The organism is Fibrobacter sp. UWH1 (assembly GCF_002210365.1).
Lineage (GTDB): Bacteria > Fibrobacterota > Fibrobacteria > Fibrobacterales > Fibrobacteraceae > Fibrobacter.
On the sequence record NZ_MWQG01000006.1, the window covers coordinates 57,231 to 114,901 of the forward strand.

42 protein-coding genes (1 of these 42 only partly in view) are annotated in these 57,671 nt (G+C 49.1%); 17 read left to right on the forward strand and 25 right to left on the reverse strand.

Going from position 1 to position 57,671, the window contains the following annotated elements; genetic code table 11:
* Positions 1–21: 21 nt before the first annotated feature.
* The 5 genes from B7992_RS04270 to lysS all read right to left on the reverse strand — a co-directional run bounded on the left by B7992_RS04270 (position 22) and on the right by lysS (position 6,801).
* Positions 22–2,574, reverse strand: a complete 2,553-nt coding sequence (locus tag B7992_RS04270) for an ATP-dependent Clp protease ATP-binding subunit (protein ID WP_073161088.1) — start codon at positions 2,572–2,574, stop codon at positions 22–24.
* A gap of 109 nt (positions 2,575–2,683) precedes the next feature.
* Complete coding sequence (locus B7992_RS04275; protein WP_088665648.1) at positions 2,684–3,448, reverse strand: ABC transporter ATP-binding protein; 765 nt, start codon at positions 3,446–3,448, stop codon at positions 2,684–2,686.
* A gap of 95 nt (positions 3,449–3,543) precedes the next feature.
* Positions 3,544–4,788, reverse strand: coding sequence for an FtsX-like permease family protein (locus B7992_RS04280; RefSeq protein WP_254917610.1), 1,245 nt, complete (start codon positions 4,786–4,788; stop codon positions 3,544–3,546).
* 22 nt (positions 4,789–4,810) lie between these two features.
* Positions 4,811–5,227, reverse strand: a complete 417-nt coding sequence (locus tag B7992_RS04285) for a four helix bundle protein (RefSeq protein ID WP_083539698.1) — start codon at positions 5,225–5,227, stop codon at positions 4,811–4,813.
* Positions 5,228–5,295: 68 nt separating this feature from the next.
* On the reverse strand, positions 5,296–6,801 hold the full coding sequence (lysS, locus tag B7992_RS04290) for a lysine--tRNA ligase (RefSeq protein ID WP_073161084.1): 1,506 nt from the start codon (positions 6,799–6,801) through the stop codon (positions 5,296–5,298).
* Between the two features lie 121 nt (positions 6,802–6,922).
* Between lysS and B7992_RS04295 the strand changes: the two genes are divergently transcribed.
* On the forward strand, positions 6,923–8,212 hold the full coding sequence (locus B7992_RS04295) for a hypothetical protein (RefSeq protein ID WP_088665650.1): 1,290 nt from the start codon (positions 6,923–6,925) through the stop codon (positions 8,210–8,212).
* Here B7992_RS04295 and B7992_RS04300 read toward each other — a convergent pair.
* Genes B7992_RS04300 through B7992_RS04310 form a run of 3 tightly spaced genes read right to left on the reverse strand, consistent with a single transcriptional unit; the run spans position 8,187 to position 11,949 of the window.
* Complete coding sequence (locus B7992_RS04300) at positions 8,187–9,383, reverse strand: hypothetical protein (protein WP_073237180.1); 1,197 nt, start codon at positions 9,381–9,383, stop codon at positions 8,187–8,189. The genes B7992_RS04295 and B7992_RS04300 overlap by 26 nt on opposite strands.
* A complete protein-coding gene (locus B7992_RS04305; RefSeq protein WP_073161081.1) occupies positions 9,383–10,381 on the reverse strand; it encodes a DUF6175 family protein in 999 nt (332 codons plus the stop codon). The genes B7992_RS04300 and B7992_RS04305 overlap by 1 nt, the downstream gene beginning before the upstream one ends.
* A gap of 32 nt (positions 10,382–10,413) precedes the next feature.
* Positions 10,414–11,949 carry a FecR family protein gene (locus tag B7992_RS04310; RefSeq protein WP_141100365.1) on the reverse strand — a complete coding sequence of 512 codons (1,536 nt, stop codon included), beginning with the start codon at positions 11,947–11,949 and terminating at the stop codon, positions 10,414–10,416.
* Between the two features lie 171 nt (positions 11,950–12,120).
* On the opposite strand from B7992_RS04310, the gene B7992_RS04315 reads away from it, so the two are divergent.
* A complete protein-coding gene (locus B7992_RS04315; protein ID WP_176421848.1) occupies positions 12,121–13,551 on the forward strand; it encodes a hypothetical protein in 1,431 nt (476 codons plus the stop codon).
* Between the two features lie 11 nt (positions 13,552–13,562).
* Complete coding sequence (locus tag B7992_RS04320) at positions 13,563–17,558, forward strand: hypothetical protein (protein WP_088665653.1); 3,996 nt, start codon at positions 13,563–13,565, stop codon at positions 17,556–17,558.
* A 55-nt stretch (positions 17,559–17,613) separates the two neighbouring features.
* On the opposite strand, the gene B7992_RS04325 is transcribed toward B7992_RS04320, so the two are convergent.
* Together B7992_RS04325 and B7992_RS04330 are read right to left on the reverse strand one after the other, a co-directional pair.
* Positions 17,614–18,420 carry a hypothetical protein gene (locus tag B7992_RS04325; protein WP_073161073.1) on the reverse strand — a complete coding sequence of 269 codons (807 nt, stop codon included), beginning with the start codon at positions 18,418–18,420 and terminating at the stop codon, positions 17,614–17,616.
* Positions 18,417–19,247 (reverse strand): YkgJ family cysteine cluster protein, encoded by an 831-nt coding sequence (locus B7992_RS04330; protein ID WP_073284966.1) that lies wholly within the window; start codon positions 19,245–19,247, stop codon positions 18,417–18,419. Before B7992_RS04330 ends, B7992_RS04325 begins: the two co-directional genes overlap by 4 nt.
* A 153-nt stretch (positions 19,248–19,400) precedes the next feature.
* Between B7992_RS04330 and B7992_RS04335 the strand changes: the two genes are divergently transcribed.
* Together B7992_RS04335 and B7992_RS04340 are read left to right on the forward strand one after the other, a co-directional pair.
* A complete protein-coding gene (locus B7992_RS04335; protein ID WP_088665654.1) occupies positions 19,401–20,780 on the forward strand; it encodes a tetratricopeptide repeat protein in 1,380 nt (459 codons plus the stop codon).
* Positions 20,780–22,033, forward strand: a complete 1,254-nt coding sequence (locus B7992_RS04340; RefSeq protein WP_073161067.1) for a hypothetical protein — start codon at positions 20,780–20,782, stop codon at positions 22,031–22,033. The genes B7992_RS04335 and B7992_RS04340 overlap by 1 nt, the downstream gene beginning before the upstream one ends.
* Positions 22,034–22,159: 126 nt before the next feature.
* Here B7992_RS04340 and B7992_RS04345 read toward each other — a convergent pair whose 3' ends face one another.
* A complete protein-coding gene (locus B7992_RS04345) occupies positions 22,160–28,945 on the reverse strand; it encodes a VWA domain-containing protein (protein ID WP_088665655.1) in 6,786 nt (2,261 codons plus the stop codon).
* 122 nt (positions 28,946–29,067) lie between these two features.
* Here B7992_RS04345 and B7992_RS04355 point away from each other — a divergent pair, with 122 nt between their 5' ends.
* The 4 genes from B7992_RS04355 to ruvB all read left to right on the forward strand — a co-directional run bounded on the left by B7992_RS04355 (position 29,068) and on the right by ruvB (position 33,008).
* A complete protein-coding gene (locus B7992_RS04355) occupies positions 29,068–29,997 on the forward strand; it encodes a hypothetical protein (RefSeq protein ID WP_139258442.1) in 930 nt (309 codons plus the stop codon).
* Positions 29,998–30,080: 83 nt separating this feature from the next.
* A complete protein-coding gene (locus B7992_RS04360) occupies positions 30,081–30,848 on the forward strand; it encodes a lysoplasmalogenase family protein (protein WP_088665657.1) in 768 nt (255 codons plus the stop codon).
* 467 nt (positions 30,849–31,315) lie between these two features.
* Positions 31,316–31,933 (forward strand): Holliday junction branch migration protein RuvA, encoded by a 618-nt coding sequence (gene ruvA / locus B7992_RS04365; RefSeq protein ID WP_073161062.1) that lies wholly within the window; start codon positions 31,316–31,318, stop codon positions 31,931–31,933.
* A gap of 4 nt (positions 31,934–31,937) precedes the next feature.
* Positions 31,938–33,008, forward strand: coding sequence for a Holliday junction branch migration DNA helicase RuvB (gene ruvB / locus B7992_RS04370; protein WP_073161061.1), 1,071 nt, complete (start codon positions 31,938–31,940; stop codon positions 33,006–33,008).
* 45 nt (positions 33,009–33,053) lie between these two features.
* Here ruvB and B7992_RS04375 read toward each other — a convergent pair whose 3' ends face one another.
* A complete protein-coding gene (locus B7992_RS04375) occupies positions 33,054–34,535 on the reverse strand; it encodes a BamA/TamA family outer membrane protein (RefSeq protein ID WP_158236625.1) in 1,482 nt (493 codons plus the stop codon).
* A 138-nt stretch (positions 34,536–34,673) separates the two neighbouring features.
* Between B7992_RS04375 and B7992_RS04380 the strand changes: the two genes are divergently transcribed.
* The 5 genes from B7992_RS04380 to B7992_RS04400 all read left to right on the forward strand — a co-directional run bounded on the left by B7992_RS04380 (position 34,674) and on the right by B7992_RS04400 (position 42,404).
* On the forward strand, positions 34,674–37,022 hold the full coding sequence (locus B7992_RS04380) for an MMPL family transporter (protein ID WP_176421849.1): 2,349 nt from the start codon (positions 34,674–34,676) through the stop codon (positions 37,020–37,022).
* Positions 37,003–38,196, forward strand: a complete 1,194-nt coding sequence (locus tag B7992_RS04385; RefSeq protein WP_088658756.1) for a pyridoxal phosphate-dependent aminotransferase — start codon at positions 37,003–37,005, stop codon at positions 38,194–38,196. Before B7992_RS04380 ends, B7992_RS04385 begins: the two co-directional genes overlap by 20 nt.
* A 98-nt stretch (positions 38,197–38,294) precedes the next feature.
* Positions 38,295–40,343 carry an ATP-binding cassette domain-containing protein gene (locus tag B7992_RS04390; RefSeq protein WP_088665659.1) on the forward strand — a complete coding sequence of 683 codons (2,049 nt, stop codon included), beginning with the start codon at positions 38,295–38,297 and terminating at the stop codon, positions 40,341–40,343.
* The gene (locus B7992_RS04395; protein ID WP_073161046.1) at positions 40,340–41,845 is read left to right on the forward strand and encodes a serine/threonine-protein kinase; all 1,506 of its coding nucleotides are present in this window, start codon (positions 40,340–40,342) and stop codon (positions 41,843–41,845) included. Before B7992_RS04390 ends, B7992_RS04395 begins: the two co-directional genes overlap by 4 nt.
* 148 nt (positions 41,846–41,993) lie before the next feature.
* The gene (locus B7992_RS04400; RefSeq protein WP_073161043.1) at positions 41,994–42,404 is read left to right on the forward strand and encodes a YraN family protein; all 411 of its coding nucleotides are present in this window, start codon (positions 41,994–41,996) and stop codon (positions 42,402–42,404) included.
* 4 nt (positions 42,405–42,408) lie between these two features.
* On the opposite strand, the gene B7992_RS04405 is transcribed toward B7992_RS04400, so the two are convergent.
* The gene (locus B7992_RS04405; protein WP_176421850.1) at positions 42,409–42,795 is read right to left on the reverse strand and encodes a hypothetical protein; all 387 of its coding nucleotides are present in this window, start codon (positions 42,793–42,795) and stop codon (positions 42,409–42,411) included.
* 92 nt (positions 42,796–42,887) lie between these two features.
* Between B7992_RS04405 and B7992_RS04410 the strand changes: the two genes are divergently transcribed.
* Positions 42,888–43,487 (forward strand): L-threonylcarbamoyladenylate synthase, encoded by a 600-nt coding sequence (locus tag B7992_RS04410; protein ID WP_073161039.1) that lies wholly within the window; start codon positions 42,888–42,890, stop codon positions 43,485–43,487.
* Between the two features lie 136 nt (positions 43,488–43,623).
* Here B7992_RS04410 and B7992_RS04415 read toward each other — a convergent pair whose 3' ends face one another.
* The 3 genes from B7992_RS04415 to B7992_RS04425 form a co-directional block, all read right to left on the reverse strand.
* Positions 43,624–43,914 (reverse strand): GIY-YIG nuclease family protein, encoded by a 291-nt coding sequence (locus B7992_RS04415; protein ID WP_088665661.1) that lies wholly within the window; start codon positions 43,912–43,914, stop codon positions 43,624–43,626.
* Positions 43,915–44,104: 190 nt separating this feature from the next.
* On the reverse strand, positions 44,105–44,590 hold the full coding sequence (locus tag B7992_RS04420; RefSeq protein ID WP_254794956.1) for a 3-hydroxyacyl-ACP dehydratase FabZ family protein: 486 nt from the start codon (positions 44,588–44,590) through the stop codon (positions 44,105–44,107).
* A complete protein-coding gene (locus B7992_RS04425) occupies positions 44,577–45,560 on the reverse strand; it encodes a UDP-3-O-acyl-N-acetylglucosamine deacetylase (RefSeq protein ID WP_073161029.1) in 984 nt (327 codons plus the stop codon). Before B7992_RS04425 ends, B7992_RS04420 begins: the two co-directional genes overlap by 14 nt.
* A 210-nt stretch (positions 45,561–45,770) precedes the next feature.
* Between B7992_RS04425 and B7992_RS04430 the strand changes: the two genes are divergently transcribed.
* Entirely contained in the window at positions 45,771–47,156 is a 1,386-nt protein-coding gene (locus tag B7992_RS04430) for a TrpB-like pyridoxal phosphate-dependent enzyme (protein ID WP_088665662.1), read from the forward strand.
* 132 nt (positions 47,157–47,288) lie between these two features.
* Entirely contained in the window at positions 47,289–48,053 is a 765-nt protein-coding gene (locus B7992_RS04435) for a co-chaperone YbbN (protein ID WP_073161022.1), read from the forward strand.
* Here the strand turns inward: B7992_RS04435 and B7992_RS04440 are convergent.
* The 9 genes from B7992_RS04440 to B7992_RS04480 form a co-directional block, all read right to left on the reverse strand.
* Complete coding sequence (locus B7992_RS04440) at positions 48,032–50,236, reverse strand: DUF6055 domain-containing protein (RefSeq protein ID WP_141100368.1); 2,205 nt, start codon at positions 50,234–50,236, stop codon at positions 48,032–48,034. The genes B7992_RS04435 and B7992_RS04440 overlap by 22 nt on opposite strands.
* A 170-nt stretch (positions 50,237–50,406) precedes the next feature.
* Positions 50,407–51,159, reverse strand: a complete 753-nt coding sequence (locus B7992_RS04445) for a flavodoxin family protein (RefSeq protein ID WP_088665664.1) — start codon at positions 51,157–51,159, stop codon at positions 50,407–50,409.
* Between the two features lie 59 nt (positions 51,160–51,218).
* On the reverse strand, positions 51,219–52,067 hold the full coding sequence (locus B7992_RS04450; RefSeq protein WP_088665665.1) for a patatin family protein: 849 nt from the start codon (positions 52,065–52,067) through the stop codon (positions 51,219–51,221).
* Positions 52,064–52,795 carry a 1-acyl-sn-glycerol-3-phosphate acyltransferase gene (locus B7992_RS04455; RefSeq protein ID WP_254793727.1) on the reverse strand — a complete coding sequence of 244 codons (732 nt, stop codon included), beginning with the start codon at positions 52,793–52,795 and terminating at the stop codon, positions 52,064–52,066. Before B7992_RS04455 ends, B7992_RS04450 begins: the two co-directional genes overlap by 4 nt.
* Before the next feature lie 8 nt (positions 52,796–52,803).
* Entirely contained in the window at positions 52,804–53,256 is a 453-nt protein-coding gene (fabZ, locus tag B7992_RS04460; protein ID WP_073161010.1) for a 3-hydroxyacyl-ACP dehydratase FabZ, read from the reverse strand.
* Positions 53,253–53,984: an SDR family NAD(P)-dependent oxidoreductase gene (locus B7992_RS04465; protein ID WP_073161008.1), complete on the reverse strand. Its 732-nt coding sequence runs from the start codon at positions 53,982–53,984 to the stop codon at positions 53,253–53,255. The genes fabZ and B7992_RS04465 overlap by 4 nt, the downstream gene beginning before the upstream one ends.
* A gap of 22 nt (positions 53,985–54,006) precedes the next feature.
* Positions 54,007–56,403, reverse strand: a complete 2,397-nt coding sequence (locus tag B7992_RS04470) for a beta-ketoacyl-[acyl-carrier-protein] synthase family protein (RefSeq protein ID WP_088665666.1) — start codon at positions 56,401–56,403, stop codon at positions 54,007–54,009.
* Between the two features lie 28 nt (positions 56,404–56,431).
* Complete coding sequence (locus B7992_RS04475; protein ID WP_073161004.1) at positions 56,432–56,674, reverse strand: acyl carrier protein; 243 nt, start codon at positions 56,672–56,674, stop codon at positions 56,432–56,434.
* Positions 56,675–56,810: 136 nt separating this feature from the next.
* On the reverse strand, positions 56,811–57,671 hold the 3' portion of the coding sequence (locus B7992_RS04480) for a hypothetical protein (RefSeq protein WP_073161002.1). Its footprint extends 36 nt past the window's final position; the window shows 861 of its 897 coding nt (coding positions 37–897); the start codon falls outside the window, past its right edge; it ends in the stop codon at positions 56,811–56,813.

Below are 57,671 nucleotides of genomic sequence, written 5' to 3' on the forward strand. Positions count from 1 at the left end.
ACCGTCAGGTGCGACCTGTACCTAACTAGGCAACGCCTCGGAAGTAAACTTCAGCTTGCCATCCACCACATCCAGGGAAATCGTGGAGAAGTCCTTGTAGATTCCAAGGAGGAGTCCTTCGGCAATTTCATCTTCGATCAACTGCTGAATGGAACGACGGATGGGGCGGGCGCCCAGGGCGGAATCGTAATTGTGACTAACTACAAATTCCTTGGCGGCCTGGGAAACTTCCAGCAGGATTCCGCGTTCAGACAAGTTCTTCTGCAAGAAGGTCAGCTGGATATCCACAACAGAAGACAAGTCCTTCTTGGTCAACGGACGGAACACAATCTGTTCGTCGATACGGTTCAGGAATTCCGGAGAGAATACACGCTTTACTTCTTCGCGGATAGCGGTTTCCATACGTTCGTAGTCGTCGGTCTCCCCCATCTTGGTAAAGCCCATGCCAGAGCTATGGCGGACTTCGCGGGCGCCGGCATTACTGGTCATGATGATGATTGTATTCTTGAAGTTAATCTTGCGACCATAGCTATCGGTAAGAATACCATCATCCAGAATCTGGAGTAGCAAGTTGTAAACGTCCGGATGAGCCTTTTCAATTTCATCCAGGAGCACCACGCAATAAGGGCGCTTGCGGACCTTCTCGGAAAGCTGTCCGCCGTTATCTTCGAAGCCAACGTATCCCGGAGGCGCACCGATCAGGCGGCTAATGCTATGTTTTTCCATGTACTCGCTCATGTCGATACGAATCATGGATTCTTCGCTACCAAACAGGCTCAAGCTCAAGACCTTGGCAAGTTCAGTCTTACCCACACCGGTGGGACCCAGGAACAGGAAGCTACCCATGGGGCGCTTGTTATTGCGAATGCCGGCGCGGGTACGGCGGATTGCCTTTACGACTGCATCTACGGCCTGATCCTGACCAATAACACGTTCCTTGATTTCGTCACCCAACTTCAGAAGTTTCTGTGCTTCTTCGCCAGCCAAGCGGCTAACAGGAATGCCGGTCATCTTACTGATGCAATCGCGGATTTCGTTTTCGTCAACTACGGGAAGTTCTGCGGAATCTTCCTTGTTGAGAGCTTCGCGGCGTTCTGCAATCTGGTTTGTAAGAGCTTCAATCTTGTCGCGGAGGGCGGCAGCCGTTTCGTACTGCTGTTCGGCAATAGCCTCTTCCTTCTGCTGGAGGGCTTCTGCCAAGGCATCTTCCATTTCCTTCAAGTCCTGAGGTGTGCGGATGGAATTCAGGCGGACACGGGCTCCTGCTTCATCCAAGACGTCGATGGCCTTGTCCGGTAAGAATCGGTCGGAAATATAACGTTCTGCCAAGGTGACGGAGGCGCGAATGGCTTCGGGCGTATAACGGACCTTATGATGTTGCGCATACTTGGCTCGCAGACCTTCCAGAATCTGGATGGAATCTTCAGAAGAAGGCGGGTTCACCACGATGGTCTGGAAACGGCGTTCCAGGGCGGCATCCTTTTCGATGTACTTGCGGTATTCATCGATGGTGGTCGCGCCAATGCACTGGAGTTCGCCACGGGCAAGTGCAGGCTTGAAAATGTTGGAAGCATCCAAGCTACCTTCAGAACCGCCTGCGCCTACGATGGTATGCAATTCATCGATGAAAAGAATGACGGAATTATCTACGCGCTGAAGTTCCATAATAAGGCCCTTCACGCGTTCTTCAAACTGTCCGCGGTACTTTGTGCCTGCCACCATGGCTGCCACATCAAGGCTAACTACGCGCTTGTTGGCCAACAGTTCCGGAATCTTCTTCTGGGCAATCTTCAGTGCAAGACCTTCGATAATGGCGGTCTTACCCACACCCGGTTCACCGATGAGTGCCGGATTATTCTTCTTGCGTCGGCAGAGAATCTGGATCAGACGTTCAATTTCTGCTTCACGACCGATAATCGGGTCCAGCTTACCCTGGCGGGCCATAGCGGTCAAGTCGCGGCCAAAATGTTCCAGAATCGGAGTCTTGGAGCGGGACTGGGAACGAGCCTGCTGACGGGTTTCACCAACGCGGGGCTGACCTTCGCGGGGCTGTTCTCCCCCGAAAGGACCTTCGCCAGCCATTCCCTCTTCGCCGGGAACCTGGGATTCCATAGCATCGCGCTTGATCTGCTGCAGAGCCTGCTGGAAATTTTCAAAGGTGACGCCGAAAGTGGAAAGTGTACCTGCAGCGGGAGATTCACTCTGCTGCAAGATGGCAAGCATGAGATGTTCAGGACCGATGTACTGGTCCCCTTCGTCCTTGGCGATCTTTGCCGCATTGAACAATGCAGCCTTACAACGAATAGTAAACGAAAGGAGTGCGCCGTGAGCATCGCCCACAGTCATGATTCCACCGTTAGAAGTCAAAGAACGCTGAACATTTTCGCCCAGTTCATTCAAGTTCACCTTGAGGGCGGTCAAGGTTTCTGCTGCAAAGCCGGAATCTTCACGGACCAGTCCCAGCAGTAAATGTTCTGTGCTAATGCTGTCGCTGCCCAAATTGCGGGCTGCCATGCGAGCGGCCTGTAAAACCGCCTTAGCCTTCTTCGAAAAAATACCGTTAATATCAGACATAACTTTTACCTAAAAAATCTCATTCACTATCGTTTTTATAGTTAGCGCTTGTCTACTTGACGTCCCATATTTTTTTATCAAACGGATCCATCTTACTTTTTAAAGGACGTTATTCGATACTCTGGATCAAACCGTTATGCATCACCACTCGGCGTTTAGCGAACTTGGCCAACATCTCGTCGTGGGTTACAATGAGGAACGCCTGGTTGAACTTCTCGTTCAGTTCGCCGATCAGTTCGTTAAGCTTTGCGGAATTGGCTTCGTCCAGGTTGCCGCTGGGTTCGTCGGCCAGTACCAGATCCGGCTTGTTCATCAGGGCGCGGGCTATGGCGATGCGCTGGCGTTCACCACCGGAAAGTTCGCGGGGCAAGTGCTTCAGGCGGTCTTTCAGGCCAACGGTTTCCAGAAGCATTTCGGCGCGTTCGCGGCATTCGGCTTCGCTTGTTCCGAGAATGCGACCCGGTACACAGACGTTTTCGAGAGCGGAAAATTCGCTGAGCAGATGATGGAACTGGAACACGAATCCCACTTGAGCTCGATGGTACATGTCACGTTCATGGCTGCTGAACTTCGAAAGTTCCTTTCCCTTGAACAGAATTTCGCCAGAAGTGGGAGTATCCAACATACCCACCAAATTCAGGAAGGTGGATTTACCGGAACCGGAGGAACCTGTAAGAGCGACTAGTTCGCCAGCGTTCATTGAAAAATTAACGCCCTTCAGAATTTCCAGCTGTTCACCAGTTTCGCTAAAGACACGACGAAGGTCTCTGGTTTCCAAAAGCGCTTGAGGTATGAGGTTATCAGGTCGCTCGCAAAGCGAGCTAGAGGTTACGCTGGTCTGTACCTCAGCATCATTCTTTAAATCAATACTCATTATTACCTCAAAGCGACCTAATTCGTATGCACATATTAAACACCTCCAGGAGCGAAGCTCCGACCCCATACCTCAGAGGGCGAAGCCCGACCTCACTACTCATGTCTAATGGCTCCTACGGGGTCAAGTCTGCTGGCTTTCCAGGCAGGAAGAATGGTGGCGGCCACACAAAGAGCGATGCCGATAACAAAAATCAGGACCACATCCAGAACATGAACCGATATGGGGAAATAGGGAATCACGTAAACGTCGCCAGGCAACTTGATAAAATGGTAAGCTTCCTGAAGTTTGCACAAAATCAAACCGATGGAACCTCCTACAATGGTTCCGCCCACGCCAATGAAACTGCCCATGAGCATAAACACCCGCATGATACTAGCCTTGCTAAAGCCCATACTGCGGAGGATTCCAATTTCCTTGGTCTTGTCGATTACCACCATGATCAAGGAACTGATGATGTTAAATGCGGCCACAAGAATAATCAAGCAAATCACTGCAGCCACGATAAACTTTTCATAGTTCATCCACTTGAGCAAAGTGATGTTCTTGGTCTTCCAGTCCATGGCGTAGTAAGGATAACCAAGCCAAGTGCCAAGACTGTCTACAGCCTCCCCAGCCTTCCAATGGTCATTCATGCGGAACTGAATTCCGGTAACGGCGTCACCCATGGTAAGCAAGGTCTGCAGTTCGGGAATGCCCACATAAGCCAAGTTGCCGTCGTACTCGTAAGTGCCCGTCTCGAAGATGCCGCTGACCACGCACATCATCATCTTGGGACCACCGCTGGCGGCTACCGCATCGGGACTCTGGAATGTCTGCAGAACAAGTTTGTCGCCCACCACCACACGAAGTCTGTTGGCAAGGCCGTTACCCAGGATAATTCCCGGACGCATCTTGCCGCTCAAATCTTCAAGGCTATCTACAGAGTAGTTGCCCCACTTGATGTACTTGTGGATGTCGGTAACGCCCTTGGAGGATTCGCCGTCGATACCGTAAATCACGATACCGTCGTTCACCTTCTTGCTGCTGATGCCCACCTTGTAGATGATAAAAGGAGAAGCCGCAGTCACGCGGGAATCGTGGGCACGGACTTCCTTGATCAGGCTGTCGTAGGGCGCAATCGGTTCCCCATTGTAGGCCATGATTTCGAAGTGAGCGTCCTTGCCGATCATCTGGGCAGTTACCTCTTCTTCAAAACCGTTAACCGCAGCAAGAGCAACCACCAGCGCAAACACGCCGATGGAAACGCCAAGCATACTGAAGATGCCGATAAGCGAAACGAAGAGACTCTTACGCTGAGCCCCCAAATAACGCCAGGCAATGAGTAGTTCAAGTTTCATAATTAGACGAGAGACGAGAGGTTTAGGCATGAGGTCGCCTGCTTTCAGCAGGCTTTGGGGCTAGAGGTCGCACCTTCGGTGCTTTGGGAGATGCGACATGAGCAGCAAAAGCTTGAACCATTTTTCGAATTGACACAACATCTGCGCTCAATTTTTCAAAAGATTCCTTCTCCAAATACCCAAGGTCGTGAGCCAACAGCAACTGATATTCCAATTCCGATGCTGAACCGGAAGATACATTGAGAAACTGGCAAAATTCAGCTTCAGATTTTCTTCCACAACCTTCAGCAATGTTCATTGGAATGGAGTATGCGGCCCTGCGAACTTGTGACGTAAGAGCATAGATTTCATTCTTCGGGAAATTTTCCGTTACACGATAAATATCAAGAGTCAACATATGACTCTTGTTCCAAATTTCAAGAGAATGAAAATCACGCATTTAGCTCATACCTCAAAGCGTAGCGACCTCATACCTCAGAGCGAAGCGACCTAGTAAGCCCTTCGGGCTTACACTTCCGGCTTCATCAGCGGGAAGAGCTGCACGTCGCGGATGGTTTCCTGGTTGGTCAGGAGCATCACCATACGGTCGATACCGAAGCCAACACCGCCGGTAGGAGGCAGACCGGATTCGATAGCGTGCATGAAGTTTTCGTCCATGGGGTGAGTTTCGCCTTCACCACCGCGGCCACGGCGGACCTGGTCTTCCAGAAGTTCGCGCTGACGGATGGGGTCGTTAAGTTCGGTATAGGCGTTGCCCAGTTCCCAGCCGTTTGCGTAGGGTTCGAACTGTTCGATGAGGCCTTCGATGGTACGGTGCTTCTTGCAGAGCGGAGTAGATTCGGTGGGCATGTCCTTGATGAAGGTGGGCTGGATCAGCTTGTCTTCCACAGTCAGTTCAAACAGTTCCAGGATGCCACGGCCGCGGCTGAATTCACCATCCAGGTGGCCGCCCAGTTCTTCCATCTTGTTCTTGATGTCTTCGTCAGACATTTCGTTGACCTTCAGGCCACCGAACTTTTCGATAGCTTCGATCATGCTGTAGCGGGGCCACGGAGCCTTGAAGTCGATTTCCTTGCCCTGGGTCATGATCTTGGTGGTGCCGTTTGCTGCGATACAGGCGCGTTCGTAGATGTTTTCGAAGTGGACCATCATGTCGTTGTAGTCAGCGAAAGCTTCGTAGAATTCCAGACCGGTGAATTCCGGGCTATGGGTACGGTCCATACCTTCGTTACGGAAGTTCTTGGAGAATTCGAAAACCTTTTCCATACCGCCAACAATGCATCGCTTCAGGTAGAGTTCCGGAGCGACACGCATGTAGAGGGTCATATCGCAGGCATTGTGATGGGTGGTAAACGGACGAGCGTTTGCACCGCCGTAAATCGGCTGCAGAGTCGGGGTTTCCACTTCGATGAAGCCCTTTTCGATGAGGTATTCACGAATGGACTGCATAATCTTGGAACGCTTGATGAACACGTCCTTCACGTCGTCGTTCAAGGCCATGTCGATATAGCGCTGACGGTAACGGGCGTCCACGTCGGCAAATTCGTTGAACACCACCTTGTTGCCGTTTTCGTCAATCTTTTCCTTGGCAACGGGGAGCGGACGCACAGCCTTGGAAAGCATGGTCACCTTCTTCACGCGTACGGAGTATTCACCGCTCTGGGTTTCGAACATGGTACCGTTAACGCCGATGAAGTCGCCAAGGTCGGTCATCTTCACGATTTCGTAGTTTTCTTCGCCAACTTCGTCGCGGGCGCAAACCACCTGCAGACGGCCATAACGGTCCTTCAGGTGCATAAAGCACATCTTGCCCTTACGATTGAAGCGGACAACACGGCCAGCGAAAGCCACTTCTTCCTGGGAAGCGATGAGAGCGTCCTTATTTTCCTTGAGAACCTTGGAATCATGGGTGCGGTTAAACTTATGAGGATAGGCCTCGATACCCATTTCCTTGAACTTATCCAGCTTAGCCAGGCGAGCGACGACCTGGTCATTCATATCTTGCATTGCCATATTGAGTTACCTCGTGATATACACGTTTAAATTTTGAACGGCGAAAATTTAGAAAAAAGATATATGTGGCAAGTTTACAATTTTGCGATTGGAAACGATATAAGGGTTGAGGAGCGTTTTCATGCAGACAATTTACAAGTCCCTTGACATAAACCACGGACCCTTCGGAATTCACCAGACTCTTTATGTGGTAAGCCGTTATGTGAATCGTATTTTTGATTTACATGATAAGGAACGCAATTTTGAAACCGCATACGATAAATACAAGAAGAGCGAGATAAAAATCAATTACTCTGAAAAGGCCCTTACAGAGGTATTCTTCCTTGTCAAAGAATACATGGATATGCTTCTCACCAACCTTTCCAAGAATCCTCATGAGACAAAGTCCAAGATTCCCAATTGGCTTGAATTCCTGATGCGTAAAACCATCACCATAGAAGACAGCCGTATCACGGTATATACGTCAAGTCTAAACTTTACGAATATCGAAAGTTTTGTCACCAAGTTGCTGGACTTCCTTGTGCTCCCCACCACCTTTATTGGGCATGAAGCAGAATTTAAAATCGACTACAGTTCCATACGCATCGAGAACATGACTACCGTCACTGGCGAAAATTACTTCTATGACGATTTCGAACGTTTAGGCGACCGCTATAAATTTGACATTTGCTTCAACCTTTTTTTGACATCGAAAGACATTTTTCCTTTCGACATCAAACTTAAGCGGTACAAGACTCCCGTAAATGCAGAGACTTCTGAAAATTTTGAACAAATTATTCAAGATATGCTATTGAATCCAGGAAGTCTAACGTACTCACCCGAAAGTCAAACCGTTTACTTAACACCCATTACCCTAAAAGACGCCGAAGAAATGTTCTGCAGACGTCACATTAACCGTCGTCGTCTTAGTTTTGGTGATCTCCTCAGGGTGGCCAATCCACAAATCCTCCCTCAGCACGCCAGGCTCTCCCGCCTGATCTACCTGAATCAGGAAATCGGGACTGCTGACGATCACTTCCCGGGACTTTTTCTGCAGTTACAAACGCATACCCGGCAATATATCGATGCCTTAAACCAGTTCCTCCTAGGAAATCATGAACCCCTGCTGCAATTATCCCTGAAGACGGCTCCAAATTCCCTGTGGTACCGAAATACAGTTCAAATCAAGGCCGACCAGCTGTTAAAACGCAATAGCAAAACCATAAAAAAAGTCCTCCAATACTTCCTGGATTTGCAGGATACATTGGAGAACATCAATAAAAGGGCCGAAGAGATTGGCGGTAGCTCTCCCTACAGAACCCTGCTAACGAAAATGCAATGCGAAAGAATTCTCGAAGACCCGCTATCCTATGTCGATGACAAGGACGACATCATCTCGGAACTGGCTAACGTTTTGCTGACCGGGATTTAGCGAAATTCTGCAGGATCTTGGAGGAGGGCAGCTTGGTAATGGCCTTGACGTGAGCGCTTTCGCTGTCGCGGCCTACACCTTGGGGCTGTTCCACCATTTCGACGTCTCCGGACTTGATGGAAATGGTTGCTTTGGAGGTGTACAGGGTCTTACCGCTGTTGGCCTTATCGCTAAAGTCCAACGTCACCGCCAGTTCAGGCGTTTTTGGATCGTCTACGAAGGAGAAGCCCGATTCCAGCAGGAACTTGCGGAGGGCTCCACATTCTGCGGTTTCTCCCTTGCAGGAAAGTCTGTAGGCAACGCCTGTCCTTTCGGCAGAATACTGCACAGTTTTCGAAACGATGGCAGCAGGGCGTACATACTTGAACTTAAGATCCGGAAGTACGGTCACTTCGCCCGTGGGCTTCTTGGCCATAACGTCCTTCAGGTCAAAGACAGCCTGCCCCTTGTCGTCGGTTTTTTCCACCACCAAATTCTTGCGGTCTTGCACCAAGGCGATTGGCATAAAAGCCACCGGCTTGGCGTAATCCTTCACCGATACAATCAATGCTTCGCTGGTCAAGTCCGTTTCCATCTTCAGAGACTGCAAATTGTCCATAAAGAATTCGCTCAAGGCGTTCAGTCGAGTGTCCAGCTTCAAGTCAGCGGGAACTTTCTGGACTGTAGAAAGATTTTCAAGTTCTTCGTTGTAACGGTCCACCAACTTTTCTAAGGCGGCCATGTCAACAGAAGTCTTGTAATAATCGTGAGCCTTCAGGTCGGTGCGGATAATCTTTTCCTTATCCTTTACGTCGTTACGGATGACATCCAGATCCAGGAGAATCTTGGAGGCAATCTGGTCCAGATCGACGGTCACCGTGGAAGTAAACTGGTTATTTTGCTTGGGGCCCGGAACAATCTTTGCGCCTTTCAGCACCACATTGGTGTAGCTGCCCTTGAACATGTCTGCGGATTCGGTAACGTTTCCGTTAGCGTCTTCAGACTTGCGTGTTTCCATTTCAGATTTTACCCGTGTGCTCATCTGCTTGGCAACCCCATCAAGAGCCTTCTGGTCGGCGTCCTTCTGGGATACCTTGGAGGATGCGGTATAGGTCAGCAGATTTTCGGCTGTTCCCAGGGAAACACCCAGGGCAAGGCTCAATACAATCGCTTTCAGGGAACGGCAGTTCATTACTGAATCTCCAGGATAATCAGTTTCTTGGTGATGTTCTGGCGGCGAACCTTGGCCATTCCGCTGAGGGCTTCGTAGAATTCTGCGTAAACCATCTGGGCGTCTTCGTACTTGTCGGGGTCGGCATAGACTACAAGATCGTAGGTGTTGCGGGTCATGGACTTCACCTGCATCTTGTTAAACATTTTGCGGACCTTCATCGAAACCGTATTGGAAATTTCTTCGGCCTGTTCATCGGTAAAATCGCCAGTCAAACGGCAAACCACCTTGTACTGCACCCCTTTTTCAAGTTCGGCGGCCAGTTCATCGCGAACCTTATTTTCAAGGGCCACGATGGCATTCTTTACAGCCTTCTGGACTAACACACGCTGGCCTTCCCCTTCGTCTTTCTGGCGGCTGGATTCGCTGGCGATGAGTTGTGCGGTAGAAGCGTCGCTGGCATTCAGGTCAATAACTAGATTGTCGTTCTGGATACTTCCGGCAAAAGTCAAGTTGATGTCGGCACCAACGGCAAGGCCTGCCACATAGGCCAAGTCGGCATCGTTACCGGCAATGTCATCCTGGAGCTGAACCACTTCATCAAGCTGGTTCTGGGTTTCGAGGCTCATGACACTGTAGCCACGTTCAGTCATGTAGGCATTGATTACTTCCATGGCGGTTTTGGCCAGAGGATTCTTCTTGATGACTTCGATGCTTGTGGCCCCCTTGGCACCCATGGCCGGCAACACCATAACGGTGGGCTTTACCTTGAACTGCACGTTAGAAATGGCCACAGCCGGAGTTTCTTCGGCAGGAGCTTCTGCCTTCGGAGCAGGCGCGGCGGCACTTTGTGCGGGAGCGACAGTTTGGCCGTCTTCCATTTCGCTATAGGCGTTCTTGGCATTGTTGCGTGTCGGTTCTGTTTCGGGAGCCGGAGCAGAAGAACAGCCAACAAGAGAAGCCATCAGCAAACCTGCAAAAGCAGAAGAAACAACACATTTTTTATAGAAAGTCTTCATAAGTACACCTAATTGTTTAAATTCCGGTTTGATTAATCTCTTACGAGGTCAGCCTTGGCCTCTTCGAATTCCTGAGCCTCGGTCATGTCGGGATCCAGTGCGTTTCCGTTGCGGGAATGGTTGCCGCAGAATACGGTATAAGTTTTCTTGGCCCGCTTGGTCTTGCCGTTCTTAAGCTTTGCCACCACTTCGTATTCGGCGATATGGTTCTGTTCCACTTCCACGTCGGCGCTGTAGTTCAGCGAACTCAAATCGCTACCTTCGAAGAGGGCCACCCTGTTTCCGCCCTTGGTCACTTCGATGCTGGCCAGTTCGCCCAGGTCATCTTCAGAAATATTCTTCAGGCTGAAACGCATCTTGTTGCGGTAAGTACCCTGATAGTAGTGGATCCGTTCATCCACCTTGCCGGCAATAGAAACTGCAAGCTTGCTCAAGTCCTTGGCGGCAGGTTTTGCGGGTTCAGCGGCAGAGGTCTCAACGGCAGCTTGAGCAGTGTCGCCGGGCTGTACAGCAGGAGCGGGCTTCACATAGGCAGTACTCCACAATCCGCAGGGGATTTCCAGGTCACCTTCCCTACAGCCGGCAATAAAGCGCTTGATGCCATAGGTTCCTTCTTCCCATTTAAAAGTATGCTGGTACAGACCCGTTGCAGGAACCGTATCCACCTCGCCCATGACGCTAACCACCAGGCCAGGCGTTGCGCTAGCCACCAGAATAACACTATCCTGTTCCGTAGTTTCGGCAAGAGGCAGAACCTCGAAGCGGATTTGCCTGGATTCCAGTTTCTTGGCAAAAGTAGCCTGACGTACGGCATAAATATTATCGAACTTTTCAAGAGCCTCGGTCAACTTTTCGATAGAACCGCCGGACGTCTTTGACAGAGAATCGATGGCAGCAGCCAAGGCCTTGGTACCCGAGGACTTCAGCTTCAGCTTCTTGGATTTACCCACGCTATCCAGCACCACGGTCTGGTTCTTTTCGATAGAGGTCGTTTCCTTATCCGACTTCACTTCGAGACGGCCTTCCTTCAAAGAGGCCACCATGTTGCCGTTTACGTTTCCCACAAAGCCAGCGGTTCCACGGATAGCAGCAACGGCAATTCCCGTGCGGAAGTCCATCTGGGATTCCCCTTGCTTCTGCACGTCAAAGTAAACATTACCCTGCTTCACATACACAGAAATGCGTCTGGACATGGAATCCAGCATCTCGGCAGAAATAGTCACGTCGGAAAGTTCCGAAATCAGCAAGGTAGAACCATCGTTCACACCCACCAGCGCCTCGGATTCCAGGGCGGTTCTGATTCGGTCGTTTTCCACCACCCTCTGACCCATGCGTAACTGGCTCCAGTCCGCGTTTTTCTTTAGCAGGTCACATTCGCCAATAACCTTGCGGACCTTGCCCTTGATAATGGACTTTTCATCTTCCGCTTTCTTTGCGGCAGCCTTATTTTCGTCAGACTGAACCTGATTGGCGGTCACCTGGGTACCCAAAGCCTTTGTTCCCCCAGGATTTTCATCTTTACATCCACAAATGGCACATAGGGCAGCCCCGACGGCCAAATACTTCATCTTGTCAAAATTCAAAAATATGCTATGAATATCCCAAAATTTATTCCAAATGTAATAAAAATATCAGTTTTTCAGGACTCCCCCTATAAGACAGCCCAAACGATTTCCAAGCAATTCCAAAATCTTAAGAAATTCTTATTTTTTTGCTGTGAAAATTTTTAAAGGGAAGTTATGAGATTTTTGCCTAAAATCGCGCTTTTGCTTGTTGCACTTACTCAATTTGTATGGTCCGACCCCACCGCCTCCATTTTTGTGAAGGACGCCTCGGAATTTCAAGCCATTCAGAAAGACTTGGAATCCTTGAAACAGGGACTGGGCCAGGGCAACCCGGAACTGGACGCCTTGTGGGAAGAAGCCAACAAGATCGCCAAGATGAACGACCAGTGCTCCATGATTTCTATCAACGATGTGCTGGACGACGCCTGTAGTCACTTCTATGCCGTTGAACTCCCCGAATTCGAAACCAAGTACATGGAACTTACCGGTGAACTGCGGCTGGGTGCCATGAAGATGGGCAATTCCCTTGCGGAACGTACCGAACAGATCAAAACCTGCGCTACGGCCTTGGGCGGAATCCTGGTTTCCAAGGAACAGTTGTTAAAGCTGAATGGTTCCGTAGACCTTGAACCCCTAAGTTTTGACGGTGCCTTTGACGCCACCTATAACTTCAACCTGTACTTTGATGCCGACCGTATGAAGTCCCAGCAGAACATTATGGAACGCTGGCTTGAAAAATGTGGTGACATCGTCATGCGTAAGGGCGGTGGCGAGTTCGCACCCCTCTTTATTGAATCTGTCTTGAAAATTAACGATTCCCTGAGTAACAGTTCTGCCAATGTGCGCATTGTGTTGGAACCGGACCTGTTGGACTTCTATCTTGATTTGAAACGTCCGGTTTCTGGCGCTTACTATTTGAGCGGAGCCAAGCTGTTTAGCGTAGATGCCCTCCCCATGGGTCGTAAGTTCAGCCACCTGTTCGTAAACATGCCCCGTCGCAAGGTAGAACTCCCCTTGGGAACCGACGGTTCCATGCAAAATTTTAGGGGACGTGTGGAATTTACCGCTGCCTATCAAGAAAAGGATTTGATGGGCCGCTGGAGCTGGGGTTCCCAGGATTCTAACGCCACCGCTGCCGTTGCCAAGGGTGAAATTGTTTCGACTGCAACCGTAGGTGATTCTACCCTTCCTGCTCCCGTGGTCAAGCCTCTCCCCGACTCCACCACTGCCGTCGCCAAACCTGCCAAGGATTCCTCTGACAAGAATCTTGAAAAGCAGGCCGCCGAAGAAAAGGTCCGCATCGAAGAACAGAAACTGGCTCAGGCTGCCGAAGCCGCCAAGGACGCAAAGAACGAACAGAAAAAGTCCAGCTTCAAGGTCCACTGGGTACCCCTGGCCATTTCTGGCGCCGTCGCTGTTGGCGGTGGCGTTATGGCTGCCGTCTTCAACAACAAGGCTAAGACTGAACGTGAAAAGAACATCAGTAGCCACGAAGAGTATAATGATCAGTTAGATAAGATTGAATCTGCTCAAACCATGCGAACCGTCGGTATCGGAATCGCCGCCGCAGGCCTTGTTGCCGTTGGTGTAACATTCTTGTTCTAAGGGGCTGAAAAATGAAGAATAACATGAAATTTGCAACTCGCCTGTCTGCCCTTTTTTCTTTGGGCTTTTTGCTGAACACCACTGCCTGTACTGACTACGCCGAAGAATTCAAGGAAGAACACAAGGGAACATACGGAGTCATAACTCCCGAAGGTAATACGGAGATTCCCACCTACGATTTTGAATCGGCCTATCTTGTTTGGCAGGGTTATGCTGACGATTACATTTCTGAAACAACCTCATCTGGATTCAGCCCTTTTATAATTGCTAACGATAAAAGCAGCATTATTTTCCACGCTAAAGATGAATCGGGCAACAACTTCGCCACAAACTCTCTAGACGACATCAGTTCAATTGTCTCTAGAAGTGGGGGCCTTGCAGGTTCCTTGTACAATGCAGATGGCTATGCCGAAGCAGGTGTCGCATTCCGTTTTGAATCAGTGGACCTGAGCGACGAATCCAGTTACAGTGGAATCGCTCTTGCTCTTGGCTGCACCTACGCCTCCACAAATATCTGCCTGCTACACTTGGATGATAACGGTTCCGTTATATCTGAATACTGCTGTGAATTTAAGAACTTCGCCAACGATACTTTGGTCCGCGGAACACTGGTTCCGTTCAGTTCCCTGGAATATATCTTCGGTGAATCCGATTTCAACAAGTTTATGGGCGAAGCCAATGCCATCATGGTTTCCTTTGCAGGAGACTCTGACGAAAAATTCAGTTTCAACATTGTTGCCCTGGGATTCTATAGCGATGGTTCCTCTTACCTGAAATCAAGTGATGACGTTCAGGAAAACTCCAGCGAATCTGCCGATGTCGATTCCAGCGAAATCGTTAAGCCGAAGTCCAGTGGATCTGTAAAACCCGCCTCTAGTGCAAGTGTTGCGCCTAAGTCCAGCAATTCCGTGAAGCCTGCATCCAGCGCTAGTGTTGAACCGAAGTCCAGCGCAGATGAATCCAGTGCTCCTCGCTTTGTATGGAACGCACAAAATGGAAGCTCATTCTCCTATGACAAATACACTTGGAAATGGAAACTGGCTGGAAACTACAATGACATGTGGATGGTTCCTGAGGATTATGTGGGTTATGACGCCAACGAAAAACTAGACGATATCATTCAATCCTGTGGTGGTATTTGCGGCGAAATCTATCCGAATACAAAGGATTCTGTTCTGGTTTCTGTCAAAATGGAAAAGTCTATTGACATTAACAATTTGGAAGGTGTTTGTGTTGATTATGTCAGTACCGCAAGGGCTTATCTGCGACTGCATGGACTCGATGATAAATATGTCGATATTGACATGCCTAAAACTACGTCTACTGATCAGTACAGCAAGTTTACGTATACCTTGGGTAACACCGATTTGGAGCAGATCTTGTTACTGGTTGGCTCTTTGACTCAAGTCGATTTTGTAATCAAGACGACCGAGCGCCAGAACACCTACTTTAACCTGATTACCTTTGGTAGCTTAAATGAATGTTCTTCTTCTATAACCCTTCCCACGCCTCCGGAATTTGTAAGAAATACTACAAATGGCTACTTCAAATTTGACTGGAATGCTTATACAAAAGATGATATCTTCATGTGGTTTGACGGCGACACCATCACCAGCGAATGGGAATCCAACGGCAAGTTTGGATTCGGAGAAGACAATTTAACTGCTAAAGAATGTGTCAATAAACAAGGATATATTTACACCACCGTTTATACTAATAACAATCCTGAGATGTTCTTCTATCTTAAGGGAGATATGACCAGTCAGGACATTACAGACTGGCAAGGAATCTGTGTAAACTATAATTGGAAAAATAATTGGAACAAGGTTGCTATAGAGAATCCCATAACAGCCCGATTGACCATTGAAAACGAAAATGGTGAATATTCTGCGGTACTTCCCTCTGATCCCACCAAGTTCCATATAAGGTGCTTCGAGTTTGGAAGCTTCCTTGATAATGAAGGCAAATCCATTGTGGATAATAAGGATGGATCTGTTAATGCTGAAAAAATCAAGATATCCTTTACCCTGAATAGTACTGATGGTGCTCTGGAGGGTGCATTTGAACTTCTTGAAATTGGCGAATACTCGGCAATGAAAAATTCCGATGATCCATATTTTACGGATAACATTATTAAGAGCTGTAACATCGAAAAAGAACATGTCTTGATGGGTGATACTCTCAGATGGAACTTTACATACTCGTTCTTGTACAATGGAGTAGTTAATACCCTGAACCCGACATTTGTATGGTTCCAAAGAGACACCACGTCAAGAACAGTCACGGATTCCCTCATTGTTGAGGATGAAAGTACGCAGTATTATGGTCGTAATTTAAGAATCACTCTTGATGACGGGGTTTATCAAAATATTGAATGCCCTACAGGATGGGCTCTCTATCGCTATCAAAGTTGCGTCTACGAAACCGCCGCAAGCGAAATCGCTTATGGTAATGTTCAAACTATAACCCTCAACGGAATGTCTGGAAAGTTGCCTGATTCTCTGGTTACAGTAACCTGGAAGGATGCCGTTGGCAATGAAACAGAAAACAACATGGCAACTCTGGAACTGAATGAACAAGGACGCAGTTATACTCCTGTAGCCTATATTGAATACTACAATGGTATCAAGGATACAATCACCTGCGACACCATGAAGATTGAAGTACAATCAACTTGTGAAGGAAATGTGTTGTACAACTCAAGTTGGGGCGAAAAACAAAACTTGAATTGGGGATGCTGGCAAAATGATGATGGAGTTGAATGCTCGGTCGGAGAAATATCTGGTTCGAATACCATAGGAAATATGGAAGCAAATATATCTTCTGATGGAGAAATCCACGACATCTCTGAGTGGGGTGGACTATGTATCACCTATAAGGCAAGCACGTCTCTTACTTTAGCCGCAACTTATAATGACATGGGGAAATATACATGGTTTAATGGCCTTGATGCGACAGAAAACTATACAACAACGAAAATTGCCTTTGGTGACGGAAAAAAGCCCTTTGGTAAAAGCATCGTTGTAAGTCATTATTCATTTACACCAGAATCATATAATTACCAGGTTTACGAGATTACTACGCTAAAAAAAGTGGATAATATTGTCGGCCCCAAGGTATATGCTTGTGGCGAAACGAAAACCTATAACCCGGATGAACAATTTTGTGATTCAAAGGGCGAACCTCGTGAAAAATGTGGCGGTGAAGAATATAACGACCAGTCTGAATTCTGCGGTGAAGATGGAAAAATTTACAATTTGTGCAACAACAAGACTTTCTCCCCTCTTACAGAGTTCTGCAACTTCGATAACAATATAGAGACACGTTGCAATAATAAAAATACAGAAAAGTGTTTCTATTGGAACGGTAGCGAAGCACACAACGAAGGAGTTGTTGGATTATACTCTCAGGACCCCGTATTTACGTGGCCAGTAGATTTTAAAATCGAAACTAGTGAATACAATGAAGAGTCTGGAACTCTAGATGCAGTTGTTTCCGAGTACAAAGCCGTAGTCGGGCGGTATGGATTTGAGGCTGAATATGAACATTACTTTCCTTATAACGGAGTTGCCTTTTCTGTAGGGAAAGACATTTCCTCGTGGGACGGAATTTGTATCACCTATACAAGTACCGATACTGCATACCTTAAGATAGATATTATTGATAACAGTGCAGTCGACCCTTATTCTTATGAAAGGCCTGTTGCGTTACTGCCTAAGACAAGAAATGATTCTCTTAAAACATTAGTCTTTACCTGGAATGATTTTATGTCTTCCTATGAAGGAGAAATTGGTGACATTCATTTTTCTCCAACAGAAACATTTCCTGATATGAACAATGCTTTGAAGATGGTTCGAAGTATTGGTTTAACCTATTCGGATGCTTTGGGTAAAGAAGGTTATTTCAGCATTTATGAAATTGGAAGTTCTAATCAATGTTCTGGTGTAAATGGCGGATTTACAGTACTTGATTTCGATAATATAACTCAGTGGTATCCGACAAGGTAATATTTCTTATAGCGTCAAAAAAGACCAGCTTCTGCTGGTCTTTTTTTATAGTTCCTTATAATTCCTTGTGACGGCGCATATCGCGGATGTTTTTAGGAAGCACTTCCTTATGCCACTTGATCCATTCGGCGTAGTACAGGTATAGGCGTTCCTGCTTGCGGAAGGCACGACCATGAACAATTCGGCGGCCGTTCTTTACTTCGGGGGGAATGGCGATGTGCAGGCATTCGTGGTACACCACACCGGCCACGGCGTATTCCGGGCAGTTGGCTGCATCGTAGCCTTTGCTGATGCTGATCAGGTTGAAGTCTTCGCCGGTTACAGGGTCCTTGCGTACCGAATGAAAACTGAGACCCCCTACCCTATTGCTCCAGGTAATGCGGCATGTCAGCTTGTTTTCGAAATAGGTATTGTTGATTGCAGACAAAATATTTGTCAGGTCGTGATATTTGCCCTTGGGTTTCATGGGCGGAAGCTTGTGGCGGGTTGCCAGGGGTGCTTCCCCCTTGTCGGCAAGAATCTGGTCTACCAGCGTCCAGAAACGGGTCACCAGTTCCTTGGTCACTTCCTTGTTCTTCTGTGTCTTGCGCTTGGTGGCGTGTTCAGCCCATTCTGCTGCCAGTTCGCGGGCCTGCGCAAATTCATCAGACTTCATGTAGGCCGGGAAAATCACCTCGGGGTGGCCAAACAGTACTCCGCCCCTACAGCGGATGCTCTTCTTCATGAAGTTACTGTACTTAAAACCCACCAATCCGTTCTGTGAAACGGAATTGGGAACCTTGGGCTTATCGCTCTCCTTTGGTTTAGGAGGCGCACCAAAAAGGTCCATCTGGATTTCGTGTACAAAATCCGAAAAACTCATCCGACGACTTCGCCTCCGTCGGTATTGCTCATGACACCTTCGTACTTGTTTACAGCCAACAGACCGCCAAAATAGCTTTCGGGCAGGTCCAGCAGGGCGTAATGCTCCGAAACGCGGTACACCGCATCTTCGATGCTGTCGGGCAGGTAGACGATATAGCTGTCGTTTTCGGGTTTCTGCAAATGTTCCGGCGTACAGAATTGCGGGTCTGTTTCGCTAAAGTACATGCGGCAAGAAACAGGGCGGATCTTGTAGGCCATGCAGTCCCCCACCGGATTCGAGAAGGGGCAAGGCTTCCAGGCCGAAAAATAATCATGAAGGGCCAGGTCTTCGGCGCGGTCGTCAAACTCGTCCAGTTCCGTTACCTTGGCTGGGTCTGCATTCATGGGAAGGGTCGCCTGGTCTTCGGCCTTGCGCTTTTCGTAGAAATCCTCGAACATCGAAGACCTGAGCTGGCAGGCTTCCAGGATGTTCAGCAGGTCGTCGCGCTTTCGCAGGTTGGCATACAGAAACACCAGCTCGAAGGGCTCCACCGACATGGGGTAATGGTGGCAGCAATTGCCACAGGCGGGCCTGCACTGGATGGGGCGCGGCTGTTGAGGCAGAACCGCATCCAGGTACTTCATATAAAGGTCGTGGTACTCGTCCGTGAACTTGATGATGTTGGGCAGTTCCTGAGCCAGGTTATCTGGCCCGATGGCGCACTCGCGTCCAAGGCTTTGGGCCAGGGCGTCAAGACGGTCATTTTCGGCCCTGAGCAGGGTTGCCAGGCGCATTTCGGCAATACGGAATGCCTTGGTCGGGAGATATTCACGGTAAGAATCCATGGTCCAAATATAATTTTTTTAATCCCCTCAGTTTGCGCTTGATTTTCTGACGTCCATAAAAGAAAAAAATACAAAAAACGAAGTGTAAAAAACTAATGAAGTATATTTATTGTAAGAATAATGTTATCTTTGTAGCAAAATTGGAAAACAAAGATGATTTCATTCAAAACTAAGAAATTCGTGCTTGCTGCAGCACTGGCAACCGCTTTGGGTGTGGCGGGTTGCAACTTGTTCAACCCTACTGAAGATGCGAACATCAGGTCTGGTGATGCCGATGCCATGACTTACGAAGGTTACATCAAGTTCAGAAACAACGAGTACACTCTGGCTGCCGATTATTTTAATCAGGCTATCGCTGCAGATTCAACTCACTCCGAGGCTTGGTATGGATTGGCCAAGGCCAAGTTGAACATACAGGACTTGAATACCTTCGAACTTTTGAAGTACGTGAATATTAGCGGCGGAGCTGAACGACTGGCCTTGCTGGATATGGAACAGTCCGTGGTCGACAAGTACGAAGCCGGTATCGATACGGTGGTTACGCTGTTGAAGGAGTTTATCGCCCGCGACACCACAGGTCGATTGGATGGCAAGATTACCTACAGGACCATTTCTGAAAGCTATATGCTTTTGAACATGTTGCAGACATTGTTCGTGCTCCGCGATGCGACCAAACTGGTTGTCGGTTGCGGTATGGTGGATCCTAATACCGGAAAGTACAGCTGCGATGTGGGTGCTGTCCTCAATACCTTGAAAAGAAACAAGGATGGCGAGTCTACTGCCGCTCTGCACGAAGTCTTCAGCACATGCGAAAGTAATCCTGAAACCATGTCCTCTGTGGCTGGTCAGGCAATCCCCGTCTTTGACGAATGGCTGACCGATAATTCCCAGACTCAGGTGGCATCCACCATGTGCGGCGTCCTTGCCGACATTACCGAACCATCTGAAGATGCAGATGCAATCGATATGTCTGTCAACAGCATTATTGCAGTTACTGGCAAGAGCACTATCATGGATGACGATGGTGATGGCTGTTATGATGAAGAAATTATGGACGGCATGGACAACGATGGCGACGGTGAAGTTGATGAAGATTTGCGTGACGTAAATGCTGAATTTTCCCTTGACCTGGCAACGCAGACAAAGAATATTGCTGCCGGCAAAACACAGACCAAGGACCGTGTGGTCTATTCCTCTTTCGGCCCCAATGAAAAGTACATGAATGTGGATATTGATCGTGACGGCAAACTCTGCACCGAAGAGAATTGCGGTGAATGGGAATATATCTATCCCTCTTATGCAAAACGTGAAAGCAATGGCCAGAATTATTTGTTGAAGTTTGCCAAGAAGATTAAGTTCAACCCCATGGGCTTGCCCCCCGAAGAATTCAAGGCCCTCAAGAAGAGAGTGGCTCAGGATTATTCTGGAAGGATCTACAATTTGAAGGCACGCCAGGATAGCGTGGGTGGATGCTGGGTGAACTATACCGAGGAACAGTTTAGAATTTGGGTTAATGAGTGGGAGAACTTTTAATGAATTTTTGTAAGTCCTTTTTGATGCTGGCGACTTCGCTTGCGGCATTGTCCTTTGCTGCCAAGGCGCCTACACACCATTCTCTGCGTGCTGAAGCTATGGGTAATGCCCATGTGGCTGTTGTAGATGATAAGGAAGCTATTTATTTTAACTACGCAGGCCTTTCTCAGATTAACAGACTGGGAAACTACAAGTTGCGTCCGGAGCAGGGGTACTACCCCCGTAACATAGGCGACATGCGTTTGAATCTTGGCGGAGCAGGCCCTTTCGAAACTTACTTCTCCACCTATAACGTAGCCAAGGATCTTCAGAAGATCTACAACGACGCCAATAATACGGCGAAACTTTTGGGCTTATCTTCTTCGAAGGTTCTCATGGACTCCCTGGCGGCTCATCCGGAACTGATCCACAAGATCAACAATTATGACCATAAGTCGCTGACCATGAAAATCAAGATGGATGCTGAAATGGCGTTCCATGGTTTTGGTGGTGCCATTTGGGTTGACGGTAATATTTCTCCCCATTTGGATGGCGGTCTGATTATCCCCTACCTGGCTGTGGATACGTTCTACGTGGATGGTGTGGCTCAGGCGGGAGTGGCATACGGTTTTACCGACAACCTGTCTGTGGGTGTCGGTGTAAAGGCTGCAAAGCGTCACAAGGTCGAAATGATGACCTTGGATATCATGAACTATGCAACCCTGCAGGATACTCTTGAAGATCGTTACCACGACGCTACCGACCATATTCTGGATTTCAGTTCCATTTCTATGGGTATGGATCTGGGTGTGCTGTATCAGTTGACTCGCGAAGTTCGTCTGGGTATGTCTCTTAGAGATGTCTACTTCAAGGATCTTGCTGGCGATAAGATCACTCCGAACCTTTCTGCCGGTTTTAACTATAGCCCCCGTTTCTTTAACAAGAATACCGCCTATGGCCGTAAATTCAATTTCGCCTGCGACTATGCCGACGCCTTTGGCAAGGGGAACAACTATAAGCCCCTTTCCCATGTGAATTTCGGTCTGGAAGTGGAACAGAATATCTTGGCCTGGCCCGGCTATAACAACGCCTTCCGTGCCTTGGCCTTGCGAGTTTCTGGTGGCTTCAAGGGTGGCTACCCTACTGCCGGTATTGCTGTAGAAGCACTTCGTTTCTTTACCTTGGAAATTGCCACCTGGGCTGAAGAACTTGGATATTACACCGGTCAAGATGAAGAACGTGTCTATATGGCTGAGTTAAGTATCGGTTTCTAATGTTAGACCGTTAAACAATTAAATCGCACATATAAAACGCAATAAAGAATCCCGCCAATTCACAGTGATGTGTGGCGGGGTTCCTTTTTTTTTGAGGAGTATTCTAGGTCGAACTTTCGGGAATGCTTACCGTTTTACGCCGGTCTGCAGGATTCTGTATTCGGCATGTCCGTCTTCGAACTTGAAGTCGATTCGCCAGATATACACGCCTGTACCCACCTTGCGGCCATCGCTGGATCTCTGGTTCCACTTCAGGAATCCCACCTTGTAGTGGTTCTTGTCGTTACCGCGGATTTCCTGTTCCATTTCGCCCTTATGGCCAAAGTCCTTCTGGAAGGAGGTGACAATGTGAGAGAGCCCGTCGTAAATGGTGATGAAGGCGTGGAAGGGGGCTATGGTCTGGAACCTGACGCTAGAAATGGTGTCGGGCTGAACTTCCCACTGGTCGCCCTTTTCGGGGATCCACTTGGCCTTCTTGCCCAAACCGCTGATGGCGGGGTTGCCGGCCACTTCATACAGGTAGACACTGCCATCCTTACCCGTCACGTCGATTCCGCCGCGGCCCATGGGGTTCTTGGATCGGTCTACGTACTTCGCTGCGGGGTTGGTCCTGATGCAGTTGTCCACAGAAATGTTGTAATCCTTGAGAACGAAGGTCCAGACGGTTCCAGTGGAATCGATGGTGGGAGCCTCGGCGTTAATGGAATGGGTTGCTGTATCGCTGCAGCTCTTGCTGTAACGGAACAGCTTCTTCCAGGCGGCGCTGTCGCCAACGTTCTTGATGGGTTCAGAAAGGGTAATGACCAGAGTATCGGGCGGAAGCTTGTCGGATGCATCCAGATATTCAGAAATAGTCATTTCGCCAGGATGCTTTACCGCTTCAACAGGTACGGCGCCGATATGATCCTCGATAAACATCTTCTGCATGATATCGCCCTTGCTCTTGGTCAGCTGCAGGTAGGGCTTGGCAGAAGTGTCTATTGCGGTCTTTCCGTATTCGAAAGGCTTTTCTAGCTTGACGTGAATCCACTTGTTGTCGCTTTCCAGGACAATTTCAGATTTTTTGACGCTACGCCATTCGTCGCCGGCCTTATTCCAGTAGAGGGTATCGATACTTTCAATCTTGGCGGTAATAGCCTTCTTATAGTGAATGCGGATAGAGTCGGCTTGTCCGTCCAGGTCGCTGTCGTACAGTTCTGCCAATTCAGCGCCGACGTAATCGGAGTTCACGATCAGGTAGTCGCGAGTCTTCAGGTTGGACTTGTCGGACTTTACTTCAGCCTGGATCTTGATGCGGTTGGATTCCCCGTCAAAATTCAGGACGGCATCCAGTACAGTATCCTTCTGGGCCTTCTTTTCGCTTACATAAGTAAAGTATGCATTCTTTACCTTGAATTCAGAAGTGTACTTGCCTGTTTCAACAGCCTTTACCTTCAAGGTGTCGCCGGTGTTGGTAAACAGGATTACGTCAAGAGTGTCAGCCTTGTCCAAGGTGGGGCTTTCCATATTGATGACCAGGCAGAACGGTGCTGTAGAAGAAGTGAGTACAGAATCCAGGTCTTCGTAGCACTTACTATCCATAAAGCGGTATTCAATACCTTCCATGGAACTGATTGCGGCGGAGTCGGCCACGGTGGTTCCGAACATGGGATCCTTGTAGGAAACCACGATGGTGTCGGCTGCGGTACAGGAAAGACGTCCGTCGTTGCGCTTGGCGTTGCGTTCATCCTTCTTCATGTCGTTAAGCAGCTTGTACTTGCCCGAAGAAGTCTCCACCATTTTCAGGTTTTCTTCCATGTCGCCGGAAACAAGGCAAGAAAGGTTCACCAGCACGGTATCCACTCCGCGGGAGAAGTCTTCTGTGGTGAGGGTCGCCGAGATGACTTCTGTTTCGCGGGCAATGGCCTCGTTCTTGTTAGAGACGTTTACCAGGGCGATAGAATCCTTGACTTCTCTGATGGTCTTTCCGTCCTTACAGGCGGGAACGGATGCATTCTTGAACTTATTCCAGCGTGCAGAAACTCCTTTATTGTCTAGGGCTCGGACATAGAATTCTACTTCGCTGTCCACAAAGTAGGATGTAGGAATTTCGGCAAACCAGAGGTTCTTATCGCCTCTATCCTGCATGAAGTTTTGGGTTTCGAACACGACGCCAATATCATTCTTGTAATACAGGATAACCTGATTAATACCATCGGTATCGGAAACCTGGAAATCAAAGATTCCCTTACCGTTGGTCGTATCGATACAGGCTTCGACAAGAGATGTAATTTTAGGTACGTTGTTCTTTACGGGAATGGTATAAGGTTCCTTAGCCGGATTCGGAACAGAGGGACTCTTGCCCACAAGTCCGTCGACATCGGTGGCCACCACATAGAAATCTATACCCGGAGCGACCACACTGCTTGCAGGTATGGTATAGCTCCACAGACTATCCTTAACCTGGGTCATGGCGTGAGACACCATAGGTGTATTCTTTAGGTCCGATGTCTTGGTATAGATGTAAACAGAACCAATATTCTTCTTGGATTTTACAATAACCTTAATGGTGATTGCCACTCCTTCAGATTGTTGATAACCAATCAGACGCTTGGTAGAATCGGTCAAGGTCACGACTGGGGGCAAGAAGCTTTCGTCCCAGTAGGCGGTATCGCGGCTAACCTTGTTCAGGAAGGTGCCCTTGATGACCACCTGGTGGGTATCTCCATCCAGAACGGCGTCGGGGCTGTTGTAGCAAAGCACATATCGAGCCTGCACGGCACTGCGGATGCTTGCATAGATGTCTGCCAATTGGTCGGCAGAGGGGGCCATGGTAAAGGAACCTCCAGTACTTTCGGCAAGAGTCTTTAGGGGTTCTTCAGAATCACATTCCACGGCGATGGAATAGATTGTTGTATTCATGCCATTGGCCTGAGCAACAACAGAACTAGTCTTTCTCTCGTCATCACTAGCGTCATAACCATCAGAGAAAACAATCACTGCGGTGGCATTAGTTTCGCCCACCAGCTGATCAAGGCCTTTGGAAATGCCATCGTTGATGTAGGTTCCGCCTCGAGCGCTCAAATTATTAACGGCATTAAGGAGGGCATCCCTGTCGGAAGTCATGGCCTGGTGTACACGAATAGTATTTTCAAAACCGACGATAGCCGTCCTGTCGTAAGGTCCCATCTCGTTAATGAATTGACGGATGGAATTTTTGGCGCTAGTCATTTTTGTAGAACCCATGGATCCACTTTCGTCTACCACAAGAACCACGGAAACGCCACCGATTTTTTCTACAGAGGAGATCTGAATGGGAACGGATTTTTTGTCTTGATGGAGGACAAAGTCCGTTGAATCCAGACCTGGAATAGCGCGACCGGAATTTTCGTCTACCACAGATACGGTTGCGCATACGCCCGGGTGGTTGTTCAGATCCAGACTATTGATGGTCAACTTGGGCTGAACTGTAAAGTCTAACGAATATGTAGCCTCTACGATACATTGAGCCGTAGTAGGCTTCATTCTAGTCCTAGAACTATTTTTATTGTCAATGGTAACAGACCCCTTTCTGGTTACCCAGGAATCAAAGGTATAACCGCCATAGGGAATGGCGTAAATCAGGGTATCCATTCCTGGAGCCAGAGCCACGTCACCGGCGGGATTTGTGTAACCCTTAGACGGAGAGTTTACAGTAAGCACATAGGGTGTTGCCACCAAGGCCGAGAACTCCGCATTGCTAAAGTTATTGGTGGTGCTGGATACGAACTTCCAGTACTGCGTTTCGCCCTTTTTGCCGGGCTGGAAACCCTTCTGGAAATTGGAAGTGATCGTGGAATAGCTAACGGAGTTGGAGAACGTGGAGTCGTTACCATAGAAGTACAACGTGCCGCTAATCGATTCGCTAAACACGAAACTGATCATACGCCAGGACGTATCGGGTGCAGTCCACTTAAAGTAAATAGACGATCCTGTGTAATCACTAAAGTAATTGTGCATGAAGGAGAACTTCTGTTCCTTGGTGGTCAAGGTTTCGATGGTTCCCTTCTTATAGGTTGCTTTTACCTTTGCAGAATCCTTTGTAGAAACTACGGTATTTTTGGCCAGGGTATCGGCAATGTTGGCGTTGCCCGAAAGCACTCGCCACTTGTTGAATCTGTATCCGCTGTCGGCCGATGCCGAAATGGGGTAAGCCACATTAAGCCAGGCAGAGGCATATCCGGTATCGGGAGTCACATGGCCGCGAATGTCGGAAAGAACGGTGATAGAGCCTTTATCTGCGGAGGAATAGCTAATCCAGAACGGTAAATTCCTTGCGTAAGATGAACTGTAGTTCTGGAATTTGTAATAGACAGTATCCCCTGCATTAACCGATATGGAATCCACGACTACGTTGGCCTTGTTCCTACTGGCGGTATAGGAAGAGAACGAACTGGAACTATATCGATACAGATATAGGGTGTTTTCGTAGTAGCTGGAGCTGACTTCTCTTGTTGCCGCAATAATGTAGATGCCGGTCTTGGGAGCCACAAAGCGGAATCGAACTTCACTGTTATAATTGTCGATATAGTAGTGCTTGTCAACAGTGTAGGCAGTGGGAGTCTGGGTAATGTTGTAGATGATACCATCAACAAATACGGCACGGACTTTGCAATCCCCCTTCAGGCGGGCGTAAGTCGTTGACAAGGTGGAATCAGAAATCGTGCAGGATCCAGAAACACGTTCCCAGTGAGAGAACTTGGATGTATTCCTACTGTAGGCCCTAAGCAGGATGGAATCCCCGCTCACATAGGTAGAGTCGTAGTTCCTTGAATTGGTTCCCACGTAGACATAACCGTATCCTGCGGTATCGCCACGCACCTTGACCGTCTTGAGAACCTTTACCTTGAAACTGTCATTTACTGTGATGGAATAGGGTGAGATAAGGAAATATAGACTATCTCCCACATTACTCATGTTGAACATAATTTTTGATGTTCCGGAATATGCGTAATCATAGTCTTTGTAGTTAGATCCGAATGTATTATAAGAGTATTCGTAGACGTAGGTTGTCTGATTTGTATTCGTCACCAGGGCGTAAGTTCCAGTATCCGGGGCTACGAATACGGTACGCACTCCGTATTTATAGGATTTGCTGCCGTACTTGAAATAGTCGAAGGTTGATTCCTTGCTGGAGATTGTATAGACCTTAGCGGAATCTACATGGAAATTGATCTTGATGGAATCCGATGAGGGAATGAACTTGGTTGTCATGGAAGTGGAATCCAGGAACTTACCGGAACCGTATTCCACATACCATCCGCCAAATCGAGTGTCCTGAGCGGTGTTTGCTGTAACAGTTAAGGTGTCGCCCAATGCAACTGTGTCTGGATAAGACTTGTTGGGAGATTGTATGAGGGCTGCCTTCTTGGCTACAATGTAAACGGAATCGCTGAAATAGCTAGAGTAGTTAGACGTAAGGGTATAAAAGAACTTGTCTCCTGCATTGACCTTTATGTACTGGGTAACGGGAGATGAGTAGGAGAATGAGTTACGCCTTTTGTAACTAGTTGCGGTGGAATCATTGCCGTAATCGTAGAAGTAGTGTGAATAACTCTTGGAGGTGGCTCTGATGGCATAGATTCCGGCAGATAGAGCTGTATAACGGAATCGTATACCATACTCCGGAGAACGGTCATAGAAATCGTTTATGAAGGTATAGCCCTTTTTCTGGGAGGTAATGTCGTAATATTTACCGGCAATACACTGCAGCTGGTATTTTGTATCGGTATTGATGGTGTCGCTAATGGTGTAAGCGGTACTGTCGTAAAGTTTTTTATCGCCAGTCAGCACTTTCCAGCCGTTGGGGCGGTAACCCACCTTGCTGTAACCCGTATAAGAAACAATTTGACCAGGCAAGGCTGTGTCCAGGGCCACAGCGGTAGAACAATTAGCCGATGCGCTGGTCAAGGAAATTGTATTTGTCTTGATGGTGGAATAACTGATAGAGAATGTCTTGTTGGAGTCGCGAGTGTTATAGGATCTGACACTATAAAACAGGGTGTCGCCTGCACTGACCAACATGGAATCGCTCATGTCATAACCGCTGTAGTCATACCAGGCGGTGGTCGCGAATGTGGAAGTGACATGGCGGTAGAAATAGAAACGATCGTTGTTTTTCGGAGAAACGGTAACGCGATAGCCGCCACTCTTGGGGGCTATGAGGTAAAAACGGACCCCGTTTGTCGCCGATCCGGAATAATAGTTGGCCGCAGGGCTATATTCTACCGGTGTGGTGGTAATCTTGTACATGACGGCATCTGTGAATTCGGCGGTCACTTTGCAATTCCCATTAACGGCGAGGGTTGTGGTTGCCTTGGTTGCGTCGCCGATGGTGCAAGTACCCGAAGAAACTTTCCACTTGCTGAACTTGTGGTCTTTATCGCCAGGAGCGTAGATTGAAACGGTGTCTCCAGCCAGGTAAACAGAATCGGAACTGGCATTGTCGGCCTTGAGGTTTTCAAAAGTGACTTTGGCCCCGTCCTTGGCGACTACCTTACGGGTATCAGAATAATAGGAAGAGGTATAAGGTTCTATCCTGAAATAGAATTCCTCTCCAGCTGAAGTGGCTGTTATACCGAAATTTTCAGTATAGCCAGAGTACAGAACCTTATGCGCAGAATAAGAACTAAAAGAGTTATCGGACCCGTAGTAGTAAAGTTCATCTTTTCCGTAAACAGTAGAGAACTGAATGATGTAACTCCCTGCCTTGGGAGCTTTAAAGCAGAATCGGGTTCCGTTGGACTTCGATAAGTAATAGTCGTTTGTGTGATCAAAGCTTAATGGCGTTTCGGTAATGTTAAGTACAGTACCCGAGGCAAAAGCCATAGAGCAAACGAAACACAAAAAAGCCATTACGATGCGAAACGCACCAAAATCGCTCTTCAATTTCATGAAGAACCTCCTAAGAAATCATCCCATTGACGTGAAATGTAGAAAAAAATTCTTTCTTCAGCGCAATTTTGTAAGAAAAAAAAGCTATCTTTGGCCGCGGTTGGATAAGGAAGTTAGGAGAAATGAAAGCTATGTCACGCATTTTTGCCAATTGCAGTAAGATTGTAATTCTAGTCGTTGCAATTTCCGTCGTCAGTTTCGCCATGGAAATTCGCCCGGGTTTCGGTTTTTTGACCCCCGCATCTGTCACGATTGAGAATAACGATGACGGTGTGAAGTCTGAAAGAAAACAGAAAACGCAATTTATGTATCAGGGCGACCTGGAATTTTTGTTCACTGCCCAGTACGCCCCCATTCGTTATGGTCTAGGTCTTGGCTATAAGAGCAAGCAGACTCGCGATGGAATCGATTTCACTCCGGCTACCCTCCCCCTTTGGCTGAACCTTACTTTCGGCTCTATTTACGACGAAAGTATTTTTGACCCCTATGTTGTAACCCGTCTAGGTTATGTTATGCCGTTGGATTTCGACGATCCCTGGTGGGAAACGCCTACTGATTTTATGGTATACATCGGTGCAGGCTGTGTATTCCCCTACCGTATCGCCCTGGAGGCGGGCTACGATTACACCTCCATTCTTAAGTCTTTCGAATGGAAGAAGCAAAAGTTTAGAATTTCTTCGGGGCGCATTGCGATTCGTCTCTCGGTTGGCTTTGAATTTAGTCATAGAAGAAACGAACGTCGTACGATTATCCGTAATGCCGATGATGAAGACGATGAATACGAAGTTGGTCCTGCCAACTCTGGCGATGGTTCTTCCTTTGAAGAGAGTCTTCAGGTTTTCGAAGACAGTCTGACTGTCGTAAATGCTCAAAAGAATGCCAAAATAGCTTCTGAGGAGCCGTCTGCTCTTGAAAAACAGTCGGAAAATGGCAAATCTGTTGAAATGTCTAGTGAAATTTCGGAATCGACTGGCAAAAAACGCAAGGCTAAGGTGAAAAATACCAAGCCCAAGAAGACTAGCTCTAAAAAGAGTGCCAAAAACAAGAAGTAATGGCGGGTAGACTATTTGCATTAAAGTAATGTTTACACGTTAAAAGCTTCTTTCGCAATAAATATTTTTTTATTATTTACGCCATGATTCTTCCAAAGCGTATCAAGGTCCTTCTGGGCGTTATTACAGTCCTTTTTGCATTCTATTTTATTAGAGACTGGTTTGTTTTTTACCAGTGCGGGGCTGTTGAACAATGCTTGGCAGATTCAAGCTATGTGCAGCACTATACCAAGTTCGCAACGACAGTGCTTATCGCTATTTTGGCCATTGCTATTGGTAAGGATTGTCTAGGCAGGCGCGACCATCGTCTGTTGTTGACCGCCATGGGTGCGGCTTTTTTGGCCGATATCTGCTTTAAGCTTCTGCATAACGCTAAATCACTCGCTCAGTTCAGCGTGGAATTTATGCTCATGGGTGTCTGTTTCTTTATTGTGTTCCAGTCTATTCTCATTTATCGATTTACCCGTAAGAACGAGACTGACGATAGCATTCCGTGGATTATCCTGGTTCCTTTCGCCTCTGTGCTGGTCCTCTTTGACCTTCGTCTTCTGGGAGTGTTTGAAACCGGTCTGGTTCCCACTATCATTGTCTATGGAACATTCTTGACTTGCGCCCTTTTCGAAGGTCTTCGCGTGTCCAGGTACGGTTACTTCCCCAAAAAGAATGCCTCTCTTATTAGGCTTGGCATGATACTTTTCTACTTGGGCGATGTCTGCGTGGGATTTTCCTTGGCAACTGGAGACGACCATAGTACTCAGGAAGTCGTTGCTACCGTTGCCAATAACTTGGTTTGGTTCTTCTATGTTCCTGCGTTGCTCATGTTAGTATTGAGTGGAATCCGCAAAAAATAAAAAGCAAACCATGAAAATGAGAATGCCGGCCATAAAGGTCGGCTTTTTTTGATAAATCTCATGTCCTAAACATACTACGGAAACTTATTTTTTACTGACGGTAATGTTAACATTTCCTATTTTAGAGAAAAAAGGTTTGTTATAAAGCGATCGTTCAGTTTTTCTCGGGTTAGCGCAGCTTGGAGTGCTTTAACCCTGTTTATGGGCCTCTCCCTTGTTGAACAGGATGCATTCAGTCGTGTTAGCCACGAGGATTCTGACACAAGACTTTTCTCCGTCCGTTGCATAAAGGACTCCAATTAATAAACGGACTTCTATCCTGTTAGAATGTAAAGGATCCCGCTGGCAAAAGCTGGCGGGGTTCTTTTTTTATAAGACCTGCACTTTTGTGTACGAAATGACTTGACACAGCCCGTACGGGAGTGTATATTTGTGCAGTAAGTTTTTTATACTGCACATTTGGAACTATGATCGAACAAGTCAAAGGTTGTCTTATAGAAAAGTCCCCCACTTTTATTGTGGTGGATGTAAATGGAATTGGCTATGGAATCAATGTTTCGGCCCACACGGCTGGAAAATTGCCTGAAGTTGGCGATGGTAACACCCTAGTGACCATCTATACAAACTTGGTCGTTCGTGAAGATTCCATGACGTTATTCGGTTTTGCCGACAAGACGGAAAAGGACACCTTCCTGATGTTGTTGGACGTCAATGGCGTTGGACCTAAGATGGCCCAGCGCATACTGAGTGGAGTCACGCCGGCGGATCTCCTGAATATGATCGCCAGCGATAACAAGTCCGCCCTGAGTAAAATCAAGGGGCTTGGCAAAAAGACCTGCGAACAGATGGTCCTTACCTTGAGAGACAAGGCAGGCACCATGCTTCAGGGCCTAGGCAACGTAGAAGGTAGCGGCGTTACTAGCATGGGCGCCCTTACCGGGGCTAAACTTGAAGCCGTTCTTGCGCTCCATACTCTCGGTGTCAAGGATCCTGCTGCCGAAAAGGCCGTTGTGAAGGCCGTCGAAGTTCTGGGCGATTCCGCCGATGCCGCTCAACTTATTCCCGAAGCTTTAAAGTATTTGTAATCCTATGGAAGATCAGCGTATTATTTCTCCGGAAAGACGTTCTGGTGACGAAGGCGATGCCGAAAACACCCTCCGTCCCCCATCACTTGCGGAATTTACCGGACAGAAATCCATTAAGGAAAGTCTTTCTATCGCCATTGAGGCGGCAAGGCATCGCGGAGACGCCCTGGACCATTGTCTATTTTCTGGTCCTCCGGGACTTGGTAAGACGACTTTGGCTGGGATTATCGCCAAGGAAATGGGCGTGAACATCCATATTACCAGCGGACCGGTTCTTGAAAAAGCCAGTGACTTGGCAGGTCTTTTGACTAGTCTGCAGGAAAACGATATTCTCTTTATCGATGAAATCCATCGTCTGAACCGCGTTGTAGAAGAATACCTCTACCCCGCCATGGAAGATTTCAGGTTGGACATCATGCTGGATTCCGGCCCTGCGGCCCGCAGCGTAAACCTCCCCCTGAAGCATTTTACCCTGGTGGGCGCGACCACCCGCAGCGGCCTTCTGACTGGCCCCTTGCGTGATAGATTTGGTCTTCAGTATCGCCTGGAATTGTATGATGAAGAAGATATCATGCTGATCTTGATGCGTAGCGCAAGAATTTTGGATATTGAATTGGATGAAGATGCCGCCAGATTGCTAGGTGGTCGTTGCCGCGGAACACCCCGTATCGCCAACCGCGTGTTAAGGCGTTGCCGCGATGTGGCTCAGGTTCGTGGAACTGGAGTTATCGACTTGAATTCTGCCCAGAAAACTTTGGATATGCTGGGAATCGACGGCGAAGGCCTAGATGGCATGGACCGTAAAATTCTTACGATGCTTATAGACAATTTCGGTGGAGGTCCAGTGGGCCTTGGAACTATCGGGGCTGCTATTGGCGAAGAACCCGATACCATTGAAGAAGTGTATGAGCCCTACCTCATTAGAAAGGGCCTGCTTTCCCGCACTCCTAGAGGGCGCATGGCCACCCACAACGCGTACGAGATGCTGCACAGGCAGATTCCACCCAGAGCTGTATCGCAGTTCCAGGGGCAGACGCAGGCGGGCTTCAATTTGCAAGAAGAAATGCCTCTTTAGTTTCGGCTCGAGTTGTTGCCGTTCCTTTTGCTGCAGCTTCGGTTATTATCGGAATTCCGGTGCGATGGTTATAATCATATTGACGCCGTGCAGTCCGTGGAATCCCAGCTGCACACGGCACAGGAACATGTTGGGCTGACGAACTCGGATGCCAAAGCCCCATGAGTTGTAGTAATGGTCGAAACTCCACTTGTCGATTTTATCGGCGATAAGTGCGTATTCGTCGAACACGACTCCATCAACAAAGCGGTCTACCGGCCAGCGATATTCTGCGCTCAAGGACATGATATGATGGGATGCCCATGTATCCCCATATCCACGCAGCGGAGTTCTTGCATTCAATGTGGGGAATGCGTTAAAGGGTGCGCCGCCTTTTTCCATTTCCCATAAATCAATTAGCCTATACTGTAAGGCGATAACCCTTCTCTCAAAAAGGGTTTGCATCATGTTTTCGGGACGCCATACACGAATGGCTTCATCCCAGGAAAAGTCGGTATAGAACTTACGGTTCTGTCGGGCTTCTGTTGCGCTTAGAATATAGTTGGGGCTGCTGCCTAGCAAGAAATAATGCTGGAGCAAGAACTCCGTGCGGATGTAATCGTGCTTTCTTTTGGAACCATTAATGATATCTTCGTCATAATAGTCCTTGGCTTCATCGCCCAGTTCCTTGACACTTACGCCGTCGTACTTGCTGACAATGTTATAGGAACCTGAAAAACTGACGCGGGAACCTCGGGATGGGGCGTATGGGTAATCCAGGTCGTCGTAGATGATGGATGCACCAATGGGAAATTCCATATGGTCTTGATATAGTCCGCGGTCTTCGATGGAAAACTTCTTGCTAAATAACAGGGAGTCTTCGATATCGGGAACATCGGCCTTGATGAAGTTTTGGGTTGTCCAGATTTCAGCATTCCAGTTGCGGTTGTCAGAAAGCGGTGCGCCAAGTCGCCAGGTAATACTAAAGCTGGAATCCGGCTGTAGATAGCTAGCCTTTGTTTCGGGAACAATAAAATGTCTGTCTCGGTTCCAGTTGATACTGTAACGAACGCCGGCGAAAAGCGGAGTCCCAAGGATAGACTGCTTGGTGTATCGTGTATCGAAGGCCAAGTCGCCGTTGGCAAAAAATTCCCCTTGCAGCACTAGATAATCTCGATCCAGGAATACGCTACGGTGTCGATAGACAACGCCCAGTTCGGTACTTGCGCCCGGTTTTAAGTTGAAACTAGGGTAAATGAATATGTTCTTGCGTTCGCCGAAGGTGATTAAATCCACCGACCTTTCGATGACTCCGTTCTTGACCGCGTAATCGATGGGGGTCGCAATCGGGTAGATGAGGACGTTCAGTACTGGCTGGATGATGTAGTCCAGGGGCCATTTCCACAGGTTAGACCACTTGAACGAATCTTCTTCTTCGACGTTCTCTGTTTCGGGATTTTCGGAAGTTGAATTTTGAGGTGCAGGATCATTGGATTCCTTGGTTTGTGCAAAAGGGCTTGCAGCCATCAGCAGCAAACAAAACGCCATCGTAGCGATCTTCCTACATAAACCCAACTTCATACCCCCCCAATTTATAATTATATTGTTGTCATGTTTTCTGCGTTCGCAAAAATAGTTAAGAGATTAGGGCAAAATTATAGGGCGAATATCATCGTATCGTTGGTATTGGCCGCACTTTGCATCTATCCCATTAACCATTTGCGTTGGGAACTCCAGTTGCAGGATTCTCTGAAGGGAAATGAGGTACAACTAGATTATCAGGATATTGAAAATTCTTTTGGTGGATTAGGCAGCCTCACTATTGTCTTACAATCAAAAGACAGTTTGACGAATTTCAACCTGGCCTGTAATTTCGCCAGGGATTTCTCCAAGGACCCTCTGGTTCACTTTATCGAGTTTGCCGCCGACGAAAACTTTTTCAAGAAGAACCGCCTCCTGTATGCCAATGAAGACGAAGTTGCCGCTGTAGTCAACATGGTTGACAGTGTCAAAAACGCCCAATTCCGTAAAAGCAATCCCTTTCTAGTCGACCTTACTGAATCTGCAGATAGTGCAGGTGCAACTGCAGAAAAGGCTGATGGACTGGTAAAGCAGATCGAAGAAAAATACTTTAGGGAACTCCAACAGTCCCATGCCAACAATGATGGGACAATCCGTGTCATTGACATCTACCCCACCCATTCCCTGACCGACCTGCAGTCAAATCGCAATCTTTACAACCGAGCCAAAGCTTATCTTGACTCTGCAGCAAGCTCACGAAACATTGAAGTCTACTATACCGGAAAGATTTACAAGTCAATCAAGACCGGTAAGAAACTTCTGCCCGAGGCAAAATTCGCGGGGGGAATGGCTGTCATCATCCTCCTGGTGCTGTCCATGCTCCATTTCTATAGACGGCCCCAGTTGATCCTGATTTCTGGTTTGCCTATTGCACTTCCCACCATATTCATGTTCGGGATTGCCTACCTGTTTTTTGGAAGAATCAATCTGTTTACGTTAAACCTGGCCTTGATTTTGCCGGGCCACGCCATGCAAATACAGACGCACCTCCTGACCCGATTCTTCCAGGAACGTGACCAAAACTTAAGCCCCACCCTCAGTACCGAAAGTGCTATCCTGGGTATTATGCCTCCGGTTGCGGCCTCTTCGCTAATCATGGCTGCCCTGTTCCTTTCGCTGTTGCTGATTCCTCTGCCGGGTTTGCGGGAATTGGCAATCCTTGGAGCCATCGGAGTCTTGATGAACCTCTATATCTGCCCCCTTCTGGGTGTATCGCTGTTGCGCTTTGCCCAGCAGAAGAAGATGTTCAACATTGCCGAAATTTCCCGACACATTCCTCGACGTCTCAAGCTGTTCCCCAATAAGGTGAACTGGGCCATCATTGTATGCATCAGCATCCTCAGTAGTGCAGGCCTTTTGTACAGCGGCAACAACCTGGCCTTCCTTTACGATTTCAGGCAGACCGAAATGCAGTTGGATGAGCAGAAGGTGAACGCCCTGATCGAAGAGACCGGATTCTCCACCTTCGATCCAGTCATTGTGATGTTGCCGGACTCCTCATACAGTAGCAGCATCCAGGAAGACTTCAAACACCTGAAGGATCGTGGACAGATTCCCGACTTGGGAAGAATTTACACCCAGTACCAGTTCATGCCCAAGATGAGCAAGAACAAGAAAAATATGCTGGAACACCTGAAGGCGGAGCTGACTCCTCAGATTTTGTCTCGCTTGGCCACAGACGACAGTGTTTCTATCGTGGAGATGCTCTCTAACTATGAGAATGACATCCAGGAATTCAAACTTTCTGAAGATATCCGCCGCAAGTTCTCGGGCAAGGACGGTCAGTCCGGAGTATTTGCCTTTATCATCCCCTCTTCCGATCCTGACAATGGCCTGGCCTGCCGCCACATTAATGCTCAGCTCCAGAAGTTTGACGGCATCCAGGACAACAAATTCAAGGTCTGCGGAACCCCCATCCTTAGAGCAAACGTATTGGACCTGGTGCTCCAGAATGTCGACAAGTCCATTGTGCTTGGGATCATCATGCTTTGGTTCATTCTGCTGCTGTACTACAATAAATTGAGCCGAGCCTTCTTTACGGTACTCCCTTCCATGTTCTCTATGAGCTGGTTGACCATTCTTGTTCACGGTTGGGGAATCCATATTTCGTTCTACAGTTCCCTGGTATTCGTGCTGCTGATTGGGGTCAGTGTTGATGGCTCCTTGCAGCTCTGGTCATCCTATTACGAAAAGCAGAATGGAACCGCCTGGACCGTTCTGCGCGCAAAGCTTTCTTCAATCCTTACGGCACAGGGGGCCGGTTTTATCGGCTCTTTCGCCATGTTGCTTTCGTCCCACCCGGGTATTCGCAGCATGGGCATTATCAGTGTCATCGGATTGATTTGCATATTCATTTCACAGTTAACCATTTACCCCCTTATCGCAAGTACGTTGGATACTTACCGCGTCATCAAGAAATCAAGGCTCAGAAAAAATGAAACCTCTATCCACTAGAACTTTGAATATTGCCGCCAGTTTGACGGTCGCTATCGATACTTTGGCCAAGCAGATGATTGCTGATGGCAAGGACGTTGTCAGTCTGGGTGCCGGTGAACCGGACTTCCCTACACCGGAGCCTATCCGTGTTGCTGCTTGCAAGGCTATTGACGAGGGCAAGACCCGCTACACCGCACCTGTGGGCATTATGGAAGTCCGCAAGGCCGTGGCCAAGAAACTGAAAGATGAAAACGGTCTGGACTACAAGCCGGAACAGATCATCATGACTAGCGGTGCAAAGCATGCCGTGTTCAACTCCCTGGCAGCACTTGTGAATCCGGGTGACGAAGTGATCGTTCCCGCTCCTTACTGGGTCACTTACCCCGAACTGGTAAAGTGGCTTGGTGGTGTGCCCGTAATTGTACAAGCTACCAAGGAAGCCAAGTTCAAGATTACCGCAGAACAGCTCCGCGCCGCCATTACAGACAAGACCAAGGCAATCCTCCTGAATAACCCCTGCAACCCCACCGGAGCCGTGTACACCAAGGAAGAACTGGGTGAACTGGCCAAGGTAATCGTGGAAAAGGACATCTACTGCATTTCTGACGAAGTGTATGAATACTTCGTCTACGATACCGAATTTACAAGCGCCGCCGCCTTCCCCGGCATGGCTGAACGTACCATCGTCATTAACGGTTTCTCCAAGTCCCATTGCATGACCGGTTGGCGTATCGGTTACAACGCAGCCCCCGCCGACATCGCAAAGATCATCGGCAAAATCCAGGGACAGGCAACACACCACCCTAGCAACGTAGCGCAGTACGCCGCATTGGGCGCTCTTGAAATGGACAAGTCTAACGTAGAAGCCATGCAGGCTGCATTCCTGAAGCGTCGCAACTACATGCTGAAGCGTACCGCAGAAATCCTGCCGGTTCCCGCTCACGCACCGGAGGGCGCATTCTATCTGTTCGCTCCCGTGACCTGTTTCTACGGCAAGAAGACTCCCGAGGGTAAGGTCATTGGCGGTTCCGTTGAACTTTGCGAATACTTGCTGCAGTCTCAGGGCCTTGCCATTGTGCCGGGTGCCGCATTCGGTGACGATACCTGTGTTCGTTTCTCTTACGCAGCCAGTGACGAAACTTTGGAAAAGGCATGCGACCGCTTTATCGCCGGCCTGAAGGCTCTGGTTTAATTATGAATTACGAATTATGAATTATGAGATTCATCAAGATGGTTTTAGAACTATTTTAAAGTTTTGTAATTCATAATTCCTACCTTATAATTAGTTATATGCATTCCTTCCAGATCGTCACTCCTTCAGCCGACAAGCCCTTTACTATCGGCCGTAAGTCGGATAATTGCCTGGTGCTAGATAACCTGATGGTGTCTAGACAGCATGCGGTATTGGAGTGCGTTTCTGGCCAATGGACTTTGCGGAACCTGACCGAGAACAGCGTAACGCAGCTGAATGGTGCCGACGTTTCTGCACCGCTTCCCATTAAGGATGGCGATGTCATTCTTATCGGAACGCAGAAGTTGCAGGCCACCTTGAAGGATCGCCATCTGTCGTTACTGGTGATGGATGCCTTCAACAATTCTGAAACGGAACTGCCTGAAGGTATTTCCGTCGAGACGTCTGCGAGCGCCGCCCTGATCGACTTTACACAGAAGATGGTCTCCCCCCAGGGGAAAGTCCTTCGCTCCATACCCCTGAACGAAGGTGAAATTCTCAAGATTCCCGGTTATGAGCTGGAACTTTCGGAAGGCCGTGTCGCCTGCTTTAACGCCCCTCAGGGTTTTAGCGTCACCGCCCGCCAGCTGGATATTTTTGCAGGTAAAAAGCAGATTGTCCGCGACTTGAATTTCACGCTGCCCGCCGGCGAAATCATGGCTATTATCGGTCGTTCAGGCCAGGGAAAATCCACCCTCCTGCGACTGCTACAGGGCATTCACAGCTGTGGCGAAAAATCACAGGTCCGCATCGGAGGCCTGGATTACCGCAATGCAGAAATCCGCAAGCATATTGCATTCTTGGAGCAGGATCCGGAACTGCGCCGCGACCTGACAGTCCGCGAAACACTTCTGGATGGCGGACGCACCAGCATGAACCGCCATGAATTCAAGGCCAATGCCCAAAAACGCATGGAGCAGTTCTGTCAGCTTTTCGGTCTGACCGAACGCATGGACAATCTGGTAAAGACTCTGAGCGGAGGCGAACTCCGTCGTGTGGCCCTGGCCCGCGAACTCATGGGCAACCCGGGCCTTATCGTTCTTGATGAACCTCTTTCCGGATTGGATCCTTACAACGCCAAGATCCTCTGCACCCATCTGCAACAGCTTTCGTTCCTGGGGCACACGGTGATTCTTACCACCCATAGCTACGAAGCTTTGGACATCGCCAACAAGGTGCTGGTATTACATCACGGGGAACAAGGTTTTTACGGCACCCCCGCCGATGCCTTCCGCTATTTCAACACCAGGGATCCCGAAGAAATTCTTTCGGACCTGAACGACGAATCCGCCACCAACTGGAAGAACTCCTGGGAACGTAAGGCCCAGGATAATCAGGACGATTCTAACGGCGACGAGAGCGCCCATCCAAACATTTATTTCGTAAAGAATGAACTTGCCCCTGTGCTGTTCTACAAGATAGGTCTTACCGCAAAACAATGGTTCCGCGACCTGGGAAAGACCCTCACCTTGATTATTCAACCCCTGGTTATCGGTGGACTTTTCTCCCTGATTTTCTCGGAGCTGACTTCTCTTTGGATTGTAGCCTTCGCCGTCATCCTTTCGGCAAACTGGTTAGCCCTTTCCTTGTCGATCCGCGAAATTGTTCAGGAACGTCAGATTCTCCAGGGCGAGTTCCGTAAGGGCGTAAAGGTCCTGCCCACCCTGCTTTCAAAGGCCACCCTCCCCACCTTGGTGGCCTGGATTCAGACGCTTATCGTATACGCCTTCGTCAATTTCAGGATCGCTTCCCACGTTCCCGTGACAGCACTTTTGCTTACTACGGCAGCCATGGTCCTGCCAGCCGTCATGGTGGGCTTAATGGTGAGCGCCTTCTCCAGGAATTCCGGACAGGCAAACGCTACCCTCCCCTTGCTTATTATTCCCCAGGTAGCACTTGCCGGTGCGCTGGTTCCCCTAGATCAGATGCAGGCTCTTGGCCGCGCCCTGTCTACCGTAATCTGGTCCCGCTACAACCAAAATAGCCTTTTGAACCTACTTTTAGAGCGTCAAGACCCCGTTGTAAACATTGTTGCCGCCATCGCCATCGCCGTAGGTTTTTATATTGTGATGGCAATTAAACTTTTTAGATCCAAGAACGCAAAATGATCGCACCGCAGAAGCCAGAAGTATTTCCTCGTCCTTTTAACGCAAACTATGACCTCATTGGAACCTTGGGTAAAGGGGGCATGGGCAACGTCTACAAGGCCATGGACAAAAGGCTTAACCGCGAAGTAGCCTTCAAGATCTTGGACGCCTCCTCCGATGAAGAGGCCATCAAGCGTTTCTACATGGAAGCTCAGGCCATGAAGGAACTGGACCACCAGAACGTGGTTCATGTGTTCGACTTTGGTCAGCAGAACAACCAGCTGTTCATTTCCATGACTTATGTGGAAGGCACCAACCTTTCGGACATCCTCCACAACAAGGAACAGCTCTCCTTCGAGGCCATCGAAGTCATTATCCGCCAGATTGCCCGCGGCCTGCTCTACGCCCATAACAAGGGTATCGTTCACCGCGACATCAAGCCCTCCAACATCATGCTGACCCGCGACAACCGCGTGTACATCATGGATTTCGGCATCTCCTACATCCAGGAAATGGAAAAGGAACGCCTGACCCGCACCGGCATGACCATGGGTACCCCGGAATACATGAGCCCCGAACAGTGCCACGGTGACAGCGTCACCCTGCAGACCGATATCTACAGCATGGGCGTCATTCTTTATGAGATGACCTGCGGTCGCCTCCCCTTCGAAGGTGAAAAGCCCATCGAAATCGCCCTGAAGCACGTTCAGCAGCAGCCCCCTCCGCCGGAACAGTTCCGCAAGGATATGCCTGCAGGCCTCTCCAAGCTGATCCTCAAGTGCCTCAAGAAAAAGCTGAACGAACGCTTCCACGACATGCAGGAATTCCTGGATGCCTGTGACCAGGTGTTCACCACCGAACGCGATCGCCAGACTGGACGCATGGGAAACCAGACTCTGCTCCACAAGCACACCCAGTCCATCGCCGACATGGCCAACAAGATTTCGCCCAAGGCCCGCCTCTTGCAGAAGAAGCTCACCGCCCTGGCCGTGTTCATCTTCCCGCTGATCATCATGCTGCTGATCCTGCTGATGCTCACCCACAAGCCCGAAAGCACCCTCCGCGAACTGGAGTGGAACGACGCCATGGGCAACTACGAAACTAAGGCACTGGAAATCGACCAGAAGAAGGGATATCCGCTGGACAACCTTAAGGACAATGACCTGAAGACCGCCTGGCTGGCCCCCGTCCCCCAGAAGCCCCAGAATCCCGTTCTGACCCTTTACTTTGAAACCAACGCCGTGGTCACCCATTTCGGTATCGCCGTTGGCTACCAGAAGTCCGTGGACGACGCCTTCGGTGACCGCTTCCGCATTTTCAAGAAGCCCCGCACCCTGACCCTCGAAACCAAGGACGGTTTCAAGCAGAAGGTAAAGCTGGAAAACATCAAGGGTATGCAATACCCCACCATCCAGGCCATGGAAACCACCGAACTGAAGATTTACCTGGACAACGTCCACGAAGGTGAAAACGCAGACTTCGCTGTTTCTGAAATCCGCCTGCTGGGAATGGAACTGCCCTAAGAGGCAAAGCCTCTACCGCCCGGGCAACGGGCAAAAATCGTCGACCTGAACACGAAACGTGTACAGGACATGCATTGACTATATGAAAGAGGGGTCGCGCAATTTCATTGCGCGGTTCGTTAAACTTTTAATAAAAAGAAGGTTATGCATGAACAAGACCGTACATTCTGACACACGCAAAAAAGGCAACGCCATCGAAGACCAGGCAGCCGCATTCCTGACCCGTAACGGTTATCAGGTGGTGGCCCGCAACTATGCCTACCGCGGAGGTGAACTGGACATTGTGGCAAAACAAGGCGAAACAATCGTCTTTGTAGAAGTCAAGTCCGTTTGGAATAATCAGCAGGGGAATCCCGCCGCCCGCGTGAACCGCCTAAAGCAGAAAAAGATCTGGCACACCGCCTGCCACTTTCTCCACTCTCACCCCCAGATTGCCCCCAGGGGTTTTGACCAGCCTTGTCGTTTTGATGTACTGAGTGCCAGGGTCTACCAGTCTCCCCTGCAATTTTCACACATTCAGAACGCCTTCGAAGGCACCCAGGTGGTTCCCCAATGTTAGCGCATTAAAGTTCGATGATCCATTCTCTGGAATCCGGTGTCTTGGAATAGACCGTCTTGCTAGACTTGGAACGTTCATCTATAACGGTAATTTCCATACCGATCAGGTGATTCTGGGTATCCCAATCCTTATGAACCACCGCCCTCTGGACAATTTCGTTGTTGATGGTCCATACCACGTTACAGTTCTCGATGGCTCCGATAGAAACCTCATAGTCACCGCCTTCCAGGTCATTGGCCATCAAGGTGCAGCGGGAATCAACAGCCACGTCCACCATATCTTCGGGATTTTCGCGCTGGATACTCCCCTTCAGAAGTACGTAGGAATAGAAGTCATCCCCCGCAGAAAAACATCCGGAAAGGAGGGCGGAAACAACCAGGAGAATAATCATAGAATAACGCATAGTGCAAAGATAGTCAACATGGACTATCCTTAAATAAATTTTTTTGAGCCAATTCAAGCTTTTTTGTGTAAATTCAGCACATGCGATTTGAAGTACATCCACAAAATCCTCAGGCCCGCATTGTTAAGCTGGCCGCCGCCGCCCTGGAAGACGACGGTCTTGTTCTGTACCCTACAGAATCCGGTTATGCTATCGGCTGTAACGCAGAATCCCCCAAGGCCATCCACAAACTTTATGCCTTGAAAAAGCCCATGAAGAAGTTCTTTATGGCCCTGATCATTCCCGATATCCGTGCCGCCACCGACTACGCCCGCATCGACAATTTCGCCTTCAACATCATGAAGCCCCGCGTACCCGGCCCCTTCACCTTTATTCTGCCCGCCGACCATCACATCGCCCGCCGCCTAGACGTAAAGCGCCCCGAAATCGGCGTGAGAATGCCCACCCACCCCTTCTTCAAGGAACTGTTCCAGCATTTCGACAAGCCCATCCTCAGCACCGCCGCCAAGCTCAGCGACGAAGACATCTACGAGCCCGACGAACTCTGGAAAACCTTCGAGCATTCCGTAGACATGATGGTGGACTGCGGCCCTATCGAAATCTGCCCCACCAACATCATCAGCCTGGTCAAACACGGCGAAGTGGAAATCATCCGCGGCGAGCTGGACCCGGAGATGTAGACTTCACGTCAACCATCGTCATCCCGAGCCATCAATTATCGTCATTCTGAGAGCCGCAGGCTCGAAGAATCCATGACGAACCTTAAACGCATTTCGTCATTCTGAGAGCCACAGGCTCGAAGAATCCACGACGAACCTAGAACAAATCAAAATACAAGTCCTTCCACGTTGGATTCATACTCTCCAACAGTTTTATCTTACGTTCTCTTTTCCACCCTTTTAAAACCTTTTCTCTTTCAATAGCAAAACGAACATCATTGTATTCTTCGAAATATCCAAGCTTATCAACTCCATATTTCTGCGTAAAACCAGGAATTGCCTTGCTTTTGTGTTCGGAAACTCTGCGTTTCAGATCATTAGTAACACCAATATATAGTGTCCCATTTCGTTGACTAAAAAGTATATATGTGTAGCTATGTTTCTCCATAAAAACGAAGATACCAAAAAAGGACTGTCATTTGATGACAATCCTCTTTTTTACTTATGTACTGGATCCTTCAGGGCTACGCCCTTCAGGATGACGTAACGCCGTTAACGAACCAGCATTCCCGCGACACACTTTGACCACTTAGCACTTTAGTGCTTAGTGGGCATGATCCCCCTTGCGGGGAGAGCAATTAAACCATAGCTGCAGAAAATTCTGCTTCGGTCACCAGGTCTTCACCGATGAACACCTGACCGGCATACTTGAAGATGCCGCGACGAGCCATGCGGAGGTCAGTGAGACGGACCTTCAGGATGATATCGGTAGGAGGAATCACAGCCTTGCGGAAGCGGCAGTTTTCCACACCCATGAAGGCGGGGCGCTTGCCAACAGTCTTATCTTCCATTGCGATCATGGTCAGGAGAGTTGCTGCCTGAGCCATGGATTCAATCTGGATCACGCCGGGCATCACCGGATTGCCGGGGAAATGGCCCTTGAAGAAGTCCTGTTCGCCAGTCACATGCATACGGCCCACCAGAGAAGGGGGATTTTCTGCAGTGCCATCACCCATGTTCAATTCCAGGATTTCGTCAACGAAAGCAAAGGGGAACTTCTGGGGAAGAACTTCGTGGCAAACATCTTCGCCGTAGAGAACGCCTTCTTTATCAGATTTTTTCAAAGAGTCCAGCAGAGACATAAGGTATTAACTTCTCCATGATTTGTCGGTGAGAAACGTGCCCACCGTTGGTGATTTCAATCCGCACCTTGGGGAGTGCAGGACAAATGAATGTTATATCGCCAATTAAATCTAGTATTTTATGCATGGCAGGTTCATTGGCGACACGGAAATTTTCGTTGCAGGGGCATCCTGCGGAGGCTTTTGCGTCTAAAAGAAGTCCGCAGCTTTCATCTACGCCTTTTAATAGACCGTTGGACCGCGCAGCGTCAAGTTCTAACTGAGAAATAAACGTGCGGGCCATAAAAATCTGAAACAGGTTCTCTGGAGAATAAAGGCTAACCGATGCGGCCGACTGCAAGTCGCAGGTGTCACCGCGGGCCACACTGCGGTCCAGAACGTACTCCACCTCGAAAGTTTCTGCAGGCATGATACGTACATGGCCATAGGTTCGCGGATTATCACCCGACGTTTTCAAATCCCAGTTAGCGTTTACCGGGGCATCGTAAAAAACAAGTTCTTCAGGCTCCCCCGCAGCTCGGCGCAGGCCATAGAAAAACGGTGCAGCAGAACCATCCATCAAGGGAAGTTCTGCAACCTTCGCGGCGGACTTGCCGTCTGCTCCACAATTCACATCGGCTCCGCTCACGATATTCACGTTAAAGCGGCGGTGGGGCCACATCAGAAAAACAGGAGCCAGATGTTCCGGGCTGGCCATAGCACCGCAGTTCAAACCGACAGCATGGGCGCGAGCCTCGTCGTCGTAGGTGTAGATGGCTGTACGGGCAGCTTCAAACTTCAAGTCAGAAAAAATCTTGCAAAGATCCGTGCGGTAGACTTCCTTACCATCTACGCTCCAGACCACTCGGGGCTTGTGTGTAGGATCCCTTTCCAGAACGTCCACCGTCACCATGGCGTTCTTGTAGCTCAGCGACGGAGACTTAAATTCATAATGCTGTGAATTGGTCGTCATAACTTTGGGCAAAGATAGTATAACTTTCCATACCTTGTGATTTGCCCTTTGTCAGTAGCATCTTTAGTGCGGTTTTCGCATTTTCAACGACGTTTTTACAAGGTTTGCGTTTTACATCCGTCTTTTTTTGTGTAAATTTAAGGCGAACTTTTTTTGATTTTTCAAAAACGGGCTTTGCCCGACCAAGCTTTACAAACCAAAAGGAATAATATGCGTAATTGCTCCTCTCTTAAGATTGATGGTCCTTGCAAGATCTACCTCGAAGAATCCGAACTTCCGAAGCAGTGGTACAACGTCCGTGCCGACATGAAGAAGAAGCCGGCACCGCTCCTGAACCCGGGTACCGGTAAGCCCATGACTGCCGCCGAACTGGAAGGCGTGTTCTGCTCCGAACTGGTCAAGCAGGAACTGGACAACGATACCGCATATATCGACATTCCTCAGGACATCCAGACTTTCTACAAGATGTACCGCCCGTCTCCGCTGGTCCGCGCCTACTTCCTGGAACAGGCCCTCGGCACTCCGGCTCACATCTACTATAAGTTCGAAGGTAACAACACCAGCGGCAGCCACAAGCTGAACTCCGCTATCGCCCAGGCCTACTACGCCAAGCAGCAGGGCCTTAAGGGCGTGACCACCGAAACTGGTGCAGGCCAGTGGGGTACCGCTCTTTCCATGGCTTCCGCCTTCTTCGGCATTGACTGCCAGGTTTACATGGTGAAGTGCTCCTACGAACAGAAGCCTTTCCGTCGCGAAGTGATGCGCACCTACGGCGCTTCTGTCACTCCGTCTCCTTCCATGAACACCAACGTTGGCCGCAAGATCAACGAAGAATTCCCAGGCACCACTGGTTCTCTGGGTTGCGCTATTTCTGAAGCTGTTGAAGCAGCCGTTACTCAGGAAGGCTACCGCTATGTTCTTGGTTCCGTGCTGAACCAGGTGCTGTTGCACCAGTCCGTGATCGGTCTGGAAGCTCAGGCTGCATTCAAGAAGATCGGTGTCAAGCCCGACATGATTATCGGTTGCGCTGGTGGTGGTTCTAACCTTGGCGGTCTTATCTCTCCGTTCATGGGCGAAAAGCTCCGTGGCGAAGCTGACTACGATATTCTGGCTATCGAACCTGCAAGCTGCCCCAGCCTTACCCGCGGTAAGTACGCTTACGACTTCTGCGATACTGGTAAGGTTTGCCCGCTGGCCAAGATGTACACTCTGGGCTCCAGCTTCATTCCGTCTGCAAACCACGCCGGTGGCCTCCGCTACCACGGCATGAGCTCTGTCCTTTCTGAACTCTACGATCAGGGCCTGATGCGCGCTGCTTCCGTAGAACAGACAAAGGTGTTCGAAGCTGCTAAGCTCTTCGCTCAGACCGAAGGTATCCTGCCGGCTCCGGAATCCAGCCACGCTATCCGCGCTACTATCGACGAAGCTCTCAAGTGCAAGGAAACTGGCGAACAGAAGAACATCCTCTTCGGCCTCACCGGTACCGGCTACTTCGACATGGTGGCTTACCAGAAGTTCAACGACGGCGAAATGAATGACTACATCCCCACCGATGCAGACATCGCAGCAAGCCTCGCCAAGCTCCCGCAGGTCTAATAGCGGAAAGCAGAAAGGTTAAAGCGTAAAGAAATTTCTTTAATCTTTGTCCTTTAAACTTCAACCTAAATCTCGTGGGTTCCCTACGAGATTTTTTCTATTTTATCGTTTATAAAAAAGGAAGGCCTTACAATGAACTTTAAGAAAATTTTAGCACTTTCAGTTGCATTGATTTTTTCTGCAGCCCAGGCTGAAGATGTCATCAAGATCGTCCGTGTGGATGACAATAATTTCGAAAAGGAAATTCTCCATACCGACAAACCTACCATCCTGGATGTATTCTCTTCCAGCTGCCCGCCTTGTTTGATCATGATTCCGACCCTCATCGATATCGCAAAGAAGTATCCCGATGTTAAGGTGGCTTCCGTGGGCTTTGACGAACCTAACGTTCAAAAGATCAAGAATACCTTGCCTATCCAGGCCTTCCCCACTTTCTTCTTGATTAAGGATGGCCGAGTCATCAACCGTATCCAGGGTGCCGCCAGCGAAGCGGATTTGCTCGCAGCTCTTCAGTATACTCCTAAGGCCCAGCCCGCAGCAAAGCCAGCCAAGGCAAAGAAAAAGACCGGCACCCAGAAGTTGAGCTGCTCCGCCAACGGCCAGTTTGGTGGCCTTCAGAACCATGTGACGATGACCCTTGTAATTACCGATGACCATATCGATAACGTCGACCTGGTTACCGACGTTTTTGTTCCGCCTGAAATGGACAGCCGTCGTGATCATATAAAGCAAATGTTTATTCAAAGCGGTAAGGGTACTGTAGAAGAAACGATTACCGGCTTTAGACTCCACACTGCAAATGAAAGCCCCTTTATCAAGGCAATGAATATGCAGCGCAAGTCCAGCTATGCCGAAATGAAGGCTGGCCTGGAACTTCAGGGCTTCAAGTGTAAGTAATTAAATTTGCGCCCTTTTAACTTACGGCCCATGGCATCGAACTTGCCTTGGGTCTTTTTTATTATTGTCGGGCGCACGCGATTGGCAATTCCTGTGGGATCCTTATTTTCGACAAGTTCCTTATCTTCGTCAATGGTGTACCACTTTGAAATTTCGGGGAGTTGGGTAGCATCTTCGGGAGCCTGGGTACGGCCTGCTCCATAAACGGGATCGCTGAGCATACCGTCATCCACCATTCCGTAGAATACGCCAGAAGTCAGTTCCTTGGTAAAGTTGTTTTCAAGGTCTCCACGGAGTTGTGCGGTTCCGCTTAGCTTCTTGCTTGCCACCGCCCACATGATGCCATAAACTTGGGCATCATCTGCGATGGTAGAATTCACGATAATAGAAAGTGCGCCCACCTTAGCGTTGCCAGAAACGCTACCGCTAACTAGCCAAGCGTCGTCCGTCAATCTAGCGTTATCGCTGATGGTTCCCGAAGTCACCAGGGCGCGTCTAGAAACAACCGCTTTTCCGCTGATGGTCCCGCCGTTAACAACAGCGTAATCTTCAATGCGGGCTTCACCGCTAACGGTTCCCCCGTTGACAACTGCATCGGGGCCTACGTAGGCGGTAGCAGCCACCTTTGCCTTGGAGCTTACCCAGCCTCCGCCATTGGAATGCCTTGTATAGTTAGCGGTACTTGTCGGCGTCCAAGCCCCATCCTCATAACCTTCCGGTTTGCCGTTCTCAACACGGACCATGTAGGGGTATCTGTAGATGGTGTAGTAAAACTGGTCCCAGGTAACGGTGTAAAGGTCCTTGGGAGTAGCTGTCACCGCAAGCCAAAGGGCCTTGTCGTTTGCCTTGGTCTCGATGCTCAGATTGAACGCCGTTCCCGACTTCATTTCACTGTAACGGGGCGTTCCGTCGGAGCCTTCGGCCACCAGTCCCACAGTCCAGCTGGAGCCAGGGTCGGGCATAATTTCAGGTGACAGGTTGCAGAGATTTTTTTGCACCCACTTGTTCTGGGCATCGGACCATTCCCACACAGTTTCGGTTCCCAGGCAACCAAATTCAGACAACGGTTTAGAAGCCTGCACAATGCCGCGGAACTTGACGGTTACCTTTCCTGCGGAGTCGGGATAGATTCGCACCAGGTTGTAGCCGAAACGTTGCGGAGCCCAGTAACTGGGTACTTGATAGAAACTATCCACTTCATCCAACATGGTAACACGGCTGTGTCTGCGGTAGATGTCGCCGGAGCCTGTGGTGCGGCGGGTGGCGAATTCGTAGTCTCCCCAGGTCTTTTGGTATAGCGCCTTTTTTGCCCCGGCATATTCCAGGGTGGCGTTCTTCATGGCGAACTTGCCGAACTGGGCAGTCAAATCTTCGTAAGTCCAGTCGTAGGCGCCAATCATGGCGCTAAAGGGCGTCTGGGAGGAGTAGCCAATTTCGCCATCGTCAATCTTATCCATCCACATGCGGTTCACCATCTGCACGCCTTTCCAGCCTCCGCCAAATTCCTCTTTCAGATGTTCCATGAACTGCCAGTTGCAATAGCGGTCGCGGGAACTTCCATAATACAAGTACGGAAAGTTGATCAGCGCCTCGGAACAGTAGTGGGCGTCAGTGGGGTTCACCTGATGGGCCATCCAGTTGGCGTGGGATTCGCAGATCCAGCCGGCGGTGGCGTTGGAACCCATCCATCCGGCAACGCTCTGCAGGCCGTGGGCGTATTCGTGTGCCAGACCCCACAGGTCCTTGAAGGCTCCAGAACCTAGCCAGAGACCCGGGGAACATTCGTCCTTCCCTGCCCCGTTCTTCACGCAGGCTTCCGTGTTGCCGCCGCCGTAAAGGGCCGCCATCTTGGAATCCTCGAAAAGGTAGGCCACACTCTTCAGTTTTTCATTGGCGTTGCTGGGCTGGGGGTACATCCACTTTGCGGAATCGTGGTAAACCGAGAAAATGTGCTCCAGAGTGTTCAAGGCGTTCTGCGCAGTGGAATTATCCAAGGTGGCATTGTTGGCGGAGCCATCGTCGTGAGTCGCCTTCTTGCAGATTTCAAAATGGTCTGAGCTTGCCAAAAGTGTGTGACCCGCCGATGCACAAACCGGTTTCCAGGTAACGGCCGAGAAGGCGGTCCCCACTCCAACGAAACTTATAAGGCTAGCGGTTACCGCCAGCGATTTAAATCCAATCATAAACACTCCTTAATAACCAATCATCCCTAATTGGCCTACTTTGGAATATAAATTCTTAACTAAAAAAAGGGCCTGGACCTCGGGGCGACAAGCGCTAATTGTGTTTAAATCCGTGTAAAAAATCCCGCCTTTTAAAGCGGGACATAAACGATTCATAAAGCGGAATTTTTCTAGAAGTTGTCGTCGCGATCGAACATGTGGGTCACAAACTGCACCACCAGTTCCTTGTAGACTTCTTCACTGAACATGGGCTTTTGCAGCAAGTCGATGGTTTCCTTGGAAAGGGTACCAGTCTTTGCCAGTTCCAGACCGCCCTTCTTGTACTTGGCTCGAAGCATGTTCAGGCGACGTTCGCCGCCACGATGGTGCAGTGCGCGCATCTGAGGGCAAGCCACCAGGGTGTAACCATCAGCACCCAGAATGATGTTGAACTGTTTGATGATGGGTTCATAAACAACATCCAGATCGCACCAGGCACAGCTCGAAAGCAAGATGATCTTCTGGCCGGGCTTCTGGTTCTGCAGACCGTGCATGGGCCTGTCCATGGCGCCGGGCTCGTTGAGTCGCTGGCCCATATACGGGTGGACCATGCCTACGATGCGGTCCATCAGGCACTTCATCTGGCCGGGTACCCCAAACAGGTAAAGGGGGAAACTCCAGATGACGATGTCAGCCTCTTCCAACTTCTTGCGGATCATGGGAACATCATCGTCCTTCATAAAGCAGCTGCCATCGGGGCGGCCCCAGCAACTGAGGCAACCGCGGCAGGGCTTGATGTTCATGCGGTCGATGTAGATGTATTCACTTTCAAATTCGCCACCTTCCAGAATACCTTCCACAAAGGCATTGGTGGGGATAAGGGTTCCGCTCCGTTCATTCTTGGGGCTAGCCACCATTACAAGCACTTTCTTCTTATCGGACACTTTTCTATTCCTAATGTTTATGAGGTAGCGAATTTAAAACTTCTAACTTTTTTGCACAATCAGATTTGTAAAAATGCTTTCAGCTCATCCATGCGGCGCTTGGCGTATTCAACACCATGGTCGTAAGATTCGTTCATCTTTCCCATGTCGCAATCAAACTGGTCGCACAAGTCGATTTCGGGGCGAATCAGGAATAGCTTGCCCTGCTTTTCAAGCTTTTCCATTTCCAGGAACATCTTGTCGTAACGCTTCAGGCGAACCATCAGGGCGCGGAACAAGTCGGGATACTTGCGCTTATACATCGGGTTCAGCACAGCACGATACTTGCGGAAATCCGTTACCGCCTCGCCAGGGTAATGGGTCGAAAGGGCCACCACCTTGTCGCAACCTTTTTCGAAGGCTCGTTCAAAAGGAACCGGCACCGTAATGCATCCGTCGGCGTAATGCTTATCGCCAATGGGCGCCATGGGGAAAAGCATAGGCAAGGCACAGCTGGCACTGATCAAATCCAGCAAGCGCTTCTTGTCGTTCTTTTCGGACATGAATTCTGCACGGCCGGTTTCGCAGCAAGTCAAGCCAATTTCGCACTCGATTTTCGAATTGGAATAGGCTTCGAAATCCAGAGGCATCTTGCCGTCGGCGGCATCGTAATTCAAGGCGTAGTATTCCTTGTGGATGCCAATATATTTGTTAGCCCACTTATGACCATTCTGCAGACGGGTAGGCAGCATGATAAAGCGCAAACGGCCCTGCTGGCGGGTGATGTAGTTTAAAGCGGCGTGGGCGCCGGCCGAAACTCCAGCCACGTAAGAAAAGCAATCTATGCCTTCGTCCATCCAGGTGTCAAGCACACCGGCGCTGAACATAGTCTGACGGGAACCGCCTTCTAGAACAAGACCGAACTTCACTTTGACACCTCTACATTTTTAGCCGCATTTTCTGCTGTCACTTCTTCAGGCGTTTCTTCGGGGGGCGGCAGGATTTCGTTTACGTTCCTACCCTGAGCCTGCTGCTTCAGCTTCCAGACCTTCTGACGGAAGTATTCGCTGCGTTCCGCCAGGTGCTGGGAAGAAGGAATTCCCTTCACACGTTCAATCTTTTCTTCTCCGCCAAAGACCAGCGCAGTGCGATGCCCACGCTTATAAGTACCGTCATGACCGACGCACACAACAGGCACGCCTGTGCTGCGGGCCAGGAATGCAAAGCCCGACTTGAATTCGTTCATCAAGCCATCTTCGCGGCACTTGCCTTCGGGGAAAATAATGACGGACTTACCGGCTTCCAGGTTTTTCTTGGCGATCAAGGCCCATTCTGTGTCCAGATTGTAGCGGTCACAGGGAATCACATGGACGCGGGTCAAAATCCAGTGGAAGCACTTCATCTCGAACCAGTCCTTGGCCACCACGATGTTCCTGTTCTTGAAAATCAGTGAAAGGAGCATGATCGGGTCGCAAGGAGAACAATGGTTCGCGATAATGATTCGCGGTTCCTTGAACTTATAAGATTGAACCGAAGGATCGGTAAAAGTAACCTTGGGGCGGAATACAATAAAGAAGTATGCTCGAACCGAGTAGATGACCGTCCATACAGCAAGCTGCATAAACGGTTCCGCCAACAACTTTAGGATGCGTTTCAATTCCAGACCTACTTACCCAAGGAGTCCTTGGGAATGGTGGTAAAGGTAAGACTGCCCTTGGCGTGAAGATTTCCGTTTACCTTGACCACACAGTCAAAGCCAACAATAATGCCACCACCCTTGGTCTTGTTCACGGCAATTTCAAGCTGGTCGCCGGGAATCACAGGCTTCACGAACTTGAAACCGTCAATCTTCAGCAACACATACAGCTTGTCATCCAGATCTTCGGGCTTTTTTTCAATCACCAGGGAGCAGAGCTGAGCGCAGGATTCCACAATAAGCACACCCGGCATAATGGGGGTGCCCGGGAAATGACCCATGAAGTAGGGTTCATTGACGCTAACGTTCTTGATGCCCACAGCAGATTCGTTGGGAACCAGTTCCGTCACCTTCTCGATCATCTGGAAAGGCGGACGCTGGGCGATCTTTTCGCTAATTTCAAAAATATTCATGGAACTCATAGAGAGAGACCTCCATCCAGCACAAATACCTGGCCGGTTACATAGGAGAACTGGTCAGAAGCAAGAGCCGAAACCATGTTGGCCACGTCTTCGGGGGTACCAAAACGCTTCAGGGGGATATTCTTGAGGTAACCTTCGCGGGTTTCTTCGGGAATGGCCTCGATCATGTCGGTAGCGATAAAGCCCGGAGCAATGGCATTCACGCGAATGCCCCAGCCACCCAGTTCCTTGGCAAGAGTCTGGGTCATGGAGTTTACTGCACCCTTGGTGGCACTATAGACGCTCTGGCCGGGCAAGGCGAACTTGGAGCTGACCGAAGACATATTGATGATGACGCCGGACTTCTGCTTGAACATCTTGAGGCCCACAGTCTGAGCGCAGTAAAGGTAGCCCTTCACGTTCAGGTCGAAGCACTTGTCCAGGGTTTCCTGGCTGATTTCAAGCAGGTACTGATCGCGGACGATACCGGCATTGTTCACAAGCACATCGATGCGGCCATAAGCCTTAAACACATCACGGACCATGGCCTTTACCTGGGCCAGATCGGCAACGTTAGCCTTATACACCATGCCGTCGCCACCTTCGGCCTTGATCAAGTCAAGGGTTTCGGCAGCAGCTTCGTCGGAACTGGAGTAGTTCACCACAACGGTGAAACCATCGCGGGCCAAGCGCAGGGCGCAAGCCTTACCGATACCTTTCGATGCACCTGTAACAATCGCAACCTTCATCAATATCTCCTTCTCAAGTAAATTACTTACCGAATACTACGGCGCTATAGGAACCGCCTGTAGCAAAGGCAACCACCAAAATCTTCTTAAGACCAGCTGCGTCAACGTTCTTCCTGGAAACGGATCCGTCCTTGGCCACGAAGTAGGCATTGTCGCTTTCCATTTCGCCAGAAAGCAGCAGGGCGGCTTCGGCGGCAGCCAAAGTGGCAGAAGCGGCACGGCCTTCGCCAACGCGTTCCTTCACTTCGAACAGGGGAAGAGTTTCCAGCTTATCGCCAAATACGCGGGCCAGGGATTCCTTTTCAATGTCATCCACTGTCTTGAAACCGTCGGCAAAACCGCAAACGGCGTCAATGTCAGCCACAGCGAGGCCAGCATCCTTAAGGGCATCGTTAATGGCGTTGTCCAAAGCTTCGCCAGAACCGGCAACCTTACCGAACTTCACGTTCTTACGGCCATTGCCGTAACCCAGGGCGTAGCAGTAAACCTTGGCGTCGCGAGCCTTGGCATATTCCTCAGTTTCCATCATAATAGAAACGGAACCGTCGCCAACCACGAAACCTTCTGCGTTGTCGAAGGGAGCCACGACCTTATCGGCGGCCACATTCAACTTCTGGGCAAATTCAGTAATAATGGGCAGGTTTTCGTCGGAACCGGTAGCCATCATGGCGCTTTCCTGACCGTCATAAATAACGCTCATGGAGTATCCGATGCTATCGAGACCAGAAACAGGACCCGTCGTAATGGTCACGCCGTAGCCCTTGATGCCGGAGCAGATGGAAAGGTAACCACCTGCGGCATTGTAAACGGTATGGGGGAACTTGAAAGCACTGCCGTTGGCATTGCCCTGTTCCGCAATCAATTCTTCAAAATCATAAGTTGCACCCAGGCCACCTTCGCTGGTACCTACGATAATGCCCACGTCCTTGGCATTGTCATCGGTAACGGTGAAGTTTGCGTCCTGGAGAGCGCGCATGCCGGAAACGGTCTGGAGTTGACCCAGATTATCCAACTTGCGGTAGAATGCCATCTTGATTCCCAATTCCTTGTAGTCATCGTTGGTGATGGTGGAATGGACAGAGGCACTTTCGGGCTTGGCATCGTTCTTGACAGCATCCAGGTAAGCCAGCTTGGAATTACCCAGGGGGCTTACGATACCGATACCGGTAACGGCAATCTTCTTGCCCTTTGCCGGCTGCTTTACTACATCGCCAGCCATCTTACTAAAGACAATGCTTGCGTTGGTGCCACCGAATGCCACGTTATTGCTCATAACGCAGTTCAGTTCCTTGGACTTGGGGGTGTTCTGCACAAAGTCCATCTGACCGACCTTGGCCTTGAGGGCTTCAGAATCTTCGGCAGTATAATGGAGTGTGGGAAGAACGGTATTTGTGGTAAGAGCCTTGATGCTAAAGACGGCTTCGATAGCACCTGCGGCACCCAGGCAATGACCAGTCATCACCTTGGTAGAACTTACACTAATAGTGGGATTTTCTTCGGCAAAGAACTTGCCAAAGGCGTTGATTTCGGCATTATCATTCTTGCCGGTACCAGTACCATGGGCATTCAGATAGCCAATGTCAGACCTCTTGATACCAGAATTCTTGACAGCGCGACTCATGGCTTCGGTCAGGCACAGACCATCTTCACGGGGGGCGGTAATGTGATGAGCGTCACTTGTCACGCCAGAACCCAGCACTTCGCAATACTGCTTGGCACCGCGCTTCTGGGCATGTTCGTAAGATTCCACAACTACGATGCCGGCGCCTTCACCCAGAGTAATACCATTACAATGGTTAAAGGGAGAGCAACCGTTTTCGTCAAGTGCGTGGAGCGAAAGGAAGCCGGAATAAGGCACTGCGGCAAAGGAATCTGCACCACCTGCGATCACCACGTCGGCACGACCGGCACGAATCAAGTCGCAAGCCAGGGCGATAGAGATGGTACCTGCAGCACATGCATTTGCCACGTTGGTCACGATGCCGCCAGCTCCACAAGTTTCAGCAACCTGGGATGCGATGGAAGCGATGGGCATCTTGGGAATATCAGCAGCCGGGCGGCCATTCTGGTGGTAATGTTCCACGCTAATGACACCACCCACGCAGCTACCGATGATCACGGCGACACGCTGGTCGTCGCCAAAATTTCCGAGATTGGCATCTTTTAGAGCTTCATTTGCCGCCTTAATGCAAAGTTTGGAGGCGCGATCCTTTTCTTCGGGAGCATCAATTGCATCCAGGGAGTCGCAATTCACTTCTGCGGCAAGATCTGCATAGCAGTTCTTGGTATCTACAGAGGTGGTCTTATGAATACCCGAAACAGAATTTAGGGCATTTTTCCAAGTTTCTTCAACATTGTTACCGATGGCACAAATAACGCCAAGACCGGTAACGACACAGCGGCAGTCATTAGAAGTCATAAAAGATAAATCCGAAAATCAGATTGAATTACTTGTGAGATTCAATAAAGTCAGCAATGGTATCGATGCTCTGGAAGGGTTCCTTGCCCACGCCAGTCATAGAAACACCAAAGGTGCTGTCAACGAAGGAGATGATTTCCAGGGAGTCGACGGAATCCAGGCCGATTTCTTCACCGAAAAGCGGGGTGTCATAGTTCAGAACGTCACCATCCACACCCAGATCAGACATAAAGAATGCCTTCAACTTGCTCTTAACTTCTTCATTAGCCATGCTAATCCTCTCTTTTTTTATGGTTTAATTTTTTTTGGCACAAAGATACAAAAATCTTTCTTCAAAAAATCCCCAAAAAGGCTGCGAGGTGCATGAATGGGCCATTTTGGCGTATGAATGAAGAAAAAAATGAATTTTAGCGTGATTTTCGTCCTAAATTTTTGAAATCCGGAGTCAATTTTACACAATTTGTGTCCTTGGGAACCCCTCGATAAAGGGATAATTCCACGTTAAAAACACCTTTTGTGCTGGCCGCAACCTGCCAACGGCTCCCTGCCGGACATTCTCCCAGGGGTATTTTAGATACGGCACTAAAACGGGTTGCAGTTACCTTCATGTCAAATGCGTCTGTAGACAGGGAATCTGTCATTTTTAAGGCAGCCGGACCTCCAATAGTCTTATTCTTGCCAAAATAGGCTTTCTGGGCATCGATATAGGCCAGGGCTTTCAGCTGCATATCTTCCAGATTTCCCTCAACGGAATTGGAGATAACTCGCTGATGACAGGTAGAAATTCCCAAACAGAGTATAATAAGTGTTATAATGATGGCAACAGGAAACGCTAACTTTTTTAAGGGAACGTTGCCGATTGTTTCGAGAACTTGTCGCGGGTTAACCCTTTCTCCTTCGTCGTCACCTTCCCCATTTTCCCATTTTAGCAACTTGAGGGCCACCAGAATGTGGACAAATTGCCTCGGCAAGGCAAGACCGATTAAGGCAATTGCCAACAGGGCGATTGATAAGGCTAACAAAATGGCCAGGGCCGTATCTGCTGCAGGCAAAATATCCTGAACTTCTTTCAGAAGACCTAAAAGCTGTTTGTCTTCTGCAAAGTTGTTAGAGGCGAATCGCCCTGTAAAATTATTATAGCGTGCAAGACCCAAAGTCACTGCATCATTCGCCATAACAAGAACCGCTGCAAGAACCCGCTGAATAAACAGCATCAACATGCCGGCAAAGGCGATTACGGCGGCCACCAACCGCCCCGTTCTTACAGC

Coding starts and splice junctions, on each gene's coding strand:
- B7992_RS04270 (WP_073161088.1), bottom strand. CDS start 2,574: ATGTCTGATATTAACGGTATTTTTTCGAAGAAGGCTAAGGCGGTTTTA.
- B7992_RS04275 (WP_088665648.1), bottom strand. CDS start 3,448: ATGAGTATTGATTTAAAGAATGATGCTGAGGTACAGACCAGCGTAACC.
- B7992_RS04280 (WP_254917610.1), bottom strand. CDS start 4,788: ATGAAACTTGAACTACTCATTGCCTGGCGTTATTTGGGGGCTCAGCGT.
- B7992_RS04285 (WP_083539698.1), bottom strand. CDS start 5,227: ATGCGTGATTTTCATTCTCTTGAAATTTGGAACAAGAGTCATATGTTG.
- lysS (WP_073161084.1), bottom strand. CDS start 6,801: ATGGCAATGCAAGATATGAATGACCAGGTCGTCGCTCGCCTGGCTAAG.
- B7992_RS04295 (WP_088665650.1), top strand. CDS start 6,923: ATGCAGACAATTTACAAGTCCCTTGACATAAACCACGGACCCTTCGGA.
- B7992_RS04300 (WP_073237180.1), bottom strand. CDS start 9,383: ATGAACTGCCGTTCCCTGAAAGCGATTGTATTGAGCCTTGCCCTGGGT.
- B7992_RS04305 (WP_073161081.1), bottom strand. CDS start 10,381: ATGAAGACTTTCTATAAAAAATGTGTTGTTTCTTCTGCTTTTGCAGGT.
- B7992_RS04310 (WP_141100365.1), bottom strand. CDS start 11,949: ATGAAGTATTTGGCCGTCGGGGCTGCCCTATGTGCCATTTGTGGATGT.
- B7992_RS04315 (WP_176421848.1), top strand. CDS start 12,121: ATGAGATTTTTGCCTAAAATCGCGCTTTTGCTTGTTGCACTTACTCAA.
- B7992_RS04320 (WP_088665653.1), top strand. CDS start 13,563: ATGAAGAATAACATGAAATTTGCAACTCGCCTGTCTGCCCTTTTTTCT.
- B7992_RS04325 (WP_073161073.1), bottom strand. CDS start 18,420: ATGAGTTTTTCGGATTTTGTACACGAAATCCAGATGGACCTTTTTGGT.
- B7992_RS04330 (WP_073284966.1), bottom strand. CDS start 19,247: ATGGATTCTTACCGTGAATATCTCCCGACCAAGGCATTCCGTATTGCC.
- B7992_RS04335 (WP_088665654.1), top strand. CDS start 19,401: ATGATTTCATTCAAAACTAAGAAATTCGTGCTTGCTGCAGCACTGGCA.
- B7992_RS04340 (WP_073161067.1), top strand. CDS start 20,780: ATGAATTTTTGTAAGTCCTTTTTGATGCTGGCGACTTCGCTTGCGGCA.
- B7992_RS04345 (WP_088665655.1), bottom strand. CDS start 28,945: ATGAAATTGAAGAGCGATTTTGGTGCGTTTCGCATCGTAATGGCTTTT.
- B7992_RS04355 (WP_139258442.1), top strand. CDS start 29,068: ATGAAAGCTATGTCACGCATTTTTGCCAATTGCAGTAAGATTGTAATT.
- B7992_RS04360 (WP_088665657.1), top strand. CDS start 30,081: ATGATTCTTCCAAAGCGTATCAAGGTCCTTCTGGGCGTTATTACAGTC.
- ruvA (WP_073161062.1), top strand. CDS start 31,316: ATGATCGAACAAGTCAAAGGTTGTCTTATAGAAAAGTCCCCCACTTTT.
- ruvB (WP_073161061.1), top strand. CDS start 31,938: ATGGAAGATCAGCGTATTATTTCTCCGGAAAGACGTTCTGGTGACGAA.
- B7992_RS04375 (WP_158236625.1), bottom strand. CDS start 34,535: ATGGCGTTTTGTTTGCTGCTGATGGCTGCAAGCCCTTTTGCACAAACC.
- B7992_RS04385 (WP_088658756.1), top strand. CDS start 37,003: ATGAAACCTCTATCCACTAGAACTTTGAATATTGCCGCCAGTTTGACG.
- B7992_RS04390 (WP_088665659.1), top strand. CDS start 38,295: ATGCATTCCTTCCAGATCGTCACTCCTTCAGCCGACAAGCCCTTTACT.
- B7992_RS04395 (WP_073161046.1), top strand. CDS start 40,340: ATGATCGCACCGCAGAAGCCAGAAGTATTTCCTCGTCCTTTTAACGCA.
- B7992_RS04400 (WP_073161043.1), top strand. CDS start 41,994: ATGAACAAGACCGTACATTCTGACACACGCAAAAAAGGCAACGCCATC.
- B7992_RS04405 (WP_176421850.1), bottom strand. CDS start 42,795: ATGATTATTCTCCTGGTTGTTTCCGCCCTCCTTTCCGGATGTTTTTCT.
- B7992_RS04410 (WP_073161039.1), top strand. CDS start 42,888: ATGCGATTTGAAGTACATCCACAAAATCCTCAGGCCCGCATTGTTAAG.
- B7992_RS04415 (WP_088665661.1), bottom strand. CDS start 43,914: ATGGAGAAACATAGCTACACATATATACTTTTTAGTCAACGAAATGGG.
- B7992_RS04425 (WP_073161029.1), bottom strand. CDS start 45,560: ATGACGACCAATTCACAGCATTATGAATTTAAGTCTCCGTCGCTGAGC.
- B7992_RS04430 (WP_088665662.1), top strand. CDS start 45,771: ATGCGTAATTGCTCCTCTCTTAAGATTGATGGTCCTTGCAAGATCTAC.
- B7992_RS04435 (WP_073161022.1), top strand. CDS start 47,289: ATGAACTTTAAGAAAATTTTAGCACTTTCAGTTGCATTGATTTTTTCT.
- B7992_RS04440 (WP_141100368.1), bottom strand. CDS start 50,236: ATGATTGGATTTAAATCGCTGGCGGTAACCGCTAGCCTTATAAGTTTC.
- fabZ (WP_073161010.1), bottom strand. CDS start 53,256: ATGAGTTCCATGAATATTTTTGAAATTAGCGAAAAGATCGCCCAGCGT.
- B7992_RS04465 (WP_073161008.1), bottom strand. CDS start 53,984: ATGAAGGTTGCGATTGTTACAGGTGCATCGAAAGGTATCGGTAAGGCT.
- B7992_RS04470 (WP_088665666.1), bottom strand. CDS start 56,403: ATGACTTCTAATGACTGCCGCTGTGTCGTTACCGGTCTTGGCGTTATT.
- B7992_RS04475 (WP_073161004.1), bottom strand. CDS start 56,674: ATGGCTAATGAAGAAGTTAAGAGCAAGTTGAAGGCATTCTTTATGTCT.